Source organism: Thalassobaculum sp. (genome assembly GCF_040219215.1).
In the GTDB taxonomy this organism is placed as follows: Bacteria; Pseudomonadota; Alphaproteobacteria; order Thalassobaculales; family Thalassobaculaceae; genus Thalassobaculum_A.
This window is the reverse complement of the sequence record NZ_JAVJSX010000025.1, coordinates 114,020-170,291: the sequence shown is the minus strand read 5'-3', so window position 1 is coordinate 170,291 and position 56,272 is coordinate 114,020. Positions and strand designations below refer to the sequence as shown.

At 66.4% G+C, this 56,272-nt stretch carries 54 protein-coding genes and 1 pseudogene (1 of these 55 only partly in view); 28 read left to right on the top strand and 27 right to left on the bottom strand.

Features of this window, described 5'->3' with window-relative positions; all coding sequences use genetic code 11:
• Positions 1-289 precede the first annotated feature (289 nt).
• The 6 genes from RIC54_RS18650 (at position 290) to ureG (ending at position 5,452) form a co-directional block, all read left to right on the top strand.
• On the top strand, positions 290-1,135 hold the full coding sequence (locus RIC54_RS18650; RefSeq protein WP_350096399.1) for an urease accessory protein UreD: 846 nt from the start codon (positions 290-292) through the stop codon (positions 1,133-1,135).
• A gap of 87 nt (positions 1,136-1,222) precedes the next feature.
• Positions 1,223-1,525: an urease subunit gamma gene (locus RIC54_RS18645; protein ID WP_350096397.1), complete on the top strand. Its 303-nt coding sequence runs from the start codon at positions 1,223-1,225 to the stop codon at positions 1,523-1,525.
• 11 nt (positions 1,526-1,536) lie between these two features.
• The gene (ureC, locus tag RIC54_RS18640) at positions 1,537-3,582 is read left to right on the top strand and encodes an urease subunit alpha (RefSeq protein WP_350151310.1); all 2,046 of its coding nucleotides are present in this window, start codon (positions 1,537-1,539) and stop codon (positions 3,580-3,582) included.
• Between the two features lie 7 nt (positions 3,583-3,589).
• A complete protein-coding gene (locus tag RIC54_RS18635) occupies positions 3,590-4,117 on the top strand; it encodes an urease accessory protein UreE (protein ID WP_350096393.1) in 528 nt (175 codons plus the stop codon).
• Complete coding sequence (locus RIC54_RS18630) at positions 4,101-4,802, top strand: urease accessory protein UreF (protein ID WP_350096391.1); 702 nt, start codon at positions 4,101-4,103, stop codon at positions 4,800-4,802. Before RIC54_RS18635 ends, RIC54_RS18630 begins: the two co-directional genes overlap by 17 nt.
• 14 nt (positions 4,803-4,816) lie before the next feature.
• Positions 4,817-5,452, top strand: a complete 636-nt coding sequence (gene ureG / locus RIC54_RS18625) for an urease accessory protein UreG (protein ID WP_350096389.1) — start codon at positions 4,817-4,819, stop codon at positions 5,450-5,452.
• 452 nt (positions 5,453-5,904) lie between these two features.
• Here ureG and RIC54_RS18620 read toward each other — a convergent pair whose 3' ends face one another.
• On the bottom strand, positions 5,905-6,687 hold the full coding sequence (locus RIC54_RS18620) for a DUF3800 domain-containing protein (protein ID WP_350096387.1): 783 nt from the start codon (positions 6,685-6,687) through the stop codon (positions 5,905-5,907).
• On the opposite strand from RIC54_RS18620, the gene RIC54_RS18615 reads away from it, so the two are divergent.
• Positions 6,686-6,826, top strand: a complete 141-nt coding sequence (locus tag RIC54_RS18615; RefSeq protein ID WP_350096385.1) for a hypothetical protein — start codon at positions 6,686-6,688, stop codon at positions 6,824-6,826. The genes RIC54_RS18620 and RIC54_RS18615 overlap by 2 nt on opposite strands.
• Before the next feature lie 144 nt (positions 6,827-6,970).
• Here RIC54_RS18615 and RIC54_RS18610 read toward each other — a convergent pair whose 3' ends face one another.
• The 3 genes from RIC54_RS18610 to RIC54_RS18600 all read right to left on the bottom strand — a co-directional run bounded on the left by RIC54_RS18610 (position 6,971) and on the right by RIC54_RS18600 (position 9,007).
• Entirely contained in the window at positions 6,971-7,393 is a 423-nt protein-coding gene (locus RIC54_RS18610; protein ID WP_350096383.1) for a hypothetical protein, read from the bottom strand.
• 323 nt (positions 7,394-7,716) lie between these two features.
• Complete coding sequence (locus RIC54_RS18605; protein ID WP_350096381.1) at positions 7,717-8,631, bottom strand: IS1595 family transposase; 915 nt, start codon at positions 8,629-8,631, stop codon at positions 7,717-7,719.
• A gap of 16 nt (positions 8,632-8,647) precedes the next feature.
• A complete protein-coding gene (locus RIC54_RS18600; RefSeq protein WP_350096379.1) occupies positions 8,648-9,007 on the bottom strand; it encodes a GNAT family N-acetyltransferase in 360 nt (119 codons plus the stop codon).
• A gap of 204 nt (positions 9,008-9,211) precedes the next feature.
• Between RIC54_RS18600 and RIC54_RS18595 the strand changes: the two genes are divergently transcribed.
• The gene (locus RIC54_RS18595) at positions 9,212-9,988 is read left to right on the top strand and encodes a carbonic anhydrase (protein WP_350151308.1); all 777 of its coding nucleotides are present in this window, start codon (positions 9,212-9,214) and stop codon (positions 9,986-9,988) included.
• Positions 9,989-10,004: 16 nt separating this feature from the next.
• On the opposite strand, the gene RIC54_RS18590 is transcribed toward RIC54_RS18595, so the two are convergent.
• The 3 genes from RIC54_RS18590 to RIC54_RS18580 all read right to left on the bottom strand — a co-directional run bounded on the left by RIC54_RS18590 (position 10,005) and on the right by RIC54_RS18580 (position 12,048).
• Positions 10,005-10,433 (bottom strand): CBS domain-containing protein, encoded by a 429-nt coding sequence (locus RIC54_RS18590; protein ID WP_350096375.1) that lies wholly within the window; start codon positions 10,431-10,433, stop codon positions 10,005-10,007.
• A gap of 14 nt (positions 10,434-10,447) precedes the next feature.
• Positions 10,448-11,650, bottom strand: a complete 1,203-nt coding sequence (locus RIC54_RS18585) for an MFS transporter (protein ID WP_350096373.1) — start codon at positions 11,648-11,650, stop codon at positions 10,448-10,450.
• A 92-nt stretch (positions 11,651-11,742) separates the two neighbouring features.
• Positions 11,743-12,048 carry a HigA family addiction module antitoxin gene (locus RIC54_RS18580; RefSeq protein WP_350096371.1) on the bottom strand — a complete coding sequence of 102 codons (306 nt, stop codon included), beginning with the start codon at positions 12,046-12,048 and terminating at the stop codon, positions 11,743-11,745.
• 194 nt (positions 12,049-12,242) lie between these two features.
• On the opposite strand from RIC54_RS18580, the gene RIC54_RS18575 reads away from it, so the two are divergent.
• Positions 12,243-13,220 carry a glutathione S-transferase family protein gene (locus RIC54_RS18575; RefSeq protein WP_350096369.1) on the top strand — a complete coding sequence of 326 codons (978 nt, stop codon included), beginning with the start codon at positions 12,243-12,245 and terminating at the stop codon, positions 13,218-13,220.
• Positions 13,221-13,230: 10 nt separating this feature from the next.
• On the opposite strand, the gene RIC54_RS18570 is transcribed toward RIC54_RS18575, so the two are convergent.
• Positions 13,231-14,577, bottom strand: a complete 1,347-nt coding sequence (locus RIC54_RS18570; protein ID WP_350096367.1) for a PAS domain-containing HWE histidine kinase family protein — start codon at positions 14,575-14,577, stop codon at positions 13,231-13,233.
• Positions 14,578-14,960: 383 nt separating this feature from the next.
• Here RIC54_RS18570 and RIC54_RS18565 point away from each other — a divergent pair, with 383 nt between their 5' ends.
• Positions 14,961-16,208, top strand: coding sequence for an MFS transporter (locus RIC54_RS18565; RefSeq protein ID WP_350096365.1), 1,248 nt, complete (start codon positions 14,961-14,963; stop codon positions 16,206-16,208).
• A gap of 24 nt (positions 16,209-16,232) precedes the next feature.
• Here RIC54_RS18565 and RIC54_RS18560 read toward each other — a convergent pair whose 3' ends face one another.
• Entirely contained in the window at positions 16,233-17,279 is a 1,047-nt protein-coding gene (locus RIC54_RS18560) for an asparaginase (protein ID WP_350096363.1), read from the bottom strand.
• A gap of 32 nt (positions 17,280-17,311) precedes the next feature.
• On the opposite strand from RIC54_RS18560, the gene RIC54_RS18555 reads away from it, so the two are divergent.
• The 3 genes from RIC54_RS18555 to RIC54_RS18545 all read left to right on the top strand — a co-directional run bounded on the left by RIC54_RS18555 (position 17,312) and on the right by RIC54_RS18545 (position 19,800).
• The gene (locus RIC54_RS18555) at positions 17,312-18,676 is read left to right on the top strand and encodes a CaiB/BaiF CoA transferase family protein (RefSeq protein ID WP_350151306.1); all 1,365 of its coding nucleotides are present in this window, start codon (positions 17,312-17,314) and stop codon (positions 18,674-18,676) included.
• A complete protein-coding gene (locus RIC54_RS18550) occupies positions 18,673-19,485 on the top strand; it encodes an enoyl-CoA hydratase/isomerase family protein (RefSeq protein WP_350096359.1) in 813 nt (270 codons plus the stop codon). Before RIC54_RS18555 ends, RIC54_RS18550 begins: the two co-directional genes overlap by 4 nt.
• A gap of 117 nt (positions 19,486-19,602) precedes the next feature.
• A complete protein-coding gene (locus RIC54_RS18545; protein WP_350096357.1) occupies positions 19,603-19,800 on the top strand; it encodes a CsbD family protein in 198 nt (65 codons plus the stop codon).
• Between the two features lie 39 nt (positions 19,801-19,839).
• Here the strand turns inward: RIC54_RS18545 and RIC54_RS18540 are convergent, their stop codons facing one another.
• From RIC54_RS18540 to RIC54_RS18520, 5 genes are all read right to left on the bottom strand, one after another.
• Positions 19,840-20,319 carry a c-type cytochrome gene (locus RIC54_RS18540; protein ID WP_350096355.1) on the bottom strand — a complete coding sequence of 160 codons (480 nt, stop codon included), beginning with the start codon at positions 20,317-20,319 and terminating at the stop codon, positions 19,840-19,842.
• Between the two features lie 17 nt (positions 20,320-20,336).
• On the bottom strand, positions 20,337-22,580 hold the full coding sequence (locus RIC54_RS18535; protein ID WP_350151304.1) for a copper-transporting P-type ATPase: 2,244 nt from the start codon (positions 22,578-22,580) through the stop codon (positions 20,337-20,339).
• A 245-nt stretch (positions 22,581-22,825) separates the two neighbouring features.
• Positions 22,826-23,368, bottom strand: coding sequence for a hypothetical protein (locus tag RIC54_RS18530; protein ID WP_350096351.1), 543 nt, complete (start codon positions 23,366-23,368; stop codon positions 22,826-22,828).
• Positions 23,369-23,438: 70 nt separating this feature from the next.
• Positions 23,439-25,535 (bottom strand): 2Fe-2S iron-sulfur cluster-binding protein, encoded by a 2,097-nt coding sequence (locus tag RIC54_RS18525; protein ID WP_350096349.1) that lies wholly within the window; start codon positions 25,533-25,535, stop codon positions 23,439-23,441.
• A gap of 38 nt (positions 25,536-25,573) precedes the next feature.
• Positions 25,574-26,209, bottom strand: coding sequence for a glutathione S-transferase (locus RIC54_RS18520; protein WP_350096347.1), 636 nt, complete (start codon positions 26,207-26,209; stop codon positions 25,574-25,576).
• 117 nt (positions 26,210-26,326) lie between these two features.
• Between RIC54_RS18520 and RIC54_RS18515 the strand changes: the two genes are divergently transcribed.
• Entirely contained in the window at positions 26,327-27,232 is a 906-nt protein-coding gene (locus RIC54_RS18515) for a LysR family transcriptional regulator (protein WP_350096345.1), read from the top strand.
• Positions 27,233-27,275: 43 nt separating this feature from the next.
• Here RIC54_RS18515 and RIC54_RS18510 read toward each other — a convergent pair whose 3' ends face one another.
• From RIC54_RS18510 to RIC54_RS18500, 3 genes are read right to left on the bottom strand one after another with little or no spacing between them, the layout of a single operon-like run.
• The gene (locus RIC54_RS18510; protein ID WP_350096343.1) at positions 27,276-28,190 is read right to left on the bottom strand and encodes an alpha/beta hydrolase; all 915 of its coding nucleotides are present in this window, start codon (positions 28,188-28,190) and stop codon (positions 27,276-27,278) included.
• An 11-nt stretch (positions 28,191-28,201) separates the two neighbouring features.
• The gene (locus tag RIC54_RS18505) at positions 28,202-29,020 is read right to left on the bottom strand and encodes an acyl-CoA thioesterase (RefSeq protein WP_350096341.1); all 819 of its coding nucleotides are present in this window, start codon (positions 29,018-29,020) and stop codon (positions 28,202-28,204) included.
• 2 nt (positions 29,021-29,022) lie between these two features.
• On the bottom strand, positions 29,023-29,928 hold the full coding sequence (locus RIC54_RS18500) for an amidohydrolase family protein (RefSeq protein ID WP_350096339.1): 906 nt from the start codon (positions 29,926-29,928) through the stop codon (positions 29,023-29,025).
• An 82-nt stretch (positions 29,929-30,010) separates the two neighbouring features.
• Between RIC54_RS18500 and RIC54_RS18495 the strand changes: the two genes are divergently transcribed.
• The 7 genes from RIC54_RS18495 to glcF all read left to right on the top strand — a co-directional run bounded on the left by RIC54_RS18495 (position 30,011) and on the right by glcF (position 37,453).
• Positions 30,011-31,096, top strand: coding sequence for an ATP-dependent 6-phosphofructokinase (locus tag RIC54_RS18495; RefSeq protein ID WP_350096337.1), 1,086 nt, complete (start codon positions 30,011-30,013; stop codon positions 31,094-31,096).
• 65 nt (positions 31,097-31,161) lie between these two features.
• Positions 31,162-31,929: an HpcH/HpaI aldolase family protein gene (locus tag RIC54_RS18490; RefSeq protein WP_350096335.1), complete on the top strand. Its 768-nt coding sequence runs from the start codon at positions 31,162-31,164 to the stop codon at positions 31,927-31,929.
• 86 nt (positions 31,930-32,015) lie between these two features.
• The gene (locus tag RIC54_RS18485) at positions 32,016-32,969 is read left to right on the top strand and encodes a class I SAM-dependent methyltransferase (protein WP_350096333.1); all 954 of its coding nucleotides are present in this window, start codon (positions 32,016-32,018) and stop codon (positions 32,967-32,969) included.
• Between the two features lie 81 nt (positions 32,970-33,050).
• The gene (ykgO, locus tag RIC54_RS18480; protein WP_007670608.1) at positions 33,051-33,176 is read left to right on the top strand and encodes a type B 50S ribosomal protein L36; all 126 of its coding nucleotides are present in this window, start codon (positions 33,051-33,053) and stop codon (positions 33,174-33,176) included.
• Positions 33,177-33,402: 226 nt separating this feature from the next.
• Positions 33,403-34,890: an FAD-linked oxidase C-terminal domain-containing protein gene (locus RIC54_RS18475; RefSeq protein WP_350096330.1), complete on the top strand. Its 1,488-nt coding sequence runs from the start codon at positions 33,403-33,405 to the stop codon at positions 34,888-34,890.
• 28 nt (positions 34,891-34,918) lie between these two features.
• A complete protein-coding gene (locus RIC54_RS18470) occupies positions 34,919-36,133 on the top strand; it encodes an FAD-binding protein (RefSeq protein ID WP_350096328.1) in 1,215 nt (404 codons plus the stop codon).
• A 6-nt stretch (positions 36,134-36,139) separates the two neighbouring features.
• Positions 36,140-37,453 carry a glycolate oxidase subunit GlcF gene (gene glcF, locus RIC54_RS18465; protein ID WP_350096326.1) on the top strand — a complete coding sequence of 438 codons (1,314 nt, stop codon included), beginning with the start codon at positions 36,140-36,142 and terminating at the stop codon, positions 37,451-37,453.
• A gap of 25 nt (positions 37,454-37,478) precedes the next feature.
• On the opposite strand, the gene RIC54_RS18460 is transcribed toward glcF, so the two are convergent.
• The 3 genes from RIC54_RS18460 to RIC54_RS18450 all read right to left on the bottom strand — a co-directional run bounded on the left by RIC54_RS18460 (position 37,479) and on the right by RIC54_RS18450 (position 43,896).
• Positions 37,479-39,779 (bottom strand): hybrid sensor histidine kinase/response regulator, encoded by a 2,301-nt coding sequence (locus tag RIC54_RS18460; RefSeq protein ID WP_350096324.1) that lies wholly within the window; start codon positions 39,777-39,779, stop codon positions 37,479-37,481.
• A 245-nt stretch (positions 39,780-40,024) separates the two neighbouring features.
• A complete protein-coding gene (locus RIC54_RS18455; RefSeq protein WP_350096322.1) occupies positions 40,025-42,652 on the bottom strand; it encodes a methyl-accepting chemotaxis protein in 2,628 nt (875 codons plus the stop codon).
• 83 nt (positions 42,653-42,735) lie between these two features.
• Positions 42,736-43,896 (bottom strand): ABC transporter substrate-binding protein, encoded by a 1,161-nt coding sequence (locus RIC54_RS18450; protein ID WP_350096320.1) that lies wholly within the window; start codon positions 43,894-43,896, stop codon positions 42,736-42,738.
• Positions 43,897-44,010: 114 nt separating this feature from the next.
• Between RIC54_RS18450 and RIC54_RS18445 the strand changes: the two genes are divergently transcribed.
• Complete coding sequence (locus tag RIC54_RS18445) at positions 44,011-44,574, top strand: tetratricopeptide repeat protein (RefSeq protein ID WP_350096318.1); 564 nt, start codon at positions 44,011-44,013, stop codon at positions 44,572-44,574.
• Between the two features lie 12 nt (positions 44,575-44,586).
• Here RIC54_RS18445 and RIC54_RS18440 read toward each other — a convergent pair whose 3' ends face one another.
• A complete protein-coding gene (locus RIC54_RS18440) occupies positions 44,587-45,672 on the bottom strand; it encodes a M48 family metallopeptidase (RefSeq protein ID WP_350096316.1) in 1,086 nt (361 codons plus the stop codon).
• Positions 45,662-46,825: a DUF898 family protein gene (locus tag RIC54_RS18435; protein WP_350096314.1), complete on the bottom strand. Its 1,164-nt coding sequence runs from the start codon at positions 46,823-46,825 to the stop codon at positions 45,662-45,664. The genes RIC54_RS18440 and RIC54_RS18435 overlap by 11 nt, the downstream gene beginning before the upstream one ends.
• 148 nt (positions 46,826-46,973) lie before the next feature.
• Between RIC54_RS18435 and RIC54_RS18430 the strand changes: the two genes are divergently transcribed.
• The 3 genes and pseudogenes from RIC54_RS18430 to RIC54_RS18420 all read left to right on the top strand — a co-directional run bounded on the left by RIC54_RS18430 (position 46,974) and on the right by RIC54_RS18420 (position 48,953).
• Entirely contained in the window at positions 46,974-48,305 is a 1,332-nt protein-coding gene (locus RIC54_RS18430) for a dihydroorotase (protein WP_350096312.1), read from the top strand.
• 24 nt (positions 48,306-48,329) lie between these two features.
• A pseudogene (locus RIC54_RS18425) lies at positions 48,330-48,494 on the top strand (type II toxin-antitoxin system PemK/MazF family toxin); the annotation flags it as partial.
• Between the two features lie 90 nt (positions 48,495-48,584).
• Positions 48,585-48,953, top strand: coding sequence for a thiol-disulfide oxidoreductase DCC family protein (locus RIC54_RS18420; RefSeq protein ID WP_350096310.1), 369 nt, complete (start codon positions 48,585-48,587; stop codon positions 48,951-48,953).
• 12 nt (positions 48,954-48,965) lie between these two features.
• Here RIC54_RS18420 and metA read toward each other — a convergent pair whose 3' ends face one another.
• The 4 genes from metA to RIC54_RS18400 form a co-directional block, all read right to left on the bottom strand.
• Entirely contained in the window at positions 48,966-49,886 is a 921-nt protein-coding gene (gene metA / locus RIC54_RS18415; RefSeq protein ID WP_350096308.1) for a homoserine O-acetyltransferase MetA, read from the bottom strand.
• Positions 49,887-49,986: 100 nt separating this feature from the next.
• Positions 49,987-51,216: an aminotransferase-like domain-containing protein gene (locus RIC54_RS18410; protein WP_350096306.1), complete on the bottom strand. Its 1,230-nt coding sequence runs from the start codon at positions 51,214-51,216 to the stop codon at positions 49,987-49,989.
• 53 nt (positions 51,217-51,269) lie between these two features.
• Complete coding sequence (locus RIC54_RS18405) at positions 51,270-51,557, bottom strand: hypothetical protein (protein WP_350096304.1); 288 nt, start codon at positions 51,555-51,557, stop codon at positions 51,270-51,272.
• Positions 51,558-51,621: 64 nt separating this feature from the next.
• The gene (locus RIC54_RS18400; RefSeq protein ID WP_350151301.1) at positions 51,622-53,226 is read right to left on the bottom strand and encodes a GMC family oxidoreductase; all 1,605 of its coding nucleotides are present in this window, start codon (positions 53,224-53,226) and stop codon (positions 51,622-51,624) included.
• A gap of 191 nt (positions 53,227-53,417) precedes the next feature.
• Between RIC54_RS18400 and RIC54_RS18395 the strand changes: the two genes are divergently transcribed.
• From RIC54_RS18395 to RIC54_RS18385, 3 genes are read left to right on the top strand one after another with little or no spacing between them, the layout of a single operon-like run.
• Positions 53,418-54,035, top strand: a complete 618-nt coding sequence (locus RIC54_RS18395) for a thiolase family protein (protein WP_350151299.1) — start codon at positions 53,418-53,420, stop codon at positions 54,033-54,035.
• On the top strand, positions 53,942-54,583 hold the full coding sequence (locus RIC54_RS18390) for a thiolase C-terminal domain-containing protein (protein WP_350151297.1): 642 nt from the start codon (positions 53,942-53,944) through the stop codon (positions 54,581-54,583). Before RIC54_RS18395 ends, RIC54_RS18390 begins: the two co-directional genes overlap by 94 nt.
• Positions 54,584-54,587: 4 nt before the next feature.
• Entirely contained in the window at positions 54,588-55,139 is a 552-nt protein-coding gene (locus RIC54_RS18385) for a GNAT family N-acetyltransferase (protein ID WP_350096298.1), read from the top strand.
• A gap of 15 nt (positions 55,140-55,154) precedes the next feature.
• Here the strand turns inward: RIC54_RS18385 and RIC54_RS18380 are convergent, their stop codons facing one another.
• Positions 55,155-56,272: the 3' portion of an acyl-CoA dehydrogenase family protein gene (locus RIC54_RS18380; RefSeq protein ID WP_350096296.1), read on the bottom strand. Its footprint extends 607 nt past the window's final position; 1,118 of the gene's 1,725 nt are visible here — the last part of the coding sequence; the start codon falls outside the window, past its right edge; the stop codon is at positions 55,155-55,157.

Below are 56,272 nucleotides of genomic sequence, written 5' to 3'. Positions count from 1 at the left end.
AAGATCTGCCGCCGTTGCAGGCACTAGTGGTAAACAAGGCAAGTCGCCTTCCCGGTTCGGGTTACGTGGGCTCGTCAAGAACGCATGCAGCACATCAAAGGGCGCTCCGTAAGATTGGCGAGTACCGCCGCTGGCCCCCGAAGGCGCCCTTCTAGCGGCGCGCCTCGTCAAATTAGGACACTACCGAGGGGATCCGGGTGCTTGACCACGCCGCCGCCGTCGCGCGACGGTGCCATCCTGGTACCCGCGTCCGCTTCGGCCTGACGTCACTCACTCGAAGGGACGCCGTGTGAGCGTTGCTGCAGTTAATCCCGGCCTGGGTCTTGAGCGCTATGATGGAGCGTTGCGGTTCCGCGTGGCCGATGGCCGGATCCACGGGCTGCGCCAGACCCCGCCGATGCGTCTGTTTCGGCCGTACCCCGAACTGGGTGAGCCTCGCACGGTGGTGGTCGGCAATATCGCGGGTGGCGTGGTTGGTGGTGACCGGCTGGCGGTAGACCTGTCGGTGGGTGCGGGCGAGAGCCTGCTGGCCACCACCCAGGCCGCCGAGAAAATCTACCGCTCCGACGGGGCTACGGCGTCAATGAACGTCGACCTGTCAGTCGCCAAGAACGCCACCCTGGAGTGGCTGTCGGCCGGGACGATCCTGTTCGACGGCTCCCGGCTCGACCGGACGACGACTCTGGATATCGCCCCAACCGGACGCCTGATGTTCAGCGAGACCCTGGTGTTCGGCCGGTTGGCGCATGGCGAGGTGTTTGCCGGTGGTGCGCTGCGCGACCGGATCCGGTTTCGTCGAGACGGTCGCCTGCGGTGGGCCGACGATCTGGCGTTGGGTGGCAGGGTGCTCGACTCGCTGGATGCCGGCGCCGGTTTCGGCGGCGCCCGATCGCTGTCGACGTTGCTGTTCGCGGCTCCCGGTGCCGGGAAGGCGGTAGAGTCGTTGCGTTCCCTGCTGGAAGCCGATCGAGACCTGCGTGCCGGTGCCACGGCGATCGATCCCGACCTGCTGGTGGTGCGCATCATGGCGGCCGATCCGGCGCCCGCCCGTCGGCTGGTCGGGGCGGTGTGGACGGCGCTGCGATCGGCGCATCTCGGCAGGCCCGCGCGCATGCCCACGATTTGGGCAATCTGACGCCGATTTGTGCACTGCAAGAAAGGCTCGACGCGGCCGCGGTTGGACGCCACGCTTACCCCTCGTGAGCAGGATGAGGAGGGGGCGGTGCAACTCACCCCGCGCGAGAAGGACAAGCTGCTGATCGCCATGGCGGCGATCGTGGCGCGCCGGCGCCTGGAGCGCGGCGTGAAGCTGAACTACCCGGAGGCGATCGCGCTGATCACCGACACGGTGGTCGAAGGCGCGCGTGACGGACGCTCGGTCGCCGACCTGATGGAGGCGGGGGCCCAGGTGGTCTCGCGCGATCAGGTAATGGAGAGCATCGCCGAGATGCTGCACGAGGTGCAGGTCGAGGCGACGTTCCCGGACGGCACCAAGCTCGTCACCGTCCACGAACCGATCCGCTGAGGGAGGGCGCGATGATCCCGGGTGAGCTGATCCCCGCCGAGGGCGAGATCGAACTGAACGCCGGTGCCGACCGCGTCACCATCACCGTCGCCAACACCGGCGACCGGCCGGTGCAGGTCGGTAGCCACTATCACTTCGCCGAGACCAATCCCGGTCTGACGTTCGACCGCGAGGTGGCATCCGGTCGGCGGCTGGATATTCCGGCGGGCACCGCGGTCCGCTTCGAACCAGGCCAGACCCGGGAAGTCACGCTGGTCCCTTATCTGGGCGAGCGCAGGGTCTACGGCTTCAACCAGAAGGTCATGGGCACCCTGCCGGCGTCGATTCCCGGCAAGGGCAACGTCCCGCCGCGCATGATGGCGCGCGGCGCCTATGCCGGGATGTTCGGCCCGACAGTCGGCGACAAGGTGCGGCTGGCCGATACTGAGTTGTTCATCGAGGTCGAGAAGGACTTCACCACCTACGGCGAGGAGGTGAAGTTCGGCGGCGGCAAGGTGATCCGCGACGGCATGGGCCAGAGTCAGGCAAGCCGGGCCGACGGTGCGGTCGATCTGGTCATCACCAACGCCACGGTGCTCGACCATACCGGTGTGTTCAAGGCCGACATCGGGGTGCGGGACGGCCGCATCGTCGGCATCGGCAAGGCAGGCAACCCGGACGTGCAGCCGGGTGTCGACATCGTCATCGGGCCGGGGACCGAGGCGCTGGCCGGCGAGGGAAAGATCCTGACCGCCGGCGGTCTCGACGTGCACATCCATTTCATCTGCCCCCAACAGGTCGACGAGGCGTTGGCCTCCGGCGTCACCACCATGATGGGCGGCGGTACCGGCCCGGCGACCGGCACCAACGCCACCACCTGCACGCCGGGGCCGTGGAACCTGATGCGGATGCTGCAGGCCGCCGACGGCATCCCGATCAACCTCGGATTCTTCGGCAAGGGCAACGCCGCGTTGCCGCGCGGGCTGGAGGAACAGATTGCCGCCGGGGCCTGCGGGTTGAAGCTGCACGAGGACTGGGGAACCACCCCGGCCGCCATCGACTGCTGCCTGTCGGTGGCCGACGCGCTGGACGTGCAGGTGATGATCCACACCGACACGCTGAACGAGTCCGGCTTCGTCGAGCATTCCGTGGCGGCGTTCAAGGGCCGCACCATCCATGCCTTCCACACCGAGGGGGCCGGCGGCGGTCACGCGCCGGACATCATCAAGGTGTGCGGCGAGGCCAACGTCCTGCCGTCGTCGACCAACCCGACCCGGCCGTTCACCGTGAACACGGTGGACGAGCACCTCGACATGCTGATGGTCTGCCATCACCTGGACCCTCGCATCCCGGAGGACGTGGCGTTCGCCGAGAGCCGGATCCGCAAGGAGACCATCGCCGCCGAGGACATCCTGCACGACCTCGGCGCGTTCTCGATCATGGCGTCGGACAGCCAGGCCATGGGCCGGGTCGGCGAGGTGGTGATCCGCACCTGGCAGACCGCCGACAAGATGAAGAAGCAGTTCGGCCGCCTCGACGGCGAGACCGGCGACAACGACAACCTGCGGGCTCGGCGTTACATCGCGAAGTACACGATCAACCCGGCGATCGCCCAGGGCGTGTCGCGCGATGTCGGCTCGATCGAGGTCGGCAAGCGCGCCGACCTGGTGCTGTGGTCGCCGGCGTTCTTCGGAGTGAATCCCGATCTGGTGCTGGTCGGCGGCCTGATCGCCTCGGCGATGATGGGCGATCCGAACGCCTCGATCCCGACCCCGCAGCCGGTCCACTCCCGGCCGATGTTCGGCTCGCTCGGCCGGGCGCTGTCGACCGGTTCGGTCAGCTTCGTCAGCCAAGCGGCGGTCGAGCGCGACGTGCGCGGCCAGTACGGGCTGGCCAAGGAGACGGTGGCGGTGCGCGACACCCGCGGCGGCATCGGCAAGCGGTCGATGCGGCTGAACGACCTGACGCCGAGCATCACGGTAGATCCCGAAACCTACGCCGTCACCGCCGACGGCCGCCTGCTGACCTGCGAGCCGGCCAAGGTGGTGGCGATGGCGCAGCGCTACTTCCTGTTCTGAGGGCGCAATGAGACGGGCGATTGAACACGTGCCGGCCGGGTGCTGGCCGGCGGCCGAGGCGGCGGATGCGGTCACGCTGGACTACGACGCCCGGTTCCGACGACGCATGGTCCTGCACTGCGACAGCGGCCGCGAGGTGCTGCTCGATCTTCCCAAGGCAATTGCCATGGCCGAGGGCGACGGCCTGCGGCTTGAGGAGGGCGGCTGGCTGTCGGTCAAGGCCAAGCCGGAACCGCTGGTCGAGGTCCGGGCGACCGACCCGTACGCGCTGGTTCGCCTCGGCTGGCATCTGGGCAACCGGCACCTGCCGACCGAGATCGCCGATGGCGTGCTGCGCATCCGACCTGATCACGTGATCGAGGCCATGCTGGAAGGGCTGGGTGCGACCCTGACCCGGGTGACGCGGGCGTTCCAACCGGAGGGCGGCGCCTATGGCGGTCACGCCGGCCCGCACCACGCCCATGAATCGGCGCATGGCGGCAAGATCCACCACCATCACCACGGCTCCGACGGCGGGCATGACCACCACCACTGACCCGGCGGCCCTGCTGAAGCTGGCCGCGTGGCTGTCGCCATCCTTCCCGGTCGGCGCCTTCGCCTATTCGACGGGGCTGGAATGGGCCGTCGAGGACGGCCGGGTGGTCGGCCGCGCCGGGTTGGAGGCATGGCTGCGTACGGTGATCGAGAACGGGCCGCCGCGCCAGGATGCGGTGCTGGTCGCGCGAACATGGCGCGCGGTGACACGGGGCGACCGGCCCGGCCTGGTGGAGACGGCGGAGCTGGCCGCGGCTCTCAAGGGCACTGCGGAACTGGCGCAGGAGACGGTGGTGCAGGGCACGGCCTATCTGCGCACTGTACGGGCCGCGTGGCCGAGCGTCCGGCTGGACACGGCCGTAGCGGATCTGGCGGAGGCCGGAGTTGAGCCGGCGCTGCCCGTGGCGGTCGGCGCCGCGTCGGCGGTGCATGGCGTGGGACTGGGATCGACCCTGCTGCTGTTCCTGCACGCGGTGGCCGCCAACCAGGTCTCGGCGGCGATCCGGTTGTCGGTGATCGGACAGACCGACGGCCAGCGGGTGACCGCGGCCCTGGAGCCGGTCATCCTGAAGGTTGCAACCATGGCCGAGGCTGCAGATCCGGATGACCTGGGAGCGGCCACCCCGATGCTCGATTGGTGCTCGATGCGCCACGAGACCCAGCACACCCGATTGTTCCGGTCCTGAGAGGCAGACGAGAGATGAGCGAAGCGTTGGAGATGGCCGTAACCGGGCCATTGCGGGTCGGGATCGGCGGGCCCGTCGGGTCCGGCAAGACCGCGCTGGTCGAGGCGCTGTGTAAGCATATGCGCGGCGAGAACGAACTGGTGGTGGTCACCAACGACATCTACACCGACGAGGACCGCCGCATCCTGGTGCGAGCCGGCGCCCTTCCGGAAGAGCGGATCATGGGGGTCGAGACCGGCGGCTGTCCGCACACCGCGATCCGCGAGGACGCCTCGATCAACCTGGCGGCGGTCGCCCAGATGCAGACCCTGTTCCCGACCGCCGAGATCTGCTTCATCGAGAGCGGCGGCGACAACCTGGCCGCCACCTTCAGCCCGGAACTGGCCGACCTGACCATCTACGTGATCGATGTGGCGGCGGGTGAGAAGATCCCGCGGAAAGGCGGGCCGGGCATCACCCGTTCCGACCTGCTGGTGATCAACAAGATCGACCTGGCACCGCTGGTCGGCGCCGATCTTGGTGTCATGGAGGCTGACACCAAGCGGATGCGCGGCGACCGGCCCTACATCTTCACCAATCTGAAAATCGGCACGGGCGTTCCCGAGATCGCCGGGTTCATCCGCAAGAACGGCGGGATCCAATCCGGATGATCTGCCACGCGCATCCGTAACCACAGGACATGGCGCATGCGCAGTGTTGGGGAGGTTCATAGACACCGGGAGCGTCCCGTAATCCGGCGATATCGGGTGGCCTGGATTGCACTGACGCGCGGCCGGACGAAGAGTTATTCGGTATCCAGTCGATACTTTAGAAATTGAGCGCCATCGTGCTCGATCTCACTGACAAACTGTGCGCCGAGTCTCGTGAGTGCGCCCAGGCTTCTGCGTGATGGCGGCAACAGGAACGTCACGAAGGGGATTCTCCTGTCAGCCATTGCAAACTCAATGGCGATCTTTGTGATGCGCGGGCGAGTATATACTTGACAAAGCATGTTTGCGCGCCGACTTGAGATAAGGACAGGCCAGCGCAGATTTCCGCGGGGGAGTGAGCGGCCCGTTCGTCGGCACCAGCTTCGTCTAGAGGGCCGGGTGCGGGCCGCCACTCACTTGAACATCGAAAGCCACGACATTCGTGGTTCTAACATCAGGCTGTCGGGAACGGTCGGAAAGAACTTCAGGCCATAACTCCGGTAGGTTCCGGAGCGCTTGTAGATGATCGGCCGGATGATCTGCGCATACCGGTCTTCGGTGGTGCCGTACTCGGACCACTCGACCGCTTTCGCCACGCCGCTCGCGACTCCGTCTGCGAGTTGAAGGCACCGCAGGTCTTTGTTCGCGCGAACTTCGGAGTGAACGAGGTCAAGCGCGGCCCATTTGATGGAGTGCTGGTTCAGCAGGCGGTTCGCAACGGTTCGGCTCTTTAGGATCGCCATGTACTGGCGGAAGTCGGACAGTGTCAGTCCGCGACGGCTGGAGAGGATCATGCGGGCCACGCCGCCATCGGACGCGGCGAACCACGACAGCCGCTCCAGGAGCAGTTTGGCGGCGTAGAAGTACAGGTAATAGGGGCGCTGGAAGTTGTCGGGTTTGGTCAGGCTGGGCTTGTGAACCAGGACCGTCATCGCGTGCACGGGCAGTTGCACCATATGGGACAGGAACCCCATGCGGGCATCGTGGTTCGTGTTGGCGAGATGAAAGAACCAGGCGTCGGGCTTCCGGTGCCGGGCCTTGAACTCGGCGTAGTGGTCCTTGATCTGTTGGACGTGGACGACATCGTGCACGATGGCAGACAGAACGAACCACTCGCTGCTGGCGCGTTTGGGCGGTGTGGCAAACTGGAAGCCTTCATCCCCGCTTTCATCGAGATAGGCGACGAACTGCCTCATGAACGACTCCAATGACGACAAGCGTCCCGAGGACGACCCTCGGTTCAAGAAGGTGGTGAACAACCTGCTGCGGACGCCACCGAAGCCGCACAAGGATGAACCGCCGAAGCGGAAGCCCAAGAAGAGTGACGACGAATGACGGTTGCACGATCCGATCTGGAACGGGTGCGCGACTGGGCAGCGCAGAAGATTGCCGACGGCGGAGAACCGCCGTCGGCTTGGTACCAGTACATGAAGCTCCGCGAGGCGCTTGATGCGCTGATCGACGGCGTGGCCTTGTCGTTCACGCCGGCAGATTCACCCGAACTGGCGGCACATCCGGGAACCGTTGTCCGACTGCCGGTTGGATCTGCTCGGCAAGATATCGCTCGATCCCGTCCATAAGGACGGCCGGGGCCGTTGCCCATGTGGCGTAGAGCGTCCCGAACTGTCGATGCGCGGTGATCTCGGGGTCGTTCTGGTGGTCGCTGAGGCGATCCCCGATGTCCCCTTGGCCAACGCGGATCCACCGTCCGTTTCGCCAAATGATGTACACGCCGAGCGCGCTGATCTTTGAGCAGAGCAGCGCGTCGAGTTGAAACCAGATGGCGGGCGGTCGCGCCCATGTTAGGAGGTAGCCGTCTCGCTGCGCGGAGCGCAGGAGTTCGGCGTCGTACAGAGCGGACGCAAGGAGTCCGCGTGGTCGTTCTGGGAGCAGTCCAGCCATAGGTGGCCTCCATCAGTTTGACGGGCCGTCCGATTGACTAACTCTCTGCGACTCATCTAACGTCGCTGTGCACCAAGGTGGCTCCCGGACGGCCCTACCGTTTGGGAACCGGCGGACCCGGGGCCTGCCAGCCCCGGGGTCCGTGCCAATCAACCCCCGATTCGATGGACTTCGGGACGGGTGGTCAACAGTTTTAGCTAAATGTTCGGGAATCGAAGGCGTAGAGCCACTACCGCTTGCGTCGCTGCTCGCGATGGTGGTCCCAGCGTAAGAGCGACTCGACCAGTTTTTTAAACTTTTGGTCTGTGATTCGCCCGCCGCTGTTATGCCCCGAGACCAGTCCGCCGGTAGGTCAGGCGCTTGCCTTCGGCGCCCTTGAGGGCGGCGCGGGCGCGTTCCATGTCGGAAACGTCGCGGGTGTTGTAGCGGAAGTCGAACTCGCCGAGGTAGCGCTTCAAGTGCTTCTCGGACACGGCCTGATACACGCCGTTGATGCCGCGCTTGAAGATGGAGAAGTAATTTTCGACCGTGTTCGTGTGCCAGAAGCCGCCGCGCACGTACTCCTTGATGGAGTGGTTCACGGTGCCGTGCCCGCCGAACTCACGGGCGACGCGCGGATAGATCGGGCTTTCGTCCGTCATGATGTAGGACGCCTGTTCAATCTGCTGGCTGACGATCTTGCCCACGATGCGGCTCGTCACCTTCGGGACGTGCTGTGAACGGACTTTGCCGCCACGCTCGACCAACGCCACGACGGCCTCTTTCTTCGGCGGCGGCGTGAACGCGCGGTTCTTAGCCTTGCCGCCAACGTAGGTCTCGTCGACCTCGACCACCTTGTTGCCGCCGCCAACCGGGCCGGGGGCGAAGTCACGCATGGCCTCGCGGATGCGGTGGGTCATGAACCACGCCGATTTGTACGTCACGCCCAACATGCGGTGAAGCTGGTGGGTGCTGATCCCCTTCTTGCTGGACGACAGCAGGTAGGAGGCCATCAACCACTTGCTGAGGCCGATCTTGGAGCGCTCGAACACGGTCCCGACCGTCACGGTGAACTGCTTACGGCATGACGAACGACCGCACTGGTACAGACCGGCGCGGTGCGACTTGCCTTCCATCTTCCGGACGTTCTCGGCTTCGCCGCAATGCGGGCAAACCGCACCGTTCGGCCAGCGCTCCGCTTCCATAAAAGCGCGGGCTTCGTCGTCGTCGTGAAAGATGGGGTTCTGCAAGTCAGACATCGGTCGTTCCTCCTACTCACTGTAGATAGGAATCCGCGTCTGCTGCGTCAAGTATATAATCGCCGATGCGCGTGCCAAGCCCAAAATTCTCAGGCTTGAGCACCAATCCATAGTCCCATTCATCGCCTTCTTTCTGAAAGCCACCCCATCCGACATAACTGTCGTTGCAAAGTATCGCCCAATGCCCAAGCCCGTCGCGACGCCAGCATTCCTCTTTTGCAGTGATGAACTTGGCAGCAGTGTCTTGATCCCATTTGAATGTAAGAAGTGGCATGTGGGCAGCAACACGGGGGTCAGACATATGCGCAACAATTTTGCTCGCCGATATATCTGCCAGTCGTCCGAAAGTGATTCTCTGGTTTGGTGAGTTATTCATTTTGCCTTAAATAACATTAAATTTATTATAAAATGAATATTATGATCAAAAGTTCATTGGTTGTCGCATTTTAGTATTTGGCGGGAGTGTCTATTCTATTTATTCATCAACATAAAATCATGATGCTAAGATAATTTAGTGATCTGGAAATTTGTTTTTGAGTTGATGAAGGATTCGCTTGCGGTATCGTCAGATGATTAATCTGTGCAGAATCTTCAATCTTCGCCGTCTGAACGTCAATTGCCGGAGGGTGTTATGTGTCAGGTTTGTGATGAGCGCCGGACCAACCTGTCCCGTCGTCGATTGCTGGGAGCGGCCGGTCTTGCATTAGCCAGTGCGGCGGTTGCCGGCCCCCTGTCGTCGTTTCCGACTCTCGCCCAGACCGCACCGAACGCGATCGCCCCGGATGTGGCCTTAGCGCGTATCATGGAAGGCAACGCGCGGTACGCTGGCAACTCCCCGGCCAACAAAGACTTTTCCGCCGGGCGGATGGCTCGGGCGGAGGCCCAGTTCCCGATCGCGGCGATCGTCGGCTGTGCCGACTCGCGTGCGGCACCGGAGCTGATTTTCGACCACGCGCCAGGCGAGTTGTTCGTCACGCCAGTCGCCGGCAACTTCGTCAACGACGACGGTCTCGCCAGCCTGGAATATGGGGTCAAGTTCCTGGGCGTTCCGCTGATCATGGTGCTGGGGCATTCTGGCTGTGGTGCCGTCTCCGCCACCATCAAGGTGGTCCAGGAGGGTGTGACATTGCCAGGGCACCTGCCCGGCCTAGTCGATGCCCTGCGGCCGGGGGTCAAGGCGGCCATCGCCCAGAAGCCGGTGGATCTGCTCGCGGCGGCGACAATCGAAAACGTTCGTTACAACGTCGCTCAGCTTCAGGCTGCCAAGCCGATCGTCTCGGAATTCGTCGCGGCCGGGAAGGTGAAGGTGGTCGGCGGTGTGTATGACATCGCCTCAGGCAGGGTAAATCTGGTTTAATGCCGACCGGTCGAGGTCATACCATGCCGCTCGACAGGGCCATGATGTCGTCCTCCAGCTTTCCGGTTACGGCGGCATAGAGGTCGCGGATCGACACGATTGCCAGCAGTCGTCCGTCCTCGACCACCGGCAGGTGGCGGTAACCGCCCTCGGCCATGTGCTCCAGCGCCTTCAGGATCGGCCAATCCGGGGTCGCGGTCTTCGGCGAGGCGGTCATGACCTGACCGATCGTGGTTGCCAGCGGGTCAAGGTCGCGGTCGACGACCCGGCACATCACGTCCCGTTCGGTGAAGATGCCGACCAGGGCCCCGTCAGGCCCGATCACCGGCACGGCGCCGATGTGCCGCTCGGCCATCAGCCGCACCGTGGCGCGTACGTTGTCCGCGGGTGTGACCGTCACCAGGGTCTGCGCGGTGATCGCATCGGGGATGATGGTCAGGGTCATGGAACGCTCCCAGTTCAGGTCGCTTCGGGCGCCAGCCGGAGCTTCGGCATGACGACGGCCCCGGCAATTGCGACCGCCGCCGCAAACGCCAGGAAGCCATGGGCATAGCTGAGGCCGACCGCCAGCAGGCCGCCGAACAGGGCGGGGCCGGTCGCCAGCCCGATGAAGGTCACGAACGAAACGGCGCCCGTCGCCGTGGCGGCGTGCCGGACCCCGGCTGCCCGTATGACCTCGGCGAACAGCAGGCCGTTCCAACTCATGGCGACACTGCCGAGGACAGCGGCCCCCAGCAGCACCAGAGCGGTCGGCCATCCCGGGGACAGCGCCGCGGCACCGGTCAGGGCGGCGGCCATGGCGAAGCCCAGCCCGCTCAGCAGGAGGCGCGGTCGACCGCTGGCGGTGGCAAGGCCGCCGAGCAGGAAGCGGTTGGCAATCCCAGCGCTCTGGGCCAACGCGAATCCGAAACCGGCGACAATCAGCGACAGCCCGGCGACGTCGTGCATGTAGGCGACGAGATAGACCACCAGCGACAGCTGGGCGCTGGCGAACACGATGGCGGCGAAGGTCAGGCGCCGCAGCTGCGGGTTGTCGCGGATCATCGTCAGCGGTTCCATCAGGCTGCGGCGCGCGACCTTGTGGAAACGGGGTGACCGCGGATCGAGTTGGGGGCGCCAACGCTCCAGCAGCAACGCGAGCACCGCCGCGATCACTGCCCAGGCAATCAGGGTTCCGGACCAGCCGGCCAGCAGAACCAGCCCGGGAACGGCGAGGCCGGTGACCAGCCGGCCCAACGTCATCCCCGACTGACCCAGGGACATCGCAAGGGGCAACTCGCGGCTCTCGGCGTGGCGCGCGATCAACTGGCTGCCGGCCGGCACCGACAGGCCGACAGCGATCCCGTACCCGACCGCCGACAACAGCATGGCCGGCGGCCACCCCGTGGCGAACAGCAGTGCGCCGGCACCGGCCGCGATCAGGCAGATCTGCCCGCCGCGCACCGCACCCTGTCGCAGAACGATGCCGCCGGCCAGCAGCGATACCGGCATGGCAACGGCGTAGCACAGCGCGACGAACGGCCCGACCCAGTGGACGTCAAGCGCAAGACTGTGAGCGATGGTGGGGGCCGCAACCTGGATCGACGCCATGGTCAGCGCCACAACCAGTTGCACCGTGGTGGCAATCAGGACCGGCGAAATGGCGCCGCGCGACAACCGCATGATCGAAACCCTTTCGGTTTCCGACGGGTCGTCATGCTAGCCGGTGGCGATGGGCAGGGGAATGACGGCAGCGACCAAGGCGCTTTCGTAGTTCAGACCGGCGACCGGTCCGAAAGCGTTGCCGACACGCCCTCGCGGACCGTCCGGTCGTACGCCGCCTGCCGGTCCAACCAGAAGCGCGCCGATGATCCGAAGAAGCTTGCGAGCCGAAGGGCCGTGTCGGTGTTGATCGGCCTGTAGCCGTGGATGATGTCGACCAGTTGGCCGATCGTGAGCCGCGTCGCCTGGGACAGGCTTGCGACCGAGACATTGCGTGCCGCCAGTTCATCGGCCAGCGTCTCGCCCGGGTGGCCCGACGCGTTCCTGCGCTCATCGTCGATCGATGAATTCCAGATCATAAGCACCTCCCTATCGGACCGCCGAACAACCGATCAGTAAGCGAGTCGGTCCGACCGCCATCCAGGAGAACGCCGTCGATAGCCAGTTGGTTCCACGGCGGTGGAGCCTCACGGCGTTCAACCTCGCAATTTCAGCGCTTGTCGCCATGTGAGCGCTGCGGCGTCCAAGATTCACAGAGTGCCAGGAGAAGGATATGGGATTGCTGATCGACGGCGAATGGCGTGACCAATGGCCCGACACGTCGGCGTCCGGCGGGCGTTTCCAGCGCAAGGAGTCGGCGTTCCGAAACTGGGTGACCGCCGACGGCACGCCCGGGCCAAGCGGTACCGGCGGCTTCAAGGCGGAACCCGGCCGCTATCACCTCTACGTCTCGTTGGCCTGTCCATGGGCGCATCGCACCCTGATCCTGCGGGCGCTGAAGGGGTTGGAGAGCGCCATCTCGGTCTCGGTGGTCCACTGGTACATGGGAGACGACGGCTGGACCTTCGAGGCCGGTCCCGGGGTGGTGGCCGATCCGGTCCATGCAGCCGGCCTGTTGCGCGAAGTCTATCTGGCGGCCGACCGCCGCTACACCGGCCGGGTGACCGTGCCGGTGCTTTGGGACCGCCGGACCGGGACCATCGTTTCCAATGAATCGGCCGAGATCATCCGGATGTTCAACAGCGCGTTCGACGACGTCGGCGCGGCTGCCGGGGACTACTACCCGACCGTCCTTCGCGATCAGATCGACCAAGTGAACGCCCGCGTCTATGACACCGTCAACAATGGCGTCTACAAGGCCGGCTTCGCGACCACCCAGGAGGCGTACGAGGAAGCGGTCGGCCCGTTGTTCGACAGCCTCGACTGGCTGGAGGAAAGGCTCTCAAGGCAGCGCTATCTGGTCGGGGACAGGATGACCGAGGCCGATATCCGGCTGTTCACCACGCTGGTCCGCTTCGACCCGGTCTACGCCGGGCACTTCAAGTGCAACCTCCGGCGGATTGCGGACTATCCGGCCCTGTCGGCGTACACCCGGGATCTGTACCAGACGCCCGGCGTCGCCGGGACCGTGAACCTCGATCACATCAAGCGTCACTACTACGAGAGCCACCGCAGCGTGAATCCGACCGGTATCGTGCCGACGGGGCCGGAGGTGGACTACGAGGCACCGCACGGACGAGCCGGGATGTAGATCGTGCGGGTTATCCGTTGACGGGCGGGTCGCCGGTGATGGCCTTCGACGGCGCCTCGATCGTGCAGACCAGACCGGTTGGGGCATAGTCCAGCGACACGCTGCCGCTCAGCTCCGTCGCCAAAGCATGCTCGATCAGACGCGAGCCAAACCCCTTACGCCGCGGAAGTGACACGGTCGGGCCGCCGCTTTCGATCCAGCACAGGCGCAGTTGCCGTTCCCCGTCTGCGTCCGGGTCGAGGGTCCAGCGCACGTCCACACGGCCCTCCGGCTTCGACAGCGCGCCGTACTTGGCGGCGTTGGTGCACAGCTCATGCATGGCCATCGAGAGTGACAGTGCGGCCCGCGGAGAAAGCTGGAGTGCGGGCCCATCGATGCGGAGCCGTCCGGCGTCACCAGCCAGTGGCTCGATGGCGGTCCGGATGACCGAGGCAATCTCGGCACCGGCGCCGAGTTCGCCGATCAGGACATCCTGCGCCCGTGACAGGGCGATCAGGCGATCACTGAACACGGTGCGGGCTTCGGCAATCGGAACGCCGTTGCGAAGGGTCTGGTTGGCGATCGCCTGGACCGAGGCCAGCATGTTCTTGACCCGGTGATTCAACTCGTTGACCAGAAGCTTTCGGTGCTCCTCGGCCTCCTTGCGTTCCGTGATGTCGATGACCGCCCCTGGAAAGCGCAGCGGCTGGTTGTGGTCGTCATGGAAGCAGCGACCGCGCGCAAGAACCCAGCGAATTGTCCCGTCGGCCTGGATCAGGCGGTATTCCTCGGCGAGATCGCCTCCTTCCATTAGAGTCTTCTGAATTGACTTGTTGAGGCGCTGCGAGTCGTCCGGATGAACGCTGTGGAGAAACATTTCGACCGGCGCACCGGCGCGCGCGATCTCGGGATCGACGCTGTACAGTCGTGCGAACCGCTCGTCGGCGAACACCCGGTCGGTTCGGATGTGCCAGTCCCAGCTCCCGACAACGCCGACCGCCAGGGCCAACTGCAGGCGCTCCTCGCTCGCCCGCAGCGCATCAACCGCATAGTGCTGGTCGGTCACGTCATTGCAGACCACCAGCACGCCACCCACTCCGCTTGGCTGGGTCTCGTCGTCGATCGGGCTGTAGCCGTAGGTCCACCAGACATCCTCCCGCCGGCCGTACCGGGTAATCGGCACAAGCTGGTCCTCGTGCCATGTTGCCCCCTCGCCGGCCATGACGAGTTCGATCTGCGGGCCGATGATGTCCCAGATTTCTCCCCAGCACTCCCGCCCGCGCTGCCCGAGAGCGCTGGGGTGACGTTCCGGGCCCATCGTCTGGCGGTAGGCGTCGTTGTAGAACTGGATGAGATCCGGGCCCCAGAAAATGAACATCGGGTGCCGCGTGTTAAGGACCAGCCGGATCGTTGTGCGAAGGCTCTGCGGCCAGGTCTCAGGCGGGCCAATCGACGTGGATGCCCAATCGTGAGCACGTGTGAGTTCGCCCATTTCGCCACCCCGGGCGAGAAAGTCGTACCTGGATCTCATCGTCTCAATGCTGGTGCCGCCGTGTGATGCCGCTGGTTTCCATTCAACTATCTATCACGGTGCTCGGTGCTGTCGACGCGAACATTGATTCGTCTCTGCGCTCGACCGACGCCGTTCCGATGACCGTGCGCCCGCCTGCTCGACACCCGCTTGCCGAGACCCCACAGTGTCCGCATCACCGACGGCGAAACGCTCCCTGCCGGCTCGGTGTTCGGTAGGGCAGTTCCTGTATGCTGATCGGCGACGAGTGGTGGCGGTTGCTGCCGAACGGTGTCACGCCGGACGCCGCTCGAATCCTGTGGATCCGGGGACTGCGCGCGTTCGCTGACGGGTTCGTCGCCCTGCTGCTGCCGGTCTATCTGATCGAACTGGGGTTCGGTGCGTTCGCCGTTGGGGCGATCATCACCGCCACCCTGATCGGTTCCGCCGGCCTCACGCTCGGCGTCGGCGTGTTCGCCAACCGTTATCCGCGGCGGCGATTGCTGCGGGCGGCCGGGCTGCTGATGGCGGCAACCGGCGTCGGCTTCGCCCTGTCGATCGATCTCTGGCCGATCCTGATCATCGCCTTCGTCGGCACCATGAATCCGAGTTCCGGGGACGTCAGTGTGTTCCTGCCGCTCGAGCACACGGTCCTGTCGCAGTCGATCGATCCCAAGCGGCGCACGGCGTTGTTCGCCCGATACAGCCTTGCAGGGTCGCTGCTAGGGGCGGTCGGCGCCCTGGCAGCCGCGATCCCGGACCTGACCGCCGGTTGGACCGGGCTTGGACTGCCCGATGCGATGCGGATCATGTTCGTCTTGTACGGGGCGGTCGGGCTGACATCCTTCCTGGTATACCGCCGACTGTCGCCGGCGATTGAGCGGGCCTCCAGCGCACCACCGGCCCCACTGAGGGAGTCGCGGTCCACGGTCTACAAGCTGGCCGCGCTGTTCTGCATCGACTCGTTCGGCGGCGGATTTCTCGTTCAGTCGATCCTGGCGCTGTGGCTGTACCAGCACTTCGGCGTGTCGGTCAGCATGATGGCGGCGATTCTGTTCTGGAGCAGCATCTGCACCGCGGTGTCGCAACTGGTGGCGGTGCCGGTCGCCGAACGCTTCGGCCTGATCAACACCATGGTGTTCACGCACCTGCCGGCAAACTTCTGCATCATGCTGGTGCCGTTCGCGCCGAACCTGGAGGTGGCGATCGCCCTGCTGCTCGTGCGTGGCGCGCTTTCCCAGATGGATGTGCCGACGCGCAGTTCGTACGTCATGGCGGTGGTGACCCCGGAGGAGCGGCCTGCGGCGGCCAGCCTGACCGCCGTGCCCCGCAGCTTTGCCTCGGCAATCGGTCCGTTGCTGGCCGGCTATCTGCTGACCGTGTCGACTTTCGGCTGGCCGTTGGTGGTCGGCGGCGCGCTGAAGGTCGTCTATGACCTGCTTCTGCTGATCAACTTCCGCCGTGTCCGCCCGCCGGAGGAGATCGATCGATCCGGCTGACCGCCAACGCGCCGCGCGTCACCGTCAGTTCAACGCGTCCCACACCGCCTGCGAGGCTTCCCTGGTTGCCTCGGCGCGCAGCAGCATCGTCAGCAGCAGGCGGGCCTTCAGCGGAGGCAGGCGGCCGGCGGAGATCACCCCGCGCTTGATCAGGTCGATCTCCGAACCGGCGCGTTCGTAAGTCGCCTGCAGCAGGTAGCCGGACTGGATTCGCGCCGCCATGACCACCGGCATACGACGTGCCAGCGCCTCGACGTGCTCTACAATCCAACTCGGCGTGTGGCCGCCACCCATCGCCCCGAGCACCGCGCCGCCGTAGCCGAAATGCGTCGGATCGTCGGCCAGGGCTGCGAGCAGGCCGCCGGATTCCCCGAGGCCAAGCGTCAGGAGCGCCACGCTGGCGCTGGTCTCGGTCCAGCCGGCGGGCGCGCGGCTGCCGGTCGCCGTGTCGAACGCCTTCTTATGCGCGCGGTTCGGCGTGCCGAGCAGGCGCACCCGATCCTCCACCAGCACACCGACTGGTCCGGCAACCATGCTGTGGAACGCGTCGATCCGGTGCGGGCTGGCCTTGGCCACGTCGATGGCGGCATGGATGGTGTCGAGCAGGACGACCAGAACGCCGAGTTCGGCGGATCGGCGACGGACCTCCGGATCGGCGACGGTCATCACCGCCGCCAGCAGATTGCCGGGCCCGTCATGCGATACCGACAGCGGATTGCGCATCGCCCCGGTGACGACGACCGGCACCCGGCCGTCGAGCACAAGGTCCAGCAGGAACGAGGATTCCTCCATGGTATCGGTACCCTGGGTCACCACCGCCCCGTCGATCGCGCCGGCATCCACCAGTTCAGCGATCCGCCGGGCCACCGCGAGAACGTCGTCGACGGCGAGATCGGAGCTGCCGACGGTCTTGACGGTTTCGGCCGAGATGGTCGCGAACCGGTCGATTCCGGGAACCGCCGCGACCAGATCGTCGGCGCCCAGGCCCGGGCGCACGCCGCCGTGGTCGCCCTTCACCATCGCAATGGTGCCGCCCAGCGCCAGCACGGCGATTCTCGGCTTGTCGGTCATATCGTGGTCTCCTGCGGCGAGCGGCGCTTGACGTGGCCGGATGGTCGTTGTGGGATCTGCTGAATCCATACGCCGCCCGTCCTGGACGGCGCAAGACGCCGCCCGGTATCTCCGCTCCGACCGCCGGACCGGGACGTCGCACCATCGAGGAGGACACCATGGGCGCCCGCGCCTTCGGCCCGCTGCAGGGCATGACCGTTATCGAACTCTGCCACCACATGGCCGGCCCGACCTGCGGGCTGATGCTGGCCGACATGGGCGCCGACGTCAACAAGGAGGAGAAGGCGCCGGGCGGCGACGATACCCGGCGCAACGTTCCGCCGGCGATCAACGGCGAGAGCGCATCGTTCATGATGATGAACCGCAACAAGCGCGGCATTGTTCTGGACCTGAAGACCCCGGAGGGTGCGGCGGCTCTGCGCAAGCTCGTCGCCAAGGCCGATGTCCTGACGGAGAACTTCCGCCCCGGCGTGCTGGAGCGGCTGGGGCTTGGCTACGATGACCTGAAGAAGGTCAATCCCGGCCTGATCTATGCCTCGATCTCCGGATTCGGCCTGACCGGCCCGTACGCCAAGCGCGGTGGCTTCGATCTGGTCGCCCAGGGCATGAGCGGATTGATGAGCATCACCGGCGAACGGCCCGATGGCCCGCCGGTCAAGGTCGGCCCGCCGGTCTGCGACATCACCGCCGGTCTGCTCCTGGCGCTCGGCATCTGTGCCGCCTACAGCCATCGTCTGAAGACCGGCGAGGGCCAGCGGCTCGATACCTCCTTGATGGAAGCCGGGATCACCCTGACCTACTGGCAGTCGACGATCGCGTTTGCGACCGGTGTGGCCCCGCGCGCGATGGGGTCCGCGCATCCACTGAGCGCCCCATATCAGGCGGTGCGCTGTTCAGACGGCTACATCAACATCGCGGCCAACACGGCCCGGTTCTGGGAGAAGATGTGCACCATGATCGGGGCGCCAGAGCTGTTCGCCGATCCTCGCTTCAAGACCAACGGCGACCGCCTCGCCAACCTGAAGGAGCTTGAGGCCGAACTGAACGCCCGCTTCGAGAAGGACACCCGCGAAGCTTGGCTTGCCAAGTTCGAGGCCGAGGGAATTCCGGCCGGACCGATCTTCGACATCCTGGAGATGCACCAGGATCCGCAGACCATAGCGCGCGAGATGGTGCCGACAGTCGATCATCCGGTGGCCGGCAGCGTCCAGACCATCGGTTTGCCGATCAAGTTCCAGGGAACGCCCGGCAAGGTGGCGATGCCGTCGCCGCTGTTCGGACAGCACACCGCCGAGGTGTTGGCCGAACTCGGCTACACCGAAACCGAAATCGAGGCCCTGGCGGCAGGCAATGCCGTGCATCTGGGCGACACCGCGAGCCGGGAGGCTGCTGAATGACTGCCGTCAAGGGAACTGCCGAACTGTCGGGGACGGAGGATCTGCTGGTCCACGTTGAGGACCGTATCGCCACCGTCACCATCAACCGGGCGGCCAAGCATAACGCCATGAACCTCGGTGTGTTCACTGGCCTCGATCGGGTGTTCCGGGCGCTGGATGCCGACACCGAGCTGCGCTGCGTGGTGGTGCGCGGCGCCGGCGGCAAGGCGTTCTCGGCCGGCGCCGACATCTCGGAGTTCGAGAGCGTGCGCAAGGACAAGGCGGCGGCCAAGAAGTACGCCGAAGTGTCGGCGCCGTCGTCCGAGGCGGTGGTTGCCTGCCGTCATCCGGTAATCGCCCTGATCGAAGGATTGTGCGTCGGTGGCGGCTTCGGGCTCGCGGCGCTGTGCGACCTTCGGATCTGCGGCGAGAGCAGCCGGTTCGGCGTGCCGGTCAAGCGCCTTGGCTTGGTGGAGTCGATGGAGGAGTTGGAATTCCAGGTGAAGAAGTACGGCGCCAGCGCCATGCTGCAGATCCTGCTGGTCGGCGACCTGCTAAACGCTGCCGACGCGTTGCGCCTGGGTATCGCCACCAAGGTGGTGCCGGACGATCAGGTCGAGACGGCAGCCTACGAGTGGGCTGCCAAGATCGCCGAGGGCGCGCCACTGACCGCTCGCTGGCACAAGCAGTTCATCTACCGCCTGACCGATCCGAAGCCGTTGACCGAGGCTGAGAAGGATCTCGGCTATGACGCCTTCGACACCGAGGATTTCCAACGCGGCTACAAGGCGTTCCTGGCCAAGGAGAAGCCAACCTTCGTGGGGCGCTAGCGGGACGTCACAGCGATCACACGGGAACAAGGCTAGCGGGACGTCACAGCGATCACACGGGAACAAGGAACGTGGAGGATGGTTTCTCCTTCAGTTCCGTAACTCGAGGAGATCGCGATGAATTGGGAGCAGGTCGAAGGCAACTGGAAGCAGTTCAAGGGAAAGGCCCAGCAACAGTGGGGCAAGCTCACCAACGACGAACTGGATCGCATCCAGGGCCGGCAGACCGAACTCGCCGGCCTGATCCAGGAGCGCTACGGCAAGACCAAGGAAGAGGCCGAGCGCGAGATCAACGACTGGCTGTCGCGGCACTAAGCCCGTTGCCTGATTGAACGAGCGAAGCCCGCCGGAGCATCAGTTCTGGCGGGCTTCGGCGTTCATGCGGTCGTGGCGGTCGCGGATCGGCTTTGGCCAAGTGCTCTTGATGTAGGAGAGAACCGCGATGATGTCGTCGTCGCTCAGCTTGTCCTCATAGGCAGGCATGTCCGTCTGGTACGTCGGATCGCCGATCATCTTTGCCGGCCCCACCTTCGTCAGGTCGAACAGCACGGCGTCCGGGTGATGCCATGTGTGTCCGGTCTCGTCGTGCGGGGGTGCCGGAAGACGGCCGTCGGCCCTGCGCTTCTGCCAGTCCGGCTGCCCTGCCAGATCGGCGCCGTGGCAGGAGGCGCAGTTGACCTCGTAGATCTGCCGACCCTGTGCGACCACCACAGGATCGTCAGGCTTCAAGAGCCCCTGCAATGGTGCTGCGCCCGGAACCGCGGACAACACCATGGCGATGACGGCCACGGCGACTGCGATGCCACCGACCAGCACGACCCAACTGCGCTGCATGTCGACTTTCTCCAAGATTAGAGACGCGTGCTGCGCAGGCGCAGCGCATTGGTGATGACCGAGACCGAACTCAGGCTCATGGCGGCGGCGGCGATCATCGGGCTCAGGAGTACGCCCAGGAACGGGTACAGCACGCCGGCTGCAATCGGCACGCCCAGTGCGTTGTACACGAACGCCAGGAACAGGTTCTGCCGAATATTGCTCATGGTCGCGCGGCTGAGTTGGCGGGCCTGGACGATGCTGCGCAGATCGCCGCGCACCAGAGTCAGTCCCGCGCTCTCGATCGCCACGTCCGTTCCAGTGCCCATGGCGATGCCGACATCGGCGCGCGCCAGGGCCGGGGCGTCGTTGACGCCATCGCCGGCCATCGCCACGACGGCGCCTTCCTTCTGCAACCGCTCGACGATGTCCGCCTTGTCCTGCGGCTGGACCTCGGCGTGGACATCGTCGATCCCGAGTTCGCGGGCCACCGCTTCGGCCGTCGATCGGGCGTCGCCGGTCAGCATCACGACGCGGATGCCGTCACGCCGCAGCGCCTCGACGGCTTCCCTGGTCGTGTCTTTGATCGGGTCGGCGACGGCCACCACACCTGCCGGCTTGCCGCCGATGGCGACGAACATGGCGGTGGCGCCCTCCCGGCGTTCGGCATTCGCCGTGTCGATCATGGCTTCGATCGCCACGCCCTGCTCCTTCATCAGCCGTTCGTTGCCGAACGCGACCATCTGCCCGTCGACGGTTCCGGTGACACCACGCCCGACATGCATGTCGAACGCCGCGGCCTCCGGCACGGTCACGCCGCGGTCGCGAGCGCCCGACAGGATCGCCTCTGCCAGGGGGTGCTCGCTGCCACGTTCCAGGCCGGCGACCAGACGCAGGATGTCGGCCTCCTCGAACCCGTCCAGCGCCGACACCGACTTCAGCTTGGGATGCCCCTCGGTCAGGGTGCCTGTCTTGTCGACCACCAGCGTGTCGACCTTCTCCAGCCGCTCCAGCGCCTCGGCGTGCCGGACCAGGACGCCCATCTGGGCGCCGCGACCGGTGCCGACCATGATCGACATCGGGGTGGCGAGACCGAGCGCACAGGGACAGGCAATGATCAGCACCGACACCGCCGCTACCAGTGCGTGGGCCAACGCCGGCTCCGGTCCCCAGACCGCCCAGATTGCGAACGACAGGACGGCGATGGCGATCACGGCCGGCACGAACCAGCTTGCCACCTTGTCGGCCAGGCCCTGGATCGGCGCTCGCGAGCGCTGGGCCTGGGCGACCATATCGACGATCCGTGACAGCAGGGTGTCGCGTCCGACCTTGTCGGCGCGCATCACGAACGATCCGCGGCCGTTCAGGGTGCCGCCGACCACCGGGTCGTCCGGTTGCTTTTCCACCGGTACCGGCTCGCCGGTGACCATCGATTCATCGACGGCGCTGCTGCCTTCCAGTACCACGCCGTCGACGGGCACGCGTTCGCCCGGCCGGACCCGCAAACGGTCACCGCTCTGCAGGACATCGATCGAGACTTCTTCGTCGTCACCGTCGTCCTTGACGCGTCGCGCGGTGCGGGGTGCCAGCTCCAACAGAGCCTTGATCGCGCCGCTGGTCTGTTCGCGGGCCCGCAGCTCCAGGACTTGTCCAACCAGCACCAGGAAGACGATCACTGCCGCACTCTCGAAGTAGAGGCCGACGGTGCCGTGCTCGCCCTTCAGGCTGTCCGGAAACAGGTCCGGGGCTGCCAGGGCGACGACGCTGTACAGGTAGGCGGCGCCGGTGCCGAGGCCGATCAGGGTGAACATGTTCGGGCTGCGCAGGCGCACCGAGGTCCAGGCCCGCTCGAAGAACGGCCAGCCGGCCCACAGCACGGCCGGGGTGGCGAGCAGGGCCTGCAGCCAGCGGGCCCAGGTCCCCTCCAGGAGTATCCCCAGCCCCGGTACCATGCCGCCCATGGCGAGAACCAGGACCGGGGCGGTCAAGATCCCGCCGATGATCATGCGACGGGTCATGTCGACCAACTCGGCACTGGGGCCGTCATCAAGCGATACCGTCATCGGCTCCAGCGCCATGCCGCAGATCGGGCAGGAACCGGGCTCGTCCCGGATGATCTCCGGATGCATCGGACAGGTGTACCGGGTCTTCGTTGCGCCGCGCGGATCGGCGGATTCCAGGGCCATGCCGCATTTCGGGCAGTTGCCGGGCTGGGCACTCCACACTCCGGCGCACATCGGGCAGATGTAGCCGCCGCGTTGGCGCTCATCGTCCGAGATCACCCGCGCTGAATGATCGCCGCTACCGTGGTGATGCCCATGACCCGCGTGCCCATGACCTGCGTGCCCGTGACCTGCATGGCCATGGCTTGAATGGCCATGGGCGGCATTGCCGTGGGCGTGGTTGTGACCGGCGTGCTGCTTGTCGTGCTCGGACATGATTGACCTGCCTTATCGCCGAAAGATCTCCGTATCAGCCCAAGATGGTCCTTCCAGTGACAGGAAGGTCAAGGTTGTTTGAGTCAGATTTATTTGGATTGATGGTGACCGTGGTGCTGCTGGCCGGTGCCATAGCCGCGCAGTTGGTCGTAGCGGGCCAGTTGCTGCCGATCGAGCCGGTCGCGAGTGGACAAATGGAAGCGCAGGTGGGTCGCCCGCAACTGCCCGCGCAGCACCGCGATTGCCATGACCTTTTCGTTCAGCCTGTCGGCGTCCAGCGATGCGGTGCGAAAACCAAGTTCCAGATCGGCCTCGCTTGCGATGATCGCTGCGCCCAAGGCTGAGGCATCGGCCTTCATGGCATCGAACATCGATTGAATCGCGGTGGTCTGGTCGGGCGAGAGCCCCAGCGGCTCGGCCAGATCCAGCACGTGCCGCGGTCCCGGATAGCCGTTCAGTTCGGCTGCGAGCGCCAATGACATTCCCTTGCCGGCGGCCAGATCAGACATCTCCTGATCCGACAGCGCCTTGATCGCTCTGTGCGTCATGCCCTGGTAGGGGTTGGTATCCGCGGCGGCCGATCCAGCCGCCACGACGAGGCCGAAAATTGCGGTAGCGAAGATTGCACGCATGGCTGTTGCTCCACACCGATGATGTCAGCCGGGACAATAGCGCCAGGTGTGGAGCGGTGCGCAGCCCTCTTTACAGATCCAGCTCGACGTGCGCCGAGGACGGGACCGCCTGACAGATCAGGGCGTGGCCGGGAGCCGGCGAGGCGTCGGTCGTACGCTGGTATCGGACGGCGCCCGCCGGAACTTGAGTGGCACAGGCGCCGCAGGACCCGGCCCGGCACCCGTATGGTGCGTCGATCCCATGTGCCTCCGCCAACTCAAGCAGGCTTCTGGCTTCTGGCGTCCAGTTGGCGGTGATCCCGGAGCGGCGGAATGTGACCGTGGCCTTCTGGATCGATCCGGACTCAACAGCCGGATCAGTCCTCGTACCGAACGCTTCGGTCCGGATCCGCTCGGCCCGGACCCCGAGGCTGCTCAAGGCCTCGATCATGTCGGCCATGAACCCTGACGGGCCGCAGAGATAGACGTCGTAGTCGTCGAGCGGCAGAACCGACCGCAGGGCCTCGCGGTCGAGGCGGCCGGTGCCGTGATGATCGAGGCCGATCCGGTCCTGCGCCCGTGGTGCCGTGTAGCGGACGTGGATGGACAGGTGATCGGGGTGGGCGGCCGCCAGTCCGGCGATGTGTGACCTGAAGGCATGCTCGCCACCGTGCCGGGCCGCATGGATGAACCAGACGCGTCGATGCGGTGCCCGCCTGCGTCCTTCCGGTCCACCGAGCAGGTGGTTTGCCATGGCGATCATCGGGGTGACCCCGATCCCGGCCGACAACAGGAGCACCGGTCGCCGGCTGTCGGTGTCGAGGATGAACCGACCGGCCGGCTGAGAGGCGCGGACCGTATCGCCGGGGCGCAGCCGGTCGTGCAGCCAGTTGCTCGCGAGCCCGCCGGCTTCGCGCTTGACGGTGATGCGATACGACCGCCCGCCGGGGGCGTCGGACAGCGTATAGGTGCGGTGTACGGGCCGTCCCGCGTTGGCCCCGTCGACCGCGATCGGCAGGTGCTGGCCCGGCCCGTACGGTGCGATGCCGCCGCCGTCCGCCGGCTCCAGATGGAACGAACGTGCGGTGCCGCTTTCGTCCTCGATCCGCGTGACCCGGAACGGACGGTGGCGCGGGCCGCTCCTAGTGGCCGAGAGTGATTGCTCCGCCTCGGTCCAGTTTCCGGTGGCGGCCAGTTGGGACGCCGGCTCGGGCTCGGTCCAGCGCAGCGGCACGGCACCTTCGATCCGCAGGCTTTGCCGCAAGGTGAACTTCATCAGGCGTTCGGCGCCGGCGAAGCTGGCGACCTCGGGGCCGTCCCAGATTACTTCGGCGGTACCGGACAGCATCAGGACGTCGCCGCTGTCGAAGTCGACGAACAGCAGGCCGGTTACCGGATTCAGCGCGATGTTGCCGAGGGTGTTGAAGTAGAAATTGCCGAGGAAATCCGGGGCGGTCAGCGTGGTGGCGCCGTCTTCCTCGGAGATCCGCACGAAGCCCGGTCGCCCTCCGCGGTGCGAGACGTCGACGCCGCGCACCGGGTCGCCGGAACGGGCGCCGGGCGCGGCGGTCGCGATGAAGAACGTATCCGCCCGTTCGACCCGTTGGTGTGCCCAGTCCGACAGGATGGAGCCGCCGCGATGGTGGGCCCGCGGATCGGCCACGGATGCCGGCTCGGCGACGAACTCCGGCGCGCGAGCCTGGATATACTGCGGGCAGTTCCCGAAGCTCTGGCCGACCCGGACGTTGACGCGCCCATCGGCGATGTCGGCGATGGTCCCGTTCATCCGGTTGCGCCGCCGGGTTTCCGGTTGGATCCCCAGGAGGCCCAGAGGTGCTCCGACGGTCAACGCCGCGGCCAGTGGGTCGCCGTGAGCCGGCGTGGCTGCGATCGTCAAGCTGCGCGGATCAGGCGATGTCAGGAATCCGGGTCGCCCCACCAGGATCGACGCCCAAGGCCGGTCATCGGCATCCAGACTGCCGACGATCAGGAACGGCAGGCCAGCGAAGAATGCGCGGTGCTGGTCCGGCATGAAGTCGCGGATGGCGCGCCGGGTATTCGCATCGGCCCGCGACCGCACGCCGGCCCGTTCCTGAAGTGCGGCTTCGCCCTCGTGGGTCGGCGCGTCCGGGCCGGGCCAGCCCGGCAGCGGCGTGGCCGGCAGGAGAGGGGCGGTGGTGGTCGGCATGATCGATGCTCCGTTTCCCGGCCCGTGATGTTGCCCGATCAGGCCGCCAGGCCAACGGCGCTGCGCGGCATCGGCGTGAAGCCGGGCAGCGCTTCGATGCGTGCGATCCAGGCGCGGATGTTCGGGTAGGGCTCCAGCGATACACCGCCTTCCGGGGCATGGGCGGTGTAGGAGTAATGGGCGACGTCGGCGATCGTCGGAGCGGCTCCGGCGAAGTACGGCTGGTCGGCCAGATGCGCGTCGGTGATCGTGAACAGTCGGTCGGCGATTCCGTGCGCCTTTTCCCGGTCGATGGCCGAGTTGAACAGGTTGGCAACCCGAGCCGTGGCCGGACCCTCGGCCAGTTGGCGCGCGGCGACCGACAGCCAGCGCTGGATGTGGCCGCAGACCACCGGATCCGACGGCAGCCACGTACCGGTGCGGTCATACCGCTGGGCCAGGTAGACCAGGATGGCGTTGCTGTCGGCCAGCGTCAGGTCGCCGTCCTCGATCACCGGCAATTGGCCAAACGCGTTGAGCGCCAGGAACTCCGGCGTGCGGGTGCCGGCTGGTCCGAACTGCATGTCGATCGGTTCGAACGGTACCCCGAGGATCGAGAGCATCAGCTCTACCCGATGACAATGTCCGGACAGGACGTGGCGGTAGAGGCGAATCGCGGCTGATGGTGCAGGCATGGGTTCCTCCCTGGGTCGGACGCGTGGACAGCGCGTCGATCCCAAGTTAGGAGTAGTCGCTGCGGACAAGAATGCTCGCTTTCGACAATCAAGTATTCCTAATATTGGAATTATCTGATGGACCATCTGGACGGAATACGGGTGTTCATCGCGGTGGCCGAGGCTGGCGGTTTCGCGCCGGCAGCCCGGTCGCTCCGTCAGTCACCACCGGCCGTGACGCGCGCGATCGCGGCCCTTGAGGAGCGGATCGGTGCCCGGCTCCTGCATCGCACGACCAGGACCGTCCGGTTGACGGAATCGGGCGCACGCTTCCTCGTCGACGCGAAGCGCATCCTTTCGGAGCTGGAGGAGGCGGAAGCCACTGCAGCCGGCGCTCATGCCGAACCGCGCGGCCAACTCGCCGTTACGGCGCCGCTGCTGTTCGGAAAGATGCACGTTGCACCGGTGGTCCTCGAGTTCCTGGACCGGTTCCCGATGGTGTCGGCCCGCACCTTGTTCGTCGACCGGGTCGTCGACCTGATGGACGAAGGCATCGACATTGCGGTCCGGATTGCCGAATTGCCGGACAGCGCCCTGAGCGCGGTGCGCGTCGGAGAGGTCCGGCGCGTGGTGTGCGCGACGCCCGAGTTCCTGAGCGAGCATGGCACGCCATTGGTTCCGCGCGATCTGGACGGATTCGATTGCGTCGGATTCCAGTCGGGTGCAGCGCCGGCCGGGTGGGTATTCCCGTCGCAGACCGGTACCCGGACCGAGACGGTGCGTCCGCGGATGCGACTGCTGGTCAACAACGCCGACGTGGCCGTGGCGGCAGCGCTCGCCGGTCACGGCATCGTGCGGGTGCTGTCCTATCAGGTGGCGCAGGAGGTCCGGCAGGGCCGGCTGCGGATCCTGCTGGCCGAGCACGAACCGTCGCCGATCCCGGTCCACCTTGTTCACCTGGAGGGGCGGCGAGCGGCGGCACGGGTCCGGGCCTTCGTCGACTTTGCGTCCCAGCAGCTGCGGGCAACGCTGGCCGAGATCTGAGGCCGCATCGACTGCAGCCGGAGCAGTGTTTCGGTGGCCGTCGTCAGCCTCCCGCCGGCTTCATCAGACCAGCGAACCACTGCATCATCGGGCCCAGCGCCTTGCGCCAGACGTTCCACTGATGGCCGCCATCGTCGATCCGGAGCTCCACCGGGATATGGCGGTCGCGCAGTTCCTCGAACAGCTCCAGGGTCGCGAACTGGGCGCCGAAGCCGTCGTCGTCACCGGCTTCCAGGTAGATGCCGATCGGTGCCGGTGGGTTCTCGACATTCGGCAGGTAGCGGCGCGGGTGGTTGGCGATGAACCGCTCCGGGTCGAACGGTTCGCCGAACGAGCCGCTGAAGATCCGGGTCATGCGCGCCGGATCGGATGGTCGCCAGCCTGGGACCACCCGATTCCACAATGCCGAACTCATGGCACCGACCGCGCGATAGCGTTCCGGATTGGCGAACGCCAAACGCAGTGCGCCGAAGCCGCCCATCGACAGGCCCGCGACGAAACGACCGTCACGGCTGGTCATGGCGCGCCAGTGCGTTTCGACATGCTTCGGCAGGTCGTCGCGAACCGCCGTACCGAAGTTGCCGGGGCCGCCGATGTCGGACGAGTCGACCCACCAGCTCTTCAGACCGTTCGGCATCACCACGATGAACGGCGGCAGATCGCCAGCCACGATCAGCCGATCGAGGGTTTCGTCGACCTTACCGTAGTTCGGCCAGCCGCGTTCGTCATCGCCGACGCCGTGCAGCAGGTAGACCACCGGGTAGCGGCGCTCTGCTTCGTCCGGCGCGCCATATCCCGGTGGCAGATAGATGGAGAACCGCATCGGCTCGCCGAGCGCGGCACTGTCGAAGGACTGCGACAGCAGAAGCTCCGCGTGAGCCGGACGCCCGGCAAGCAACCCCGACGCCACCAGCATCCAGGCGACGATCACCACTCGAACCATTCCAGGGTGCTTCATCAGGGAAACGGTCAGTCCGTGGACGCGAGCATCTGGCGCGCCCGCTCGACCAGTTCCGTAGGGATTGAGCTGGGTCGTCTGGCATCGAGATCGAGGTGTACGCCGAACTGCGACAGTTCCGCCACCACCGCATCGTCGGTCGGACGTGTAAGGCGGTGGACCATCCGCATGGACGAACGACCGATCTGCGCGAAGCAGGAATGGCAGTCGACGGGTTCGCCGAGCATCGGCCGTTCGGCGACCCGCAGTTGGAACTCGAAAGTCGAGTAGCCGACCCGCTTCTCGCGCAAGTAACCGGGCGTCATGCCGGCCTGGACCAGGACCTGGGCGATGGCAGCGGAGAACCGATGGATCATGGCGTCGACCCCCATCCGGCCGGAACGGTCCAGATCGCGCGGGATCACCAGATCGGTGGCGCTGCGGATCCACGCCGGCCCCCAGGCAGGTGCCGGGCGCACCTCACGCTCCGGGCCGTCCCACACCACCAGCGCATCGGGCGACGCGCTGGCGCCCAGGACGGTCTGCTCGGTGGTGGCGCACAGGGCGCCATCCGCACTGTCGTAAAGCTTGTGGCCGATCACCAGGTCGCCATCCTCGGCCGAGATCGGTGCGGACATGACGTGGTAGCTGTCGCCGGCCCGCAACTCGCGCTGATAGCGGGTGTGCCAGTCGACGGTGTGGGTGGCGGCCGGGTCCTGGCCGAGCGCCAGCAGCGCCCGGTCGCCGGCAGCGGCAAACTTCTCGTAGTAGTAGGCGACCGTGAAGTGTTCGACGACATCGGTCTCCCACGGAAAAACGTTGGATCGGAAGGTCTCGAAATACGCGCTCACGTTCAGCCCTCCAGTCGGTAGAATCGCGCGGCGTTGTCATGGAATACGGCTTCCAGCTCTGGCCGGGTCAGGCCGGAAAGGATCTCCAGGAAGCCTTCTATCTGGTCGCGGTAGCCGATCTTCAAGCTCGCCGGCGGGAAGTTCGACGCCCACATGCAGCGCTCCACGCCGAAGATCTCCAGGGCCTCCAGTACCACGCCCCGATTGCTGTCGACGGTCCAGGCGGCATCCTTCCGGCCGAGTTCGGAGAGCTTGAGATTGACCCAGGGCAGCCGGGCGATGGTCCGCATCTGATTGCGCCACAGCGCCAAGCCGTCGTCGGATCGGTCCCAGGGAAAACCGGTGTGGTTCAGTACCACCGGGATCTCCGGGTGCTTCTCGATCACCGCAGCCGCTTCGGCCAGATGCCAGCACGGCACCCGCAGGTCGTAGCTCAGGTCATGGGCGGCGAGCCGGGCGTACCCGCGCCGCCATGCCGGGTCGGACAGGCTGCGCGGGCCCGTGGGCTTGGGAGCATCCGGGGCGAGGGACGTCACCGGCTTGGAGCGCACGCCGCGCATCAGGGGCGACCGGCAATGCCCGGCCAGCTTTTCATCGACCGCCGGGTCGTCGAGCCAGACATGCCCGACGATGGCGTTCGGCATGCCGTGTTCGGCTGCAATCCGGGTCAGCCACTGGGTCTCGCCGACCTGATCGGCCCGGTCCCACTCAGCCTCGACATGGACCGTCTTGACGATCCGGAAACCCTCGGCGTCGCGCCGGTAGTCCTGGGGCAGGTACTGGCGCTTCAGTGGGGAGTAGTCGCCGAGGAAGAAATGCGGCTCCGGATGGTCGGAGAGCCAGGGGTAGTAATTGCTCTCCAAATCCCAGAGGTGATGATGGGAGTCGACGATCGAGAGGTCTGTCATGATGGCTTGCGCATGATCTGGATGGCGAGGCGGGTAGCTTCAGGATGGCACGCGGTCGGCTGACCGGCAAAGGGGTGACGGCATGATCAAGCGGATCGGGGTCATGACCAGCGGTGGGGACTGTGCGGGATTGAACGCCGCAATCCGGGCGATTGTCCTGCGCGCCGACACGCTGGGTTGGGAAGTCATCGGCATCGAGGACGGGACCCACGGCCTTCTCGACCGGCCGGTGCGCGCCCGGCGCCTGCGGGTGCACGAGTTCGACGGCAGCCTGTTGCGCCGGGCCGGCACCATCCTCGGCGCCGTCAGCACCGGTGATCCGTTCGCCTTCACAATGCCGGACGGCTCGGTCGCCGACGTGTCGCAGCGCATCCTGGAGGGCATGTCCGGGCTGAAGATCGACGCGCTGATCGGCATCGGTGGCGACGGCAGCTTCCGGATCCTCGACCGGCTGACCCGGCAAGGCGGCATTCCGTTCGTCGGCGTGCCGAAGACCATAGACAACGACGTACCGGGTACCGACGCATCCATCGGCTTCCACACCGCGGTGGAGGTGGCGGTGGAAGCCCTCGACCGACTGCAGCCGACCGCCCAGAGCCATCATCGTGTCATGGTGCTTGAGGTCATGGGCCGCGATGCCGGGCACATCGCAGTCCACGCCGCGGTGGCCGGCGGGGCCGACATCTGCCTGATCCCGGAGATCGGCTATTCACTGGATGGCATCTCCGCAAAGCTACAGGCTGTGAAGGCCACCGGGCGTGCGTTTGCTCTGGTGGTCGTCGCCGAAGCCGTGAAGACCGATACCGGCGAGCCGGTGGCGCACCGCAAGCCCGACGGGGGCATCCGGTACGGTGGCATCGGCCAATGGCTGGCCGAACGGATCGAAGCCGCAACCGGTGCCGATTCCCGAGTAACGGTGCTCGGCCACGTCCAGCGCGGCGCGGAGCCGGTGGCGGTCGACCGGGTGATTGCCAGTGCCCTTGGCGTGCACGCCGTGGATCTGGTCGCTGCTGGTCGTACAGGGCGGGTGGCGGTTTGGACCCGGCGCACGGTGAGCGATCTGCCGATCGAAGATGTCGTCGGGCATTCCCGGCCGGTCGAGCGTGACGACGTCCTGGTTCGCACCGCCCGCGGCCTTGGCATCTACCTCGGTGACCTGGCAGGGTGACGCTTTCGCGAGCCGGGCAATGGCGTACACTTCCCGAAAACTGAAACCGCTCGGGGAGGATGGAGATGGTTCGGATCAATCCGCTGAAGAAGCGCCTGGATGCCGGTAAGCCGGGTGCCGGCGTCCTGATCACCATGCCGAGCGTGAACATGGCCCAGATCCTGGCCGGCGCCGGGTTCGACTACCTGTTCATCGACCTGGAGCACGGGTCGATCGACGCTTCCTCGGTCTACAACCTGATCACGGCAACCGCCGGCACCGAGTGCGCGCCGCTGGTCCGGATCCCGAAGCCCGAACTGGCTTTGTGCAAGCCGGCCCTGGATGCCGGCGCGATGGGGCTGATCTTCCCGATGATCTGCACCCGGGAGGAGGCGGAGGCGACGGTCCAGTGCATCAACTACCCGCCCGAGGGGACCCGGGGCTGGGGGCCGTTCTACGCGCCGACCCGGTGGGGCCTGAAGACGCCGCTCGAGTATTTCGAGGTGGCGAACCGGGAACTGCTGAACATCATCCTGATCGAGCACATCGACGCGATCGAGAACATCGATAGCATTCTTTCCGTTCCGGGCATCCACGTCGCAAACATCGCGCCGATGGACCTTGCCGTCAGCATGGGACTTCCGGGACAACGCGACCATCCCGATGTCCTGAAGGCGATCGAGCGCGCCGAGAAGGCAATCCTGGCAAGCCCGGTGGTGCTCGGCGGCATGTCGCTGTCGGCCGCCGAGGCGAACGCCAAGATCGCCCGCGGCTATCGTTTCCTGCTGATGGGCTACGACGTCATGCTGATCCAGCAGATCTCTGCGCAGTTGTTGGACGGCATCGACCGCTGAGGGCGCCTTGGGGCATTGCTCCTGCGACGTTGAGAATCGGATGATCATCAACTTCTTGTTCACCAAATCGCGCTAGGGTAGTGGCCATGGAAGGAAGCGACTCCCCATCGATTCCTTGGCGACACCGCCTCGCGGCGTGGTGGCGTGGCTACGACGCGGCCGAATACTATGCCTGGCGGGCCAATTCGGAGGCTCCGCGCTCGTCGATGTCGATGGAAGGGCTGATTCCACCGATGCCGACGCTGTCGATGGTGGATCATGCGCAGGCCCGAACCGACATTCTGCAGCGGTTGTTCGGGCCAGGATTTACGATCCCTGGTGGTCCCGAACACGCGGTGGCGATGGTCAAGCCGTTCGGGCTGACGCCCGTGCATTCGGTGCTGGATCTGTCCGCCGGGCTTGGCGGCGGCGCGACCGCGATCGTCCAGCGATTCGGTGTGTGGATCACCGGCTACGAGATGGACCCGGAACTGGCGGAACTGGCGCCGACTGTCGTGTCCACGCTCAAGGGCGGCGATCAGGTGACGGTGCGCGGATTCTCTCCCGACAGCTTCAGCCTTCGCCCCAAGAGCTTCGACTGCGTGGTGTCCCGCGAAGCGATGTTCGGGGTTCGCGACCGCGCGGCGCTGTTGAAGGAGATTCACGCTGTCCTGAAGGACTGGGGGCAGTTGGTCATTACCGACTACGTGCTGCCGGCCGACGGAAAGGTGTCCGATCGGGTGCAGGCTTGGCTGGAATCGGAAGACCTGACCTACAAGCCTTGGTCCAAGCAGGAGTATGAGAAGGCGTTCACCGCGCTGGGATTTGACGTCCGGGTGCTGGAGGAGCGGTCCGACGAGCATCGCGGGCATATTCGCGATCACTTCGCCCGTTTCGTCGCAGGCCTGGATGGCAAGGGCTCGGTCGCCGACGACCCGGCGCATCGCGTGGCACTGATGGCCGAGGCTGAGCGTTGGGCCCGCCGCGCTGCGCTGCTGGAGAGCGGTGAGCTGGCGTTGTATCGGTTTTTCGTCCTCAAACCCGAGGCGAAAGCATCGTAGGCAGCCCGGTGGTTGAGCGGTGTTGACACCGCCTCCCGACCTGAGTAGCTTCCGCGCTCTTCGAGACACCGGGGACTTCCGATGCGCGTGGCCAACTCTCTGAAGACGTTGAAGAAGCGGCACAAGGATTGCCGCATCATCCGCCGCAAGGGGCGCGTCTTCGTTATCAACAAGACCAATCCTCGCTTTAAGGCACGCCAGGGCTGACGGCGGGCGCGGGGTTCTCCCTGCGCGACCGACTTCGTTCTGCGGGCTTGCGGGAACAGGCGGCCGACGGCAACGTCGCGCCGCCTTTCGTGTGTTCAACGCAGTGTGGAACGAATCCCCACACGGCCCTGTGGCTTGAAATGCCGGGCTGGTCAGGCAAGGTGGCGCCCGGCGCCGTGATCGGTGCCGTGGATCCGCTGGACCGGACGAGCTTGGGAGATCGTCGATGAAGATGCCCGAACCTGACGGCGCGGTGCTGGCGCGGCGCGGCGAGATCGTTGCCGCCCTGCGGGCGATCGTGCCAGGCGAGGGCGTCATCGCCGACGACCGCGAGATGCGGCCCTACGAATCCGACGGCCTGACCGCGTACCGACAGCTGCCGATGGTTGTGGTGCTGCCCGAGACCACGGCGCAGGTTGCGGCCATCCTGAAGTACTGCCAGGCCAACGGCATCAAGGTTGTGCCGCGCGGATCGGGGACGTCGCTCTCGGGTGGCGCGCTGCCGCTGGCCGACGGCGTCCTGCTCGGCCTCGGCAAGTTCAACCGAATCCTCGACATCGACTACGCCAACCGCACTGTGACGGCGCAGCCCGGCGTTACCAACCTGGGCATCACCCACGCGGTGCAGGATCGCGGCTTCTACTACGCGCCCGACCCGTCGTCGCAGATCGCGTGCTCGATCGGCGGCAACGTGGCCGAGAACTCCGGCGGCGTGCACTGCCTGAAATACGGCCTGACGACCAACAACGTGCTTGGGGTCGAACTGGTCACGATCGACGGCGAGATCCTGCGGCTCGGCGGCAAGCACCTGGACTCGGAGGGCTACGATCTGCTGGGCCTGCTGACGGGCTCGGAGGGCCTGCTGGCGGTGGTGACCGAGGTCACGGTGCGGATCCTGCGAAAGCCGGCGACCGCGCGCGCGCTCCTGGTCGGCTTCGGCAGCAGCGAGGAGGCCGGCGCCTGTGTCGCTGCCGTCGTCGGTGCCGGAATCATCCCGGGCGGCATGGAGATGATGGACGGGCTGGCGATCAACGCGGCGGAGGATTTCGTGCACGCCGGCTACCCGCGCGACGCCGGGGCGCTGCTGATCGTGGAACTGGACGGGCCGGAGGTGGAGGTCGACTTCCTGATCGAACGGGTGCGGGCAATCGCCGAGGCCCATGGCGCCACCTCGTTGCGGATCTCGCAGAACGAGGACGAGCGCAACGCGTTCTGGGCCGGCCGCAAGGCGGCGTTCCCGGCAGTCGGGCGGATCTCGCCGGACTATTATTGCATGGACGGCACCATCCCGCGCCGGCAGTTGCCCGAAATCCTGTCGCGCATGGCCCGGATGAGCGAGCAGTACGGCTTGCGGGTGGCCAATGTGTTCCACGCCGGCGACGGCAACCTGCACCCGCTGATCCTGTTCGATGCCAACGAACCGGGCGAACTGGAGAAGGCCGAGGCGTTCGGCTCCGACATCCTGCGGGCCTGCGTCGAACTCGGCGGCGTGCTGACCGGCGAGCATGGGGTGGGCGTGGAGAAGCGCGATCTGATGGGTACCATGTTCAGCGAGATCGACCTGGCCCAGCAGCAGCGCCTGAAGTGCGCCTGGGACCCCGACGGCCTGCTGAACCCCGGCAAAGTGTTTCCGACCCTGCACCGCTGTGCCGAACTCGGCCGCATGCACATCCAGCGCGGCCAGTTGCCGTTCCCGGACCTGCCCCGGTTCTGATGACCACGGCGAAGGGACAGCACACACGATGACCACCGACAACTTCCGGCCGGACACCGGGGCCCAGGTTCAGGATGCAATCGCCTGGGCGGTGTCGGCCGAGACGCCGCTGGAGTTGATATCGCGCGGCAGCAAGCGTGACGTCGGCCGCCCGGTGCAGGTGGCGCACACCCTCGACCTGTCGGCGCTGTCCGGCGTCGGGCTGTACGAGCCGGAGGAGCTGATCTGCCAGGCCGGGCCCGGCACGCCGGTCGCCGAGATCGAGTCGATGCTGGCCGAGAGCCGGCAGATGCTGGCGTTCGAGCCGATGGACCTGGGCCCGCTGCTCGGCGGCGAGGCGGGACAGGGCTCGATCGGGGGGGTGTTTGCGGCGAACCTCGCCGGTCCGCGCCGCATCAAGGCCGGAGCGGCGCGAGACCACCTGCTGGGCTTCACCGCGGTCACCGGGCGCGGCGAGACCGTGAAGTCCGGAGGTCGGGTCGTGAAAAACGTCACCGGCTACGATCTGTCGAAGATCGTATGCGGGTCCTGGGGCACGTTGGCCGCCCTGACCGACCTGACCTTCAAGGTGCTGCCGGCGCCGGAGGTCGAGACCACCCTGGTGATCCACGGGCTGGACGACGATGCAGCTGTTCGGTTGATGAGTGCGGCTTTGGGCTCGCCGCACGAGGTGTCGTCGGCCGCCCACCTGCCGATCGGGATCGGTGCCGGCGATATCGCCGGGCCGGCCACCTGCATCCGGCTCGAAGGCTTCGGCCCGTCGGTCGCCGCCCGCGCCGAGGCGCTGGAGGGTGAACTGGCGGGCTTCGGCGGCACCATGGGCGCGGTCGACGGCTACCTCAGCCGCGATCTGTGGCGCGCGGTCCGCGACGTCGAACCGTTGACGGCACCGCTGGACCGGCCGGTGTGGCGGCTGTCGGTACCGCCGATGGCTGGTCCGTCGGTGGTGCTGGCGATCCGCTCGGCGGTCGAGGGCGTGGAGTACTACTACGACTGGGCCGGCGGGTTGATCTGGCTGGCGGTGCCGGCGGAGCCGGACGCCCACGCGTCGATCGTGCGCGGCGCGGTCGCCGGGACCGCTTCGGGCCACGCCACCCTGGTCCGTGCCGACGAGGCCGTCCGGGCGGCGGTGCCGGTCTTCCAGCCGCAGGCCACCGGCCTCGCCGCGCTGAACGCGCGCATCAAGAACAGCTTCGATCCGCTGGGGGTGCTGAATCCCGGCCGGATGACGGCGGGGGGATAGGGGACGATGCAGACCAACTTCACCCTGGCCCAGCTTGCCGACCCGGACATCGCGGTCGCCAACCAGATCCTGCGCAGCTGCGTGCATTGCGGGTTCTGCACCGCGACCTGCCCGACCTACGCGCTGCTCGGCGACGAGCTCGACAGCCCGCGCGGCCGGATCTACCTGATCAAGGACATGCTGGAGAACGACCGTGACGCCGGCGAGCAGGAGGTCAAGCACATCGACCGCTGCCTGTCCTGCCTGTCGTGCATGACCACCTGTCCGTCCGGCGTGCACTACATGCACCTGGTCGACCACGCCCGCGCCCATATCGAGCGGACCTACACCCGGCCGTTCCTGGACCGGGCGTTGCGGGCGCTGCTGGCCAATCTGCTGCCGCGGCCGGGACTGTTCCGTTGGGCGCTGTCCGGGGCAAGGCTGGTGCGGCCGCTGGCGCCGTTGGCCGGCGAGTTGTTCGGTGGCCGGCTGCGGGCAATGCTGGAACTGGCGCCGAAGACCGTGCCTGCGCGGTCCACCCTGGATCGGCCGGGGGTGTTCCCGGCAGAGGGCGCGCGGCGCGCCCGTGTCGCCCTGCTGGCGGGCTGCGCCCAGCGGGTGCTGGACCCGGCGATCAACGATTCCACGATTCGCCTGCTGACCCGTCTCGGCGTCGAGGTGGTCGTGCCGCCGGCCGCCGGCTGCTGCGGGTCGCTGACCCACCACATGGGCCGCGAGCGCGACGCGCTTGCCTCGGTGAAGAACAACGTCGACGCCTGGACCGCGGAGTTGGCCGAGATGGGGGGCGAGGGGATCGACGCCATCGTGATCAACGCGTCGGGCTGCGGCACCACCGTGAAGGACTACGGCTTCATGCTGCGCGAGGACCCGCAATACGCCGGCAAGGCGGCGCGGATCGCGGAACTTACCAAGGACGTGACCGAGTTCCTCGATGGCTTGGGGATGCCGGCGCCCAGCGTGGCGTCGGGGCTTACCGTTGCCTACCATTCGGCCTGCTCGATGCAGCACGGCCAGAAGATCAAGACCGTGCCGCAGGCGCTGCTGACGGCAGCCGGGTTCACGGTGAAGGGCGTGCCGGAAGGCCATCTGTGCTGCGGGTCGGCGGGGACCTACAACCTGCTGCAACCCTCGATCGCCCGACGGCTGCGCGACCGCAAGGTGCGCAACATCGAGGGCACGAAGCCCGACGTCATCGCCACCGGCAACATCGGCTGCATGACCCAGATCGGCGGCGGCACCGCGATCCCGGTGGTGCATACGGTCCAATTGCTGGACTGGGCGACGGGCGGGCCGCGACCCGAAGCCCTGCAAGCGCACTGATCATGCCGTTCGGCCGTCCGGCCGGTCAGGACGACAGGACTTCGGATACCTTCTGCGACAGGGCTTCCAGGGTATACGGCTTCCCGATCATGCTGACGTCCGGATCGAGGACGCCGTGGTGCACGATGGCGTTGCGGGTGTAGCCGGTGGTGAACAGCACACGCAGGTCGGGCCGGCGCTCGGTCGCCGCCGTCGCCAGTTGCCGGCCGTCCATGCCCGGCATGACGACATCGGTCATCAGCAACGCAATTTCCGGGTGGGCGTCGAGAATCTCCAGGGCCGCGTCGCCGCTGCTGGCCTCAAGCACGGAGTAGTCCAGCTCACGCAGCATCGCGACGGCGGCCGCCCGGACATCGGGATCGTCCTCGACAACGAGGACGGCTTCGTTGCTCTGCGACTTGGGCACGCGGGCGCCTGCGCGCGTGGGTGCATAGGCTGGCGTCGCTTGCGTCATTTCGCGCGGAAGGTAGAGCTTCACGGTCGTGCCGCGACCGACCTCGCTGTAGATCTTGATGTGCCCGTTCGACTGCTTGATGAAGCCGTGCACCTGGCTGAGGCCCAGCCCGGTGCCTTCGCCGGGCGCCTTGGTCGTGAAGAACGGCTCGTAGACCTCCGACAGGATGTCGGGCGGGATGCCGATCCCGGTGTCGGTCACTGCGATCATCACATACTGGCCGGCCGTAACGTCGGCATGGTCTGACGCGTAGGCATCGTCCAGGTGGGTGTTGCTGGTCTCGATCGTCAACTTGCCGCCGCTCGGCATGGCGTCGCGCGCGTTGAGGGCGAGGTTCAGGATGGCGTTTTCCAACCCCGGCACATCGGCGTAGCTGCGCCAGAGCCCGCCGCCCAGCACGGTCTCGATCTCGATGTTTTCCGGCAGGGTCCGCCGCAGCATGCTGGCGGTGTTCGTGATCAGCTTGCTGCAGTCCACCGATTCGGGACTCAACGCCTGTTGCCGGGAGAACGCCAGCAAGCGCTGCGTCAGCGACGCCGCGTTCTCGGCACCTTTCAACGAGCCGTCGAGGAACTTCTGGACATCGGTGTCGCCCCGGTCAAGCCGGCGCTTGGCGAGGTTCAGGCCGCTCATCACGACCGCGAGCATGTTGTTGAAGTCGTGCGCGATGCCGCCGGTGAGTTTGCCGATCGCGTCCATTTTGTACAGTTGACGGAGTTGCGTCTCCTTCTCCTCGCGGATCGCCATCTGCTGAACCAGTTCGGCCGTGCGCTCGCTGACCTGGACCTCCAGCGAGTCTTTCAAGGCGGTCAGCTGCTCGCGGCGCTGCGCCAGTTGATGAGACACATCGGCCATCGTCGCGATGACGGCATTCGCTTCCTGGATCAACGACACGCTCGGCTCGACGATCTCGTCGCGACCGAGCGTCTCGGCCGATCGCTTCAGGGCGCTGAACGCCCGGGCAAGGGTGCCGGCGACCCAGAACGCCAGAACCAGGGCGGTGACGACCAGCGCCGCACCGATGAAGGCCAGGGTTCGAAGTGACTGCCACAGAGGTGCTTCAAGCTTCGCCAGCGGCAGGCCGACGGCCGCCGCCCAGCCGCTGGTCCTTGCGTAGGCGACGGTCGATATGAGATCGATGCCTTCATGCGAAACGGTCAGCAGGGTACCGGTTCCGCGGTTCTCGATGTGCCGAACCAACTCAGGCACAAGCGGTCGACCGGTGTATTCGGTGTTCAGGTGCGAGCGCCGGATGTGCGTGCCGTCGCGATCGACGATCGAAACGATCCAATCGTCCGGTACTCCCGGTTCGCTGACCACATCGGCGAAGTCACCGCTGTCGAGAAAAGTGCCGAGCATCCAGCGACCGGTGCCATCAGGACGCGAAACCGGAATCGCAATGAACACGAAGGGCGCATAGCCGCCATCCGTGTTGATGACGTTCGAAATGGAGACGTCCTGGTCTGTTCCAGTTCGTTGCGACCGGACGTGCTGGATGTCGGTGGCAGACAGTTCGCTGGCGTTGATGACCGGGTTGCCCGGTTCGTCCAGCAGAACAAAGCCGCGCCCCTTTGTCAGCCTGGTGTTGCGCAGCCTGTGCTCGAACGCGACGAGATCTCCCTGTTCGAGCAGTGATGAACTCTTCAGCGCGGTAAGGGCGGCAATCGCGACCTCGAACTCCTTGTCGATTGCCCGCGCCACCCCCTTGGCGTTGCTCATCAGCCTGTGAGCGGCCTCGTCGCGTGCGCTGTTCGCATAGTTCAGAAGAGCGATGATCGCAAACAACAGTGGCGGCAGAACGCCGAGAAATACCATCACGCTCAATACCGGCCGTACCGGAAACCCGCTTCGGCCGGAATTGAACACTTTCACGATGCCCTCGTGCACTGGCGTAGCTGCGCTGTCGATGTCGGAGAGTGATTTTCCGATACCTATTCGCCATAGAGCAAAGCTTATTCAGTCGAACTTCGTCAGATCAAGGGTCAATGAGGTCATGTTCCGGTCCGGCCAGCCGGAACCGGCACGTACAATGCGTACAGACAGCGTGAACTGGTGCAGACGTCCCTGTCGATTGCCGTTCCGAGGGGGGAACCGAAACGCGTGCTGCTGACGGAAGTCTAGCTGGACGACCGGCCTCGCACCTGGTCGAGGAAGCCGGTGACCTCCTTGTCGAGTAGATCCGCGTCACCGGCCAGGGCTTCGGCGGCGGCCAGCACGGCCTCCGCCTGGACACCGGTATCGTTGGCGACCGCCGACACGCCCTCGATGGTCCGTGTCACTTCGTTGGTGCCTTCCGCCGCGTCTTGGCTCGATCGGGCGATCTCCTGGGTCGAGGCATCCTGTTCTTCGACCGCGCCGGCGATGGCCGTGACGTAGCCGTCGATCTCGCGGATGGCACCGGCGACCTCGCGGATCGCCACCACAGCCGAGGCGACGCCGTCCTGCACCTCCTTGATCTGCTGGGTGATTTCGTCGGTTGCCCTGGCGGTCTGCCCGGCCAGCGACTTCACCTCGCCGGCCACGACCGCGAAGCCCTTGCCGGCTTCACCGGCGCGAGCCGCTTCGATGGTGGCGTTCAGCGCCAGCAGGTTGGTCTGTTCCGCGATGTCCTGAATAAGCGTGACCACCGTGTCGATCCGGCGGGCGGCCTGCTCCAGGCTTTCGACGCGCTGGTTGGTGGTTTCCGCCTGATCCGCCGCTTCGCGGGCCCGGGACGACGACTGGCTGATCTTGCTTGAGATCTCCCGGATCGACGCTGACAGCTCCTCGGCGGCCGAAGCCACGGTCTGGACGTTGGCGGAGGTCTCCTGAGCGACCGATGCACCGTTGATCGACTGGTCGCGAACGTCGGCGGCACCGCCGGTCATCGCCTGGGCGTTGGTGGTCATCTCGCGGGCCGCGGTGCCGAGGCGGTCGACGATGCCCTTCACCCGGCTTTCGAAGGAATCGGCGAGCTGGATGCGCTGGTTGTGCCGTTCCTCGGACGCCTTACGTTCCGCCGCCACCTGGTCTTCGCGCAGCTTCTCCATCTCGATGGCGTTGTTGCGGAACACCTCGACGGCTCGCGCCATCTCGGTGATTTCGTCGTTGCCCTGGGCGTCGACCTCGGTGTTGTGGTTGCCGCCGGCAATCACCCGCATCGTCTCGGCGAGGGACATCAGTCGACGGACAACCTGCCGGTTGACCACGATCCAGCCGATCAGGATGCCGATTGCGACACCGGCACCGGCGATCGCGAACAGCATGTACTCGCTGCGGTCGATGGCGACGAAGGCCGCTCCGGAGTCGCGCTGTGCAGCTTCGAGAGCCTGGGCTACCTGCTGGTTGACGACCGTGTCGAACTGACGGGTCAAGGTTTGCACCTCGGTCAGCGCGTCACTGGCAGCCTGCTCCTCAGCAAGCACGCCGCGGCGGCGCTGAAAGACGCTGTCATCGCCCTGGCCTGCGGCAATCAGTGCCCGCACCTTGGCCGCGATGTCGGCCATGCCGTCGCCGGCCTCCATTGCCGTTGCCAGGGTATCAAGCGTCTGGCCGGAAGCCACGAACGTGTTCTCCAGCACGGACAGCCGATCGATGTCGGGTGCGCTGGCCGCCGTGCTCATCAGGCCGATCACCATGTTCGCTTCAGCCAACGTCTCCAGCATCTGCCGCAGGTTGGTGACGTCCTTGTCGATCAGCGTCGAGATCCGCTCTTCCAGGTTGGCGGACAGATCGCTGCTGCCGCCGATCAGCGCGATCCGGGCGGCATCGACCACCGGCTTGACCGCATCATCGAACGCCCGTGCGATCTCCACGATCTCGCCGTCGAAGGTTTTGCGATGCGCCTGAACCGCGTCATACTGCTCGGGCGTCAGGTCGACCCACGTCAACTCGCCGGTACGGATCGCAAAGACCGACCACTCGCCAAACCCATAGCTCATGAGCTTCTTGGCAAGGGTCGCAAGGGTTTCACCCTCCGGACTCTGCGGCAAGGAGGCGATGGTCTTCTGCATGTCGATCGCCGCCCGACCGAACAGCGCTTCTTCATCCGCCAGGGTCTCGACGGTTTCGATGCGCGCCGAGCGCGCCATGATTCCCAGCAGGCGCTGACCTTCCCCTGACAGGGTCAGCGCGGCCTGCAGGGCGGCGACTTCCTTCTGCACAAGGCTGTCGATCTTGTCGCTCACTTCGCTGGTGGTGTCCTCGCTGGCGATCACCAGGTTGAAGGTCGCGTCGTCGACCAACGGCCGGATGTCACCGAGAAACGACTTGTGGACGTCGAGGACCTGTTGCACGGCCGTTGCCAGTCCGCTGCGGGCGATCTGCCGGCGCTTCACCGCGTCGTCGAGGGCGGCCAACTGATCGCGAAGGCCCTGTGCAAGCGGTCGAATGGCCTCGCCGGTGGCGGCGTCGAAGCGTGCCAGCGTCTCGGTTCCCTCATCCACGGACGCGAGGTTGGATTTCATCGCTGCGCGCGCGGCGTCGCGGGCGGATTCAGTCGGGGCCGAGATGATGTTCGGAGCGACTGCAGCCGCTGTTGCGGACTGCGCCGCCAGCTGCAGGCTTGCGGTCAGGACCGGAAGAGCTCGGTTGGCGACGTCATCCATGGTTCCGCGGACGTTCTCGAACGCGACCCAGGCGACACCGACGGCGATGACTGTCAGGGCCGTTGTGGCGCCGAACGCGGCATAGAGGCGGGCGCCGATCCCGAATCCGGTCCGGCGTCCGGACTCCTCGACGCCGGCGCTCGGTTCGATGACGCTCATATCCATTCCTCCCGCCTGATGCTTGCTTTGTTGGTGACGGCTCCGGCTTGTGCGAGCCCGGAGCCGTCACGGTCGTGTGTCGCTTAGTTGCCGACCGGCTTGAAGCTACCATCGGCCTGGATCTCGGTCAGGTAGACCTCTTCCATGCCTTGGTTGTCGCCGGGGCCGTATTTCAGCACTGCGCCGCCCAGATCGAAGGTGCCCGTACCGTAGATCGCCTTCAAGAGGCTTTCGCGGGTGACGTCGGCACCGGCGATCTTCAGAGCTTCGACGGTCAGACGACCGACCATGTAGCCCTCGAGCGATCCGAAGCCCGGCTTGGCGTTGGCGTCAGTGGCGGCGAGCGCCTTCTGATAGCTGGCGACCACCGGAACCGAGGCGTCGAAGGGGAACGGCACGACCTGGCTGATGATCACGCCAGCGCCGTCGGGGCCAAGTTCAGCCGCGAGCGCCTCGGATCCGACGAACGAGATCGTGATGAACGTCGGGTCCATCTTCAGCTTGCGGGCCAGTTTCACGAACTCGGCGATCGGCTTGTAGGCACCGACCATGACCACCGCGTCCGGATCGGCCTTGCGGATGTCGAGAAGGGCGGCTTTGACCGCCGTGGTGTTGCGGGCGTAGGTGCCCTCGGCCACCAGCTTCATGCCACGCTTGTCCAGGGCCTTCTGAACCCCGGCAAGTCCGACGCGCCCGAAGCCGTCATCCTGGTAAAGGATGGCGATCTTCTGAGCCTTCTTCTGGGTGGTCAGGAACTCGATCCAGGTTTCGGTCTCCTGGTCGTAGGTGGCGCGAACGTTGATGACGTTCGAGTTCTCCGGCTTGCGCAGGAACCCGGCGCCGGTGAACGGACCGATGAACGGGACGCCAGCGGCCGTCGCAACAGGCTGGGTCACCAGGGTTGTCGGCGTTCCGACCGGGCCGATCAGCGAGAAGACCTTGTCCTCGTCGATCAGCTTGCGGGTGTTGGCGACCGATTTGTCGGGCTCGTAGCTGTCGTCGTAGCGAACCACCGAGAGCATGCGTCCGTTCACTCCGCCGGCGGCGTTGGCTTCGCCGAACGCAGCGTCGATGCCGAGTTTCATGTTGTTGCCGAGGGCCGCGGCCGGTCCTTCGAAGGCTGCCGTCTGGCCAAAGACGATCTTGTCGCCGGAGACGCCAGGTGTCTGGGCTGCGGCGGCGCCGGCGACCAGGCACATGGTCGCGGCGAACGCGGTGCGGTGAAGCAGAGTTGTAACCGTCATGTTATCTTCCTCCCAGTGCCTGATGCACGGTGCGAGATTGACGGGCAAAAGGTTAAAGTTCCGTTGCCGAATGATGGCTTGTCTGTCTCGGCATCAATCGTTGGGAGAGGGGCGATGGCGGCGCGGCTTTCACTGTCAATATTTACAATTGTATTCACTGTTGCTTTAATTTGTTCTGATTTGCGGGCCGATCAGAAAGATGGCCGGCTCCCAGCACTGTTCTCCAGGCTCGCCGAAGCGGACACCAAGCCGGTCGCCGCTCGCCTTGAAAGCCAGATCTGGGGCATCTGGCTGGAGCCCCCGGCGGCTCCCGATGTCACCGACACTCTCCGCCGCGGATTGTCGGCCATGGCGCTCAGCCAACTCACCGACGCTCTGCGGGCATTCGATGCCATAGTGGTCAAAGCCCCGGAGTTCGCCGAGGGATGGAACAAGCGCGCGACGATCCGCTACATCCTGGGTGACTACGAGGGTTCGATCGCCGATATCCAACGGACCTTGGCGTTGGAGCCCCGCCATTTCGGCGCGCTGTCGGGCCTGGGGCTGGTACGTCTGGCGCTGGACCGGCCGGCGGACGCCCTGCAGGCGTTCGAAGCGGCGCTGGTGATCCATCCGTTCATCGTCGACCCCGAGAACATCAAGGCGCTGCGTGAACAGGTGCGCGGCCGGCCATTGTGATCGCGGTCGGCGCTACTTGCACATCGATTGGACGGCCAGCCAGTCGCCGGATGCCAGGCCCGGACCGGTTCCGGTACCGTGGCGGCGCAACGTCTCGGCACGCTCTTTCGACTGCGGATGGGTACTGAACAGAGCGACGGCGGCGAGTCCGGTTTCCTGCGCCGCCAATGTGTCGAAGAACTTCGCGCCCGGCTCGGGATTGATGTCGCGGTCGTTCAGCAGGCGCAGCGCGACGGCGTCGGCGCCCGCTTCCTGGTCCCGGGTGTAGCTGCTGTCCAGCAGGAAGCCGACGGCGGCCTCGGCAGTGCGGGCGTCGAGTGACACTCCGAAGACGGCAGCCAGAGCGACGTCGACCAGCCGGCCACGCAGCATCCGGGCAAGCGGGTCACGACGCACCGCGTGACCGATCTCGTGGGCCATCACGGCGGCAAGCGCTTCGGGCCGGTCGCTCGCCGCGATCAGCCCCGACGTCAGCACGACCCGGCCGCCGGGCAGCGCGAAGGCGTTCACCAGGTCCCACCGCACCGTCGAGATCTTCGGCGCCGGCTGGCCGAGCGTATCGGTCATGCCGGTGGCGAGCTTGTCCAATGCGGCCACCCCGGCGGAACCGGTGCACACCGGATGAACGACGGACAGCTGGGACACCATGCCGTCGGACAGGCCGCCGCCCCACCCTGCCGGAAACAGCTGTGCCGCATGGCGGGATGCCAGGCCCGCTGTCGCGACGATGAGCACCACCGCTGCCCCCAAGGCAACCGCCCAGCGTACCGCCGACCGGCGCGCATCTGATCGGCCGGCGGTCCGATTGAGCCGGGGCAGCAGGCTGGCGCTCAGGGAGCGATCGTCGATCACCAGTCGCGCGTCCGGAACCGACCGGGTGCTAACGGTCAAACCGTCGCGGCGGCTGTCGGTCACCACATAGCTGTCCTTCAACGGCCAGATGAGGGGGCAGTATGGCGGGCTCGCGGTGTCGACGGGGGTGATGACGATGCGGCCGCCCGACAGCGTGACCAGCACAGCATGGTCCAGCGCATTGACGCCGTCGAACAGCGTTGCCGGACGCGCACCGGCTGACGCGGCCTCCCCGCTAGAAGGCATCGAAATCGCCCACCAGACCCTCGCCGGCTGTCGTGCGGTCGTCGGCCGCCTGGCGCAGCGCTGCCAGATCGATCGCGCCGAGCACCACCAAGTGTCGGCAGACGAAGCGGATCCGGCGCTCCCAGACGATCGGCATGAAAAGGAGATAGCAGGCCGCGATGGCGACGTAGGTTGGAAGGGCGGCGACGGTCAATGCCCAGTAGAGACTCGTCGAGTCCGCCTGAGCACCGATGTGACCGATGTTCGCGAGCGTACCGAGTATCGCGGGGGTCAGCGACAACGCGATCAACATTCCCGGGCCAAACAGCAGTGCCATGTTGCTGAGCGTGAGCCAGGCATGCGACCAGCCCGACGCGGTGAAACCGAACCGGATTGGCCCGGCGACGGTCCGGTCGGCGACCAACCGGTAGACCCGTGCCTTGTACCAGAAGTACGACAGCCCGAATGAGAACGGCCAGAGCAGCATGGCCACCAGCCACGACCAGAACAGGTTGCCGCCGCTGACCTGGCATGTAACCGGCAGGCTGCCGGCGCGAGCGCCGTGCAGCGCATAGCGGATTCGCTTGGCATCCATCCAAGGCTTGAACAGCCCGAGTGTCAGAACGGTCAGTGCCGCGGTCCATAGCGTGAGCCACAGATAGGGCGCCACCGTTCCGGCCAGACGGCCGCGAATGCCACGCCACCGGGTCCGCGAGGTCCGGTAGCGCAGCCCTAGATACTTGCCCAGCGCGACCAGCCAAAGCAGGCCGAGGACATAGAGCGGGTCGAGGATGCGCGCGGCGTGTGGCGCCGATCCCAGCAGGAAGACCTGCACGCCGGTGACGACCAGCGCGGCCGGAAGCAGGATCAGCAGCACGACCTTCAGGAAGCCGACGAAGATCTCGACGCCGGTCCCGGTGTACTCCAACGGCTGGCCGTCGAACCGGATATGCGCCCACAGCAGTCGTCGCATCCGGGTGATCGCCCAAAACCGCCAGATCGACAACGTGACGACGGTCAGCAGCGTGTTGACCACGTGCAGCTTGAGCAATCGGACGTAACCCGCCGGTTCATAGTCCACCCGCGGTGGTGGCTTCAGAACATGACTGGCCGACCATGGGCGGATGCCCTTCGGTTGCGGCACGCCGTCTGCGTTCGCTGCCTGTTCCGTCATTCCGCCCCATGCCCCAAGATGCCTTCGTCCGGCAGAGTATCCGTTGTGGCGTTCCCTACAACCGTATCGCGACGGCGATTTCCGACCGTTGCTCCCGGTGACGGTGCGGCTATGCTGCCGGCGTCCTGAACGCGAGTGGAGTGGAATGATGGCCGAGCGATTCGATCTCGTGGTACGCGATGGAACGGTGGTCACGCCGTCCGGGCCGGCGGCCGTCGACATCGGCATCCGGAGCGGAAAGATCGCTGCGCTCGGCAATCTTGGCGGAGCCGCGGCGGCAGCGACGTTGGATGCGACCGGCTTGCATGTGCTGCCGGGGGTGATCGACACCCAGGTGCATTTCCGCGAACCGGGGATGGAGCACAAGGAAGACATCGCCCACGGCAGCAAGGCGGCGGTGATGGGCGGTGTCACCGCGTTCTTCGAGATGCCGAACACCTCGCCGCTGACCCTCGGCAAGGCGGATCTGGAAGACAAGCTTGCCCGCTCGGCGGGGCGGGCATGGTGCGATCATGCGTATTTCGTTGGCGGCTCGGAGGACAATGTCGCCGACCTTGCCGAACTGGAGCGCCTGCCGGGCTGCGCCGGGGTGAAAGTGTTCATGGGCTCGTCGACCGGCTCGCTTCTGGCGGACAAGGACGAACTGCTCGCCCGCATCCTGGCGAACGGCCGCCGGCGCGTCGCGGTCCACGCCGAGGACGAGGACCGGTTGAAGGAGCGGCAGCACATCGCAAAGGAAGCGGGGCATCCGCGCGCGCACCCGGTGTGGCGCGACGAGGAGGCGGCGCTGCGCGCCACCAAGCGGATCGTCAACCTCGCCACCACGGCCGGCCGGCCCGTGCACGTCCTGCACATCACCTCGGCCGAGGAACTGGAATTCCTGGAACAGCACAAGGACGTGGCCACCGTCGAGACCACGCTGAACCACCTGACGATGGCAGCCCCCGAGTGCTACGAGCGGCTCGGCAGCAAGGCGCAGATGAACCCGCCGGTACGCGAGGAGCGGCACCGCGACGCGCTGTGGCGGGCGATCGCCGACGGCACCATCGACGTCATTGGCTCCGACCACGCCCCGCACACCCTGGAAGAAAAGCAGCGCCCCTATCCGTCCAGCCCGTCCGGCATGCCCGGGGTGCAGACCGTGCTGCCGCTGCTGCTCGACCACATGAGCAAGGGGCGGCTGTCGCTGGCCCGATTGGTCGACCTGACCTCCGACGGACCGCACCGGATCTATGGCATCGCCGGCAAGGGCCGGATCGCCATGGGCTGGGACGCCGACCTGGCGCTGGTCGACCTGAAGGCCGAGCGCGAGATCACCGACGACTGGATCGCCAGCAAGTGCGGCTGGACGCCGTTTGCTGGCACCCGCGTCACCGGCTGGCCGATCGCCACGGTGGTGCGTGGCCATCTGGTAATGAAGGACGATGAAGTGCTGGGCCTTCCGGTCGGCGAGCCGGTGCGGTTCTGGTCGACGCTGTAGGGGCGTGCGGAGGTTTGTGCGTTCGCCAGCGATCCGACAGAGGCGCCGTTGTTCCGACTGCCCGTCGGGCCAAGCGAGCGCAATGGGCTGCGCGAGCCGAACAGCCTGATGGTCGACACGGTGGCGATCGTCGCGAAGTCGATGATCGGTCGGAGGATCGGGCGGTTGAACGATGAAGATGTCCTGTAGCTCGAACAGGCAGTCATCGTTTCCCTGGGCCTGACTGTTTCATCGAGGGCCAGATCGACGACCTGATCCGGCACTGCGCGAGGTAGCCCGATGGCGAAGACCAAGGTCTACTACAACAGCGCCTGCCCGGTATGCGCGGCCGGCATCGCCGGACAGCGCGGCAAGCTCGATGCCTGCCCGGTCGACATCGAATGGATCGACGTTCACGCCGACAACGCGGCCGCTGCCGAGATCGCCAGTGAGCTGGAGTTCGTTCGGGAAAGACTGCACGTGGTCGACGCCGATGGCCGGACCCGCGTCGGCGTGGAGGCGTTCGAGGCTCTGTGGGCACTGACGCCCGGGCAGCGGGGACTGGCGCGGATCAGCGGGCTGCCGGTCGTGCGAACGCTGCTGCGGTGGTCCTACAACGGATTTGCCGCGATCCTGTACCGGTGGAACCGGCTGAATGGCCGCTGGTAACGCTTCGCCGGCCTACCGCTTGCCGATCTCGGCGATGTCGAACGGCGTGGTCTGGTACAGCTCATTGATCCAATTGCCGAACAGCAGGTGGGCATGGCTGCGCCAGCGGTTCTCGGGCTGGCGGGTCGGGTCGTCTTTCGGGAAGTAGTTGCGCGGTGGGGCGATCGCCTGGTTCGCGGCGACATCGCGGAAATACTCGTCGCTGAGCGAGTTCGAGTCGTATTCGACGTGATTGAACATGTGCAGCGACCGGTGGACCGGGTCGTCCAGCAGGCATAGACCGGCCTCGTCGGAGTCCATCAGCACGGTCATCCCGCTGTCGGCCGGGATGTCCTCGCGCCGCACTTCGGTCCAGCGCGACACCGGGATCGAGAAGTCGTCGGAGAACCCGCGCAGATACGGCGAGGCTGGGGCCAGGTTTCGATGGCGATACACCCCGAACGCCTTCGCCGGCAGGGGATACTTCGGCATCCCGTGGAAGTGATGGACCGCCGCCTGGGCGCCCCAGCAGATGGTGAAGCAGCTGTGCACGTTGGTCTGGGTCCAGTCGAAGATCCGGCGCAGTTCGTCCCAGTAAGTTACTTCCTCGAACGGCAGTGTCTCGATCGGTGCGCCGGTGACGATGAAGCCGTCGAACCGTTCGTCGCGGATGTCTTCCCACGCGCGATAGAACGAGATGATGTGCTCGCTCGGCGTGTTGCGGGCCACATGGTTGGTCATCTTGACCAAGGTCAGTTCGACCTGAAGCGGCGTCGAGCCGAGTAGGCGGGCAATCTGGGTCTCGGTCTTGACCTTGTTGGGCATCAGGTTGAGCAGGCCGATCCGCATCGCCCGGATGTCCTGACGCATTGCGTCGGCCTCGCCCATGACCATGACGCCCTCGGCGGTCAGGGTGGCGCGGGCGGGCAGGTCGTCAGGGATCTTGATCGGCATCGGCTTGTCTCGCGCGGCGGCGTGTCGATCACGCCGCCGATCCGGTTACATGGTGGCAATCATGGCCGCTGCCCAGATGGCGCGGGCGGGTCTTATACCACTACGAACCGCCGCGCTGAACATTGGCGCTGCGCACCGGAACACCGAACTCGCGATGGCAGATTTCCGCCAGTCTAGCGACACCCTCGCGGATGCTGTCGACCGATGGGTGGGCGAAGCACAGCCGCAGGCGGTGGCGGCCGCTGGCCGCGTCGGCCGACCACTCCGATCCTGGGTTGATCGCCACGCCCTCCGCCCCGGCGGCCTTGAACAGACTTCCGGTGTCGACCGCATCGGGCAGAGTCACCCACAGGAAGATGCCGCCCTTCGGTGCCGTGAACTCGGCCGCCGACCCGAAGTGCTGGTTGACCGCCTCCATCATCGCCGCGCACTTGCCCTGCAGGGTTCGGGTAAGGGCGGTCACGTGGCCGTCGAAGCCGTTCGCGAGGTATTCCGACAGCACCATCTGTTCCAGCGCGCCGGTGCCGCCGTCGGTCTTCAGCGGCAGCAGCCGGCTCAGCACCGGCCAGTCGGCAACGATGTAGCCGACGCGCAACGCCGGGGCGATCGACTTGGAGAACGACCCACAATAGATCACCCGGTCGCCACCCGGCAGGGCCCTGATCGCCGGCGGCCGGTCGCCGTCCCAGATCAGGTCGGCGTAGCAGTCGTCTTCGACGATCGGAACGCCGTACGCCGCCGCGACCTTCAGGAGTTCTTCCCGGCGCGCCTTGGGCATCACCGAGCCGGTCGGGTTCTGCACGGTCGGTATGGTGTAGATGAACTTCGGCCGCACTCCCTTGGCCTTGAGGTCCTCCAGGATCGCGGTCAACGCGTCGATGCGGATGCCGTCGCCGTCCAGCGGGGCGCCGATATAGGAAGCGCCGCACTTCGTCAGCCGGCTCATGGCGCCGCTGTAGCAGGCTTCTTCCAGGATCACCGTGTCGCCCGGCTCCACCAGCGCGGCGTTGATCAGGTCGAGCGCCTGCAGCGAACCCGAGGTGATCAGGATGTCGTCGGCGGTACACGCAAGGCCGGCACGGGCGTTCAACTGCGCCGCCACCCCCTCGCGCAGCGGCCGGTAGCCCTGCGGGCCGCTGCTCAAGCCGTAGGTCGCCAGCGTATGACCCTCGCGCGCCAGAACCGCGGCGGCCGAGGCCATCAGGTCATCGACCGGCACGCTCTCGGCGTCGTTGTGACCACCGACGAAGTTGTATGCCGGAAAACCGCCCCAGCGGCCGGCAGGGGCGGCGAGGTCACTGCGGAAGAAGGGGGTGTAGTCGAAACTCATGGCAGGTGACCTCAGGCAGGACGAGGAAGGGCGGGCAGGGAGCTTGGTAAAGCTTAGTTCTTGGTCTTCTCGCCGGTGACGACCGGGCCGACCCGGTCGCCCAGGATCGGGAACCGGACGACGCCGTCGGAAGCCTCGTAGACCCACTCCTCGAGCGGGCCGACCTTGTTCAGCGTCTTCGGCTCGCCCAGCGCAGCCCGCAACTCGGCCTTGGTGGTCGCCTGCTCGGCCTTCTTGACGATCTCGGCCTTGGAATCCTCATGCAGGCAGCCGGCGAGCGCCAGGGTGGCAGCCAGGGCGAATGCAGCGAACAGCGGGCGCCGGGGGCGTAGGGCGGTCATGACGGCTGGCTCCTGGAGCGGAATGGATGTGCGGGAGGCAGGGTAGCGGATTGCCGGGTGCTGGTCATTGGCTCCGGCCGTCCTCCAGGATCATGGCCGCCGCCTTCTCGCCGATCATGATGGTCGGCGCGTTGGTGTTGCCGGTGGTCAGGTTCGGCATCACCGAGGCGTCGGCCACACGCAGGCCCTGCAAACCGTGAACCCGCAGGCGGGAGTCGACGACCGCACCTGGGTCCTCGCCCATCCGGCAGGTGCCGACCGGGTGGTACAGGGTGGTGCCCTCGCGCCGGGCGAAATCCTCCAGATCGGACGGAGTGCGCACGTCCAGCCCGGGGCGGGTTTCGGCGACGCTGTGCTCGGCCAGCGCAGAGGCGGCGAAGATCCGCCGGGCCTGCTCGAATCCGGCAAGCATGATCCGAACGTCGTCGGCGTCGGACAGATAGTTCGGCCGGATGATCGGCCGCGCCAGAGGGTTGGCCGACCCGGCCATCACGGTCCCGCGGCTCGACGGTCGAGTCGGGCAGATCACCAGCGAGATGCCGGGCTGGTCTTCGAGCTTCAGCACGCGGGCCACATCGTAGCTGGCCGGGGTGATCAGCAGCTGCAGGTCCGGACTGGCCAGTCCCTCGCGGCTGCGGCTGAACACCATGGCACTGGTCACCCCGAAGGTGAGGGCACCATCGCCGCGGAACACGAAGCGCATCAGTTCGGTGGCGAGTCGCGGAAAGCGTGCCAGTTCATTGATTGTCACCGCGCCTTTCACACGGTGAACAACGCGCGCCACATAGTGATCGGACAGGTTGCCGCCGACGCCCGGCAGGTCGTGAATTGTCTGAACACCGATCGACTGCAGGTGCCGGCCCGGGCCGATGCCGGAGACCTGCAGCAGGTGCGGCGAGTTCACCGCTCCGCCGGACACGATCACTTCGCGCCGGGCGGTGATCGTACGCTCGACCCCGCCCTGCCGGAATGTCACGCCGGTGCAGCGCTTGCCGTCCATCAGCAGGCGGGTGGCGACAGCGTCGGTTTCGACCCGCAGCCCCGGCCGGCGGCGCGCGCGGGCGAGGTAGGTCCGGGCGGTAGACCCACGGAACCGGCCAAGCCGGGTCATCTGCGAATAGCCGACGCCTTCCTGCGAGGCGCCGTTCTGGTCGGGGTTGAGAGGGAACCCCGCCTGCTGGGCGGCTTCGACGAAGCGGTGGGTGACCGGCAGGATGGTGCGATAGTCCTCGACCGCCAGCGGGCCGTTGCGCCCGCGGTACTCGTCATCGCCGCCGGCGTAGCGTTCCGACTTGCGAAAGAACGGCAGGACGTCGTCGTAGCTCCAGCCGCGGCAACCCAGTTGGGCCCAGCCGTCGTAGTCGGCGGCGTTGCCGCGGACATACAGCATGCCGTTGATCGAACTGCTGCCGCCTAGAACCCGGCCGCGCGGCCAATGGATGGCACGGTTGCCAGACACCGCTTCCGGCTCGGTGGCGTAGTTCCAGTTCACCTTGGCGTTGTACAGCAGGTCGCGCACGCCGGCCGGGATGTGGATCAGCGGATGGCGGTCGGGTGGCCCGGCCTCCAGCAGCGCCACGCGCACGCCGCTTTCGCTCAGGCGGTCGGCCAGAACGCATCCCGCCGATCCGGCGCCAACGATGACGTAGTCGAAACTGTCGCTGTCCATTGTTCCGCCCCGAGGTGTGGGGACTGAGCATCGCAAGCATTGGTGCGACGGATCAACGCCGGATACCCCGGCGGATTGGAACTTAACCCTGCGGCATCTTGCACTCCGCCGCTGAATGACCATGCTGTGACACGCGTGCATGGCCGTACTATGTATATGCACATATTGACGAGAAACGAGGAGACACCGTCATGACCGCCTGCATCGTCGGTTGGTCGCATCTGCCCTTCGGTAAGCGCGAGGGCGAGGATGCCGAGAGCATGATCGTGAAGGTCGCAGCCGACGCCGTGGCCGACGCCGGGCTGGAGCCGAAGGACATCGACGCGGTGTTCCTCGGCCATTTCAACGGCGGCTTCGAGAAGCAGGATTTTACCGCCTCGCTGGTGTTCCAGGCATCCGATGACTTCCGCTTCAAGCCGGCGACCCGGGTGGAGAACGCCTGCGCGACCGGCAGTGCCGCGGTCCACCAGGGCCTGACCCTGATCGAGGCCAAGAAGGCCCGGCGGGTCCTGGTCGTCGGCGTGGAGAAGATGACGGCGCTGCCCGGCAAGGAGATCGGCGAGACCCTGCTGAAGGCCAGCTACCTGAAGGAAGAGGCCGGCATCGACGGCGGCTTCGCCGGGGTGTTCGGGCAGATCGCCCAGGCGTATTTCCAGCGTCACGGCGACCAGTCGGACGCGCTGGCCCGGATCGCCGCCAAGAACACAAGAACGGCGTGGCCAATCCCTATGCGCAGATGCGCAAGGACCTCGGCTACGAGTTCTGCCGGACCCAAAGCGAGAAGAACCCATTCGTCGCCGGGCCCCTGAAGCGCACCGACTGTTCGCTGGTGTCCGATGGTGCGGCGGCGATCGTGATGACCGACGTGGATACCGCGCTCGGCATGAAGAAGGCCGTCGCGTTCCGTGCGGCGGCTCACGCCAGTGACTTCCTGCCGATGTCGAAGCGCGACATCCTGAAGTTTGAGGGTTGCACCGCGGCCTGGCAGAAGGCGTTCGCGCAGTCCGGCCTCAGCCTCAACGACCTCGACCTGGTCGAGACCCACGACTGCTTCACGGTCGCCGAGCTGATCGAGTACGAGGCCATGGGCCTGGTGCCGGAAGGCCAGGGCGCGCGCGCCATCCTGGAGGGCTGGACCGAGAAGGACGGCAAGCTGCCGGTCAACCCGTCCGGCGGGCTGAAGGCCAAGGGCCATCCGATCGGCGCCACCGGCGTGTCGATGCACGTCATGGCCTCGCTGCAGGTCCGTGGCGAGGCCGGCGACATGCAGGTCGCTGGCGCCAAGCTGGCCGGCATCTTCAACATGGGCGGGGCGGCGGTTGCCAATTACGTCTCGATCCTCGAACCGCTGCGCTGAAACGATGAGCTATGGCGTCCGGCTCGCCCGTCCCGACGAGCTGGGCGCCCTTCCGGCTATCGAACTGGCCGCCGACGTCCGGTTCGAGGGCACCCGCTATGCCAAGCTGGTGGCGACCTATCCGCCAACCACAATGAAGGAGTTCGTCGAGACCCAGGCCCGCTGGGGCTTGTGGGTGGCGGTCGATGCGCGCGATCGGCCGGTCGGCTTCGCACACTGCCGGCTGGTCGGCCTCAGCACGCTCTATGTCGGCCAGCTCTCCGTGCACCCCGATCACGCCGGATATGGTCTGGGCGCACGGATGCTGCGGCGGGCGGCGGTGTTCCACGGACCACGCGGCATCACGCGGCTGGCGCTGACCACTTTCCGGGACCTGCCCTGGAATGCACCGTATTACGAGTGGCTGGGGTTTCGGGAGGTTCCGGATCTGGCGTCCGAGGTGTTCCTGCGTCAGCAGATCGAAGAACAGGTCGAGGTCGGATTTCCGGCGGACACCCGGGTTGCGATGGAGTGGGTGCTGGGCGACGGCACCTTCGTGGATCCTGCCGTGCGGTGAAGGACCGCCGGGACGTCACCGCATCAAAAGTGCCGAAGCATCGGTGCCGGCCTCTTCGCGCAACGCCAGCGGGTCGCGTGGCGTGAGCTTGTGGTCGATCACCTGTTGAGCTAACAGCAGTCGTCTTGCCCCGCCGTCGCCCGCCAGCGTCGCGCCTTCTGCTGCCAGCAGGCAGGCCGAGGCGGCGTGGTACAGGCCGGATGCCGCCGTTCGGGCGTGCGGATCGCCGGCCGCCCCTGCGGCGGCAGCCGTGTCGACGGCGCGAACCGCCCTGCCGAGCAGTCCGGTCAGGCTCTCCTGGAGGCTCGCCGGCACGCCTGAGGTGGCCATTCGCTGACGGAGCGCTCCCCCGAGCGCGGTGTGTGCCGCGTCCTTGCGCGCGGCCCGCAGCACGTCGAGAGCGACGATGTTGCTGGTGCCTTCCCAGATCGAGCCGAGATGGGAATCGCGCAGCAGCCGCGGCTCGATCCACTCCTCGATGTAACCGACACCACCGCGCGCCTCCATGGCGTCCCCGGTGACCTTGCGGGCATCGCGGCACACCCGGAACTTGACCAGCGGCGTCAGGATGCGACGCAGCGCCTTGCCCTCGGCGTCGCCGGAATCGGCACGGGCCAGGGCGTCGGCGGTGTACAGCACCATCGACAGCGCCTGTTCGCCCGGCAGCAGGATCTTCAGCAACTGGCGCTGCTGCAACGGCATGTCGATCAGCCGGTGACCGAAGGCACTGCGTCCGCGCGCGACGGTGATTGCTTCGCGCCACGCCCGACGCATCATCCCGGCCGACCGCACGGCGTTCGACAGCCGCGACTGGTTGATCATCTCGGCCATCTGCACGAAGCCCTGGCCGGGCTCGCCGACCATCCAGGCCAGCGCTCCCTCCAGGGTGATCTCGCCCGAGGGCATGGATCGGGTGCCCAGCTTGTCCTTCAGTCGCACGATCCGGTAAGCGTTGTGGCCGCCGTCCGGCAAGTCGCGCGGCAGCAGGAACAGCGACACCCCCTTGATGCCCGCTGGGGCACCCTCAGGACGGGCCAACACCAGTGCCAATCCTGCGTCGGTGTTGGAGCAGAACCACTTGTCGCCGTGCAGCCGCCAAGCGTCACCGTCCTGCACTGCCCGGGTGATGGTGG

Coding starts and splice junctions, on each gene's coding strand:
- ureC (WP_350151310.1), top strand. CDS start 1,537: ATGATCCCGGGTGAGCTGATCCCCGCCGAGGGCGAGATCGAACTGAAC.
- RIC54_RS18635 (WP_350096393.1), top strand. CDS start 3,590: ATGAGACGGGCGATTGAACACGTGCCGGCCGGGTGCTGGCCGGCGGCC.
- RIC54_RS18630 (WP_350096391.1), top strand. CDS start 4,101: ATGACCACCACCACTGACCCGGCGGCCCTGCTGAAGCTGGCCGCGTGG.
- ureG (WP_350096389.1), top strand. CDS start 4,817: ATGAGCGAAGCGTTGGAGATGGCCGTAACCGGGCCATTGCGGGTCGGG.
- RIC54_RS18615 (WP_350096385.1), top strand. CDS start 6,686: ATGAACGACTCCAATGACGACAAGCGTCCCGAGGACGACCCTCGGTTC.
- RIC54_RS18620 (WP_350096387.1), bottom strand. CDS start 6,687: ATGAGGCAGTTCGTCGCCTATCTCGATGAAAGCGGGGATGAAGGCTTC.
- RIC54_RS18610 (WP_350096383.1), bottom strand. CDS start 7,393: ATGGCTGGACTGCTCCCAGAACGACCACGCGGACTCCTTGCGTCCGCT.
- RIC54_RS18605 (WP_350096381.1), bottom strand. CDS start 8,631: ATGTCTGACTTGCAGAACCCCATCTTTCACGACGACGACGAAGCCCGC.
- RIC54_RS18600 (WP_350096379.1), bottom strand. CDS start 9,007: ATGAATAACTCACCAAACCAGAGAATCACTTTCGGACGACTGGCAGAT.
- RIC54_RS18590 (WP_350096375.1), bottom strand. CDS start 10,433: ATGACCCTGACCATCATCCCCGATGCGATCACCGCGCAGACCCTGGTG.
- RIC54_RS18585 (WP_350096373.1), bottom strand. CDS start 11,650: ATGCGGTTGTCGCGCGGCGCCATTTCGCCGGTCCTGATTGCCACCACG.
- RIC54_RS18580 (WP_350096371.1), bottom strand. CDS start 12,048: ATGATCTGGAATTCATCGATCGACGATGAGCGCAGGAACGCGTCGGGC.
- RIC54_RS18575 (WP_350096369.1), top strand. CDS start 12,243: ATGGGATTGCTGATCGACGGCGAATGGCGTGACCAATGGCCCGACACG.
- RIC54_RS18570 (WP_350096367.1), bottom strand. CDS start 14,577: ATGTTCATTTTCTGGGGCCCGGATCTCATCCAGTTCTACAACGACGCC.
- RIC54_RS18565 (WP_350096365.1), top strand. CDS start 14,961: ATGCTGATCGGCGACGAGTGGTGGCGGTTGCTGCCGAACGGTGTCACG.
- RIC54_RS18560 (WP_350096363.1), bottom strand. CDS start 17,279: ATGACCGACAAGCCGAGAATCGCCGTGCTGGCGCTGGGCGGCACCATT.
- RIC54_RS18550 (WP_350096359.1), top strand. CDS start 18,673: ATGACTGCCGTCAAGGGAACTGCCGAACTGTCGGGGACGGAGGATCTG.
- RIC54_RS18545 (WP_350096357.1), top strand. CDS start 19,603: ATGAATTGGGAGCAGGTCGAAGGCAACTGGAAGCAGTTCAAGGGAAAG.
- RIC54_RS18540 (WP_350096355.1), bottom strand. CDS start 20,319: ATGCAGCGCAGTTGGGTCGTGCTGGTCGGTGGCATCGCAGTCGCCGTG.
- RIC54_RS18530 (WP_350096351.1), bottom strand. CDS start 23,368: ATGCGTGCAATCTTCGCTACCGCAATTTTCGGCCTCGTCGTGGCGGCT.
- RIC54_RS18525 (WP_350096349.1), bottom strand. CDS start 25,535: ATGCCGACCACCACCGCCCCTCTCCTGCCGGCCACGCCGCTGCCGGGC.
- RIC54_RS18520 (WP_350096347.1), bottom strand. CDS start 26,209: ATGCCTGCACCATCAGCCGCGATTCGCCTCTACCGCCACGTCCTGTCC.
- RIC54_RS18515 (WP_350096345.1), top strand. CDS start 26,327: ATGGACCATCTGGACGGAATACGGGTGTTCATCGCGGTGGCCGAGGCT.
- RIC54_RS18510 (WP_350096343.1), bottom strand. CDS start 28,190: ATGAAGCACCCTGGAATGGTTCGAGTGGTGATCGTCGCCTGGATGCTG.
- RIC54_RS18500 (WP_350096339.1), bottom strand. CDS start 29,928: ATGACAGACCTCTCGATCGTCGACTCCCATCATCACCTCTGGGATTTG.
- RIC54_RS18495 (WP_350096337.1), top strand. CDS start 30,011: ATGATCAAGCGGATCGGGGTCATGACCAGCGGTGGGGACTGTGCGGGA.
- RIC54_RS18490 (WP_350096335.1), top strand. CDS start 31,162: ATGGTTCGGATCAATCCGCTGAAGAAGCGCCTGGATGCCGGTAAGCCG.
- RIC54_RS18485 (WP_350096333.1), top strand. CDS start 32,016: ATGGAAGGAAGCGACTCCCCATCGATTCCTTGGCGACACCGCCTCGCG.
- ykgO (WP_007670608.1), top strand. CDS start 33,051: ATGCGCGTGGCCAACTCTCTGAAGACGTTGAAGAAGCGGCACAAGGAT.
- RIC54_RS18475 (WP_350096330.1), top strand. CDS start 33,403: ATGAAGATGCCCGAACCTGACGGCGCGGTGCTGGCGCGGCGCGGCGAG.
- RIC54_RS18470 (WP_350096328.1), top strand. CDS start 34,919: ATGACCACCGACAACTTCCGGCCGGACACCGGGGCCCAGGTTCAGGAT.
- glcF (WP_350096326.1), top strand. CDS start 36,140: ATGCAGACCAACTTCACCCTGGCCCAGCTTGCCGACCCGGACATCGCG.
- RIC54_RS18455 (WP_350096322.1), bottom strand. CDS start 42,652: ATGAGCGTCATCGAACCGAGCGCCGGCGTCGAGGAGTCCGGACGCCGG.
- RIC54_RS18450 (WP_350096320.1), bottom strand. CDS start 43,896: ATGACGGTTACAACTCTGCTTCACCGCACCGCGTTCGCCGCGACCATG.
- RIC54_RS18445 (WP_350096318.1), top strand. CDS start 44,011: ATGGCGGCGCGGCTTTCACTGTCAATATTTACAATTGTATTCACTGTT.
- RIC54_RS18440 (WP_350096316.1), bottom strand. CDS start 45,672: ATGCCTTCTAGCGGGGAGGCCGCGTCAGCCGGTGCGCGTCCGGCAACG.
- RIC54_RS18435 (WP_350096314.1), bottom strand. CDS start 46,825: ATGACGGAACAGGCAGCGAACGCAGACGGCGTGCCGCAACCGAAGGGC.
- RIC54_RS18430 (WP_350096312.1), top strand. CDS start 46,974: ATGGCCGAGCGATTCGATCTCGTGGTACGCGATGGAACGGTGGTCACG.
- RIC54_RS18420 (WP_350096310.1), top strand. CDS start 48,585: ATGGCGAAGACCAAGGTCTACTACAACAGCGCCTGCCCGGTATGCGCG.
- metA (WP_350096308.1), bottom strand. CDS start 49,886: ATGCCGATCAAGATCCCTGACGACCTGCCCGCCCGCGCCACCCTGACC.
- RIC54_RS18410 (WP_350096306.1), bottom strand. CDS start 51,216: ATGAGTTTCGACTACACCCCCTTCTTCCGCAGTGACCTCGCCGCCCCT.
- RIC54_RS18405 (WP_350096304.1), bottom strand. CDS start 51,557: ATGACCGCCCTACGCCCCCGGCGCCCGCTGTTCGCTGCATTCGCCCTG.
- RIC54_RS18400 (WP_350151301.1), bottom strand. CDS start 53,226: ATGGACAGCGACAGTTTCGACTACGTCATCGTTGGCGCCGGATCGGCG.
- RIC54_RS18395 (WP_350151299.1), top strand. CDS start 53,418: ATGACCGCCTGCATCGTCGGTTGGTCGCATCTGCCCTTCGGTAAGCGC.
- RIC54_RS18385 (WP_350096298.1), top strand. CDS start 54,588: ATGAGCTATGGCGTCCGGCTCGCCCGTCCCGACGAGCTGGGCGCCCTT.